The organism is Photobacterium sp. WH77, from assembly GCF_022014395.1.
Taxonomy (GTDB): domain Bacteria; phylum Pseudomonadota; class Gammaproteobacteria; order Enterobacterales; family Vibrionaceae; genus Photobacterium; species Photobacterium arenosum.
Map to the genome: position 1 here is coordinate 1 of NZ_JAKLTE010000007.1, position 57,671 is coordinate 57,671.

Genomic DNA, 57,671 nt, shown 5'->3' on the forward strand with positions numbered 1-57,671 from the left:
GTTGTCCAGCGCTTCAGCCAGCTCAACAATTTTCTCTTCCCACTGAGCTTCACCGTTCAGTGCACCCAGAGCAGAACCCATGATTACTGGGCAATCGTCGCCTGGGAAGTCGTACTCAGACAGAAGTTCACGCACTTCCATCTCAACCAGCTCCAGCAGCTCTTCGTCATCAACCATGTCGCACTTGTTCATGAACACGATGATGTAAGGGATACCAACCTGACGACCCAGCAGGATGTGCTCACGCGTCTGTGGCATTGGGCCATCAGTCGCAGCAACAACCAGAATACCACCGTCCATCTGAGCAGCACCGGTGATCATGTTTTTCACGTAGTCGGCGTGTCCTGGGCAGTCAACGTGCGCGTAGTGGCGAGAAGGAGTATCGTACTCTACGTGAGAAGTAGAGATAGTGATACCACGATCACGCTCTTCTGGCGCATTATCGATAGATGCGAAGTCACGTGCAGCACCACCGTATACTTTAGCCAAAGTAGTACAGATAGCAGCAGTCAGAGTGGTTTTACCGTGGTCAACGTGGCCGATAGTACCAACGTTAACGTGCGGTTTCGTACGTTCAAATTTTTCTTTAGACACGATCGTGTTCCTTCCTAGTTGTGATTCGCCCCACATATTGGTGGGACGCGTCAGAAGTTGTATTTTATGCGGCAACCGAAGCTGACGCAATATTTCTGCTAATGTTTAGCCGCGTTCAGCGATGATTCCATCGGCGATATTCTTCGGAACTTCAGCATATTCGCTGAACTCCATTGAATAGGAAGCACGGCCTTGGGTAGCAGAACGAAGATCCGTTGCGTAACCAAACATCTCAGAAAGCGGAACATGGGCACGGATAATCTTAAGCCCAGCAGGGCCTTCATCCATACCGCCAATGATGCCGCGACGACGGTTTAAATCGCCAACTACATCACCCATCCAGTCTTCCGGAGTGGTTACTTCAACTTTCATCATAGGTTCAAGAATAACTGGTTGCGCATCAAGTGCCCCCTTCCTGAACGCCATAGAACCGGCGATCTTAAACGCCATTTCGCTCGAGTCAACATCGTGGTATGAACCATCGAACAGCGTCGCTTTGACGTCCAGTACCGGATAACCGGCAAGCACACCATTTTTCATCTGCTCTTCGATACCTTTAGCAACTGCACCGATATATTCTCTCGGCACTGTGCCACCGACGACTTCATCTACAAAGACGAAACCTGCATTCGGCTCGGAAGGCTCAATCTTCAGCCAGACGTGACCGTACTGGCCGCGACCACCAGATTGACGTACGAACTTTCCTTCCACTTCCGTTTTACCACGGATAGTTTCACGGAAAGCAACCTGAGGCTTACCAACGTTACATTCAACGCTGAACTCACGCTTCATACGGTCAACGATGATATCCAGATGAAGCTCACCCATACCCGAAATCAGGGTTTGGCCAGATTCTTCATCGGTTTCTACCCGGAATGATGGATCTTCTGCAGCCAGTTTACCCAGTGCAATACCCATTTTTTCCTGGTCGGCTTTCGACCTTGGTTCAACAGCAATCTGAATCACTGGCTCTGGGAATTCCATCCGCTCCAGAATCACTTTGTGTTCTGGGTCGCACAGAGTATCACCGGTAGTAACGTTCTTCAGGCCAATTGCTGCCGCGATGTCGCCAGCTCGAACTTCTTTAATTTCTTCACGCTTATTGGAGTGCATCTGAACGATACGGCCAAAGCGCTCACGCTTATCTTTCACCGTGTTGTAGACGCTATCGCCTGAATTCACAACACCGGAATAAACACGCATAAATGTCAGAGTGCCTACGAACGGGTCGGTTGCGATCTTAAACGCCAGCGCAGCGAAAGGTTCTTCATCGCTTGAGTGGCGGATCACTTCATTGCCATCCATATCTTCACCACGGATTGCTTTTACTTCCGTTGGTGATGGCAAGAATTCCACAACCGCATCCAGTACAGCCTGAACACCTTTGTTCTTAAATGCAGAGCCGCAGGTTGCCAGTACGATTTCATTGTTCAGCGTACGTTGGCGCAGACCGGCTTTGATTTCATCTTCTGACAAGGTACCTTCTTCCAGGTACTTATCCATCAGCTCTTCTGATGCCTCAGCCGCTGACTCAACCAGATTCGTGTGCCATTCTTCGGCCAGCTCTTGCATGTCTGCCGGAATGTCTTCATAAGTGAAGCTCATGCCCTGATCGGCTTCATTCCAGTTGATCGCTTTCATTTTAATCAGGTCGATCACACCTTTGAATTCTTCTTCCGCACCAATATTCAGCTGAATAGGTACTGGATTTGCACCAAGACGAACTTTGATTTGCTCAACCACACGCAGGAAATCAGCACCTGCACGGTCCATCTTGTTGACGAAGACCATACGCGGTACTTCGTATTTGTCAGCCTGACGCCATACTGTCTCAGACTGAGGTTCAACACCGGATGAACCACAGAAAACAACCACTGCACCATCAAGTACGCGTAGGGAACGCTCTACTTCGATAGTGAAATCAACGTGTCCTGGGGTGTCGATAATATTGATGCGATGCTCAGGAAACTGAGCGTCCATACCACGCCAGAAGGTTGTAGTGGCAGCAGAGGTTATGGTAATCCCACGCTCCTGCTCCTGTTCCATCCAGTCCATGGTAGCTGCACCATCGTGTACTTCACCAATTTTATGGGAAAGACCTGTGTAAAACAGGATACGCTCGGTCGTGGTTGTTTTACCGGCGTCTACGTGAGCGCAAATACCGATGTTACGGTAACGCTCAATAGGAGTTTTGCGAGCCACGGTTGAATCCTCTTACTAAGGTTATCCTTAGAAAATGGTACGGGCGCAGCAGGCCAAGCCTGCTGCGCCCATTCGCTAATAATGAAATTACCAGCGGTAGTGTGCGAACGCTTTGTTCGCTTCTGCCATACGGTGAACGTCTTCACGTTTCTTAACAGCAGAACCTTTGTTGTCGGCAGCGTCCAGCATTTCAGCAGCCAGGCGAGCAGCCATAGATTTTTCACCACGCTTACGCGCAGCTTCAACCAACCAACGCATAGCCAGAGCATTACGACGCACAGGACGTACTTCTACTGGTACCTGGTAAGTTGAACCACCTACACGGCGAGATTTAACTTCTACCGCTGGGCGAACGTTATCAAGAGCTTTTTCAAAAATTGACAGGTGCTCTTCACCAGAGCGCTCAGCCATTGAATCCAGTGCAGTGTAAACAATTTTCTCTGCAGTAGATTTCTTACCGTCAACCATCAGGATGTTGACGAATTTTGCCAGCAATTCAGATTTGAACTTAGGATCTGGAAGGATCTTACGCTGACCAATTACGCGACGACGTGGCATGGAAATTCTCCGTTGTCTTCTTCAGGTTTTATCCAAAACTTTTCAGTTTTTTCAAAATTACAAATAATTTAGTGTTTGGCCTTACTTAACGGATTCCATTAAGACTTAGGACGCTTCACACCGTACTTAGAACGACCTTGTTTACGGTCGTTAACACCCGCACAGTCAAGTGCACCACGAACAGTGTGGTAACGAACACCTGGAAGGTCTTTAACACGACCACCACGGATAAGAACAACACTGTGCTCTTGCAGGTTGTGGCCTTCACCGCCGATGTATGACGTTACTTCAAAACCATTGGTCAGACGTACACGACATACTTTACGCAGTGCGGAGTTTGGTTTTTTTGGAGTAGTAGTGTATACACGAGTACATACACCACGTTTTTGTGGACACGCTTCTAGCGCAGGCACGTTGCTCTTAACAACTTGCTTTGCACGTGGTTTGCGTACCAGCTGGTTAATAGTTGCCATTAAATAGCTCCTGATTATTTACTTTCGTAAAGGTGAAAAATCTGCCTCCCAACAACAGGAGGACGCGAAATTTTAGGCGTCGGACTATAAGGTGTCAAGATATATACAGCGATCACATCTATGATCATTTCTTAACCACCCACTTTACGGCCGGTTGAATCCTTTTTAACCGCGTTTATTCAGGCCCATTTCATGCAGTTAGGATGACGTACCGTCAACTCCACCAACATGTTGTGATCAATCACATCCACATCCGCGGCAACCCGCCCTGCCAGGCCTCTCGCCAGTAAATCCGTCTCCAGTACGTACACGGCCGCCGCTTGTTTCAATGCAGATTCAAGCTGACCCGGTGAGGTGGCGGCGACAACGCCGTCTTGCAGCAACACAATTTCATCACCGGGTAAAAGTTGAGCAACGCACTGCTGTAAAGCCCGATTTTGAAAAGGAGAAGAAAAAATCATGTGTAACATAGAAAGTCCTGAAAACTGCACGCAGCATAAGTCGCAGAGAAACTAGTAACTGAGAATTTTCTGGCAACGGTGAAGTCTGGCGGTCAGATCCTGCGGAGAAAGCAGTTCCGCCTCGATCAGCAAATCATCCAGTGTGAGCCCGCGCTCCGCCATTGACTCGCGGCACACAAACACATCTTCAAGATCATACAGTGGCAGCATTTTAAAGGCGGCACTGTATTCACGCCCCAGCACCGCCGCACCCTGCTGGCCTTTAAGCAGTTGCCATACCCCATCGCCAATAAAGAACAATTGCAACTCTTCACTGTAAGCAGAAGTTGCCAGTACGGCATCTAACCCTTCACGGCCGCTGTTGAGACCCTGTGGTACGGTGGTGAAAACAAATCCGACAGACATAATACTTTCCGGGATAATTAAAACTGAATCACGCGATCAGCACTCAATAACACTTCGGCCAGCCCGCCCAGCCCGGCCTGTTCAAAGCCAGCGGCCAGATTATGACCAGGCAGCGCATGCTGGCTGGCTTCGAGTTCGCTGACCACCCCGCGGCGCAACGCTGCGGCCACACAGGTTTGCAACTCGACCTGATGCTCACGGCCCAGTAGCTGCCAGGCGGCCAGTAAGTCAAACTCATCCGACGCCGGTGCGGCCAGTGCAGAACCGTTGTGAACACCATCCTGATAGAAAAATACCCGTTGCAACCTGTGCCCATTGGCAATAACGGCCTGAGCAAACTGATAAGCACTGCGTGCATTCTGCGACCCGTAGGCCGGCCCATCGACCACCAGGGCAAACGTCAGGCTCATTTTTCGCCATCCTCCGTTTTGCGCTGGCGTATATATAAGTAGACAGTGTGTTTGGAGATATTCAGGCGGTCAGCAACCCGGTTGATGGCATCTTTAATATCGAAGATCCCTTTGTCGTATAGCTCCATCACTATCTGACGGTTTTTGGCATTATTCGAGACATTCTTGTCGGCATTGATTTCTTCGATCGTGCGCTCAACCGTCTGATCCACCAGCTCATCAACATCGCTGGCAAAATTTACGCTGGAAGCGGCCTGCTTGGCCTCATCGGTTGGCATGAAGGATTGCAGAATCTGGGAAAAAGGAGCATCCAGGTTAACGTTGATACACAGCAAACCTATGATATTGTCGTCGGCATTGCGAATCGCAATCGTGATGGACTTCATCAATGCGCCACCCTTGGCACGGGTGAAATAGGCCCGGGAGAAATTGCGCTCTGACCCTTCAATGTCACGCAGCATGCGCAAAGCCAGATCAGTAATAGGCGAACCCACTTTGCGGCCGGTATTTTCACCGTTGGCAATTTTGATCGCCGAGGTATTCAGATCGGCCAGTGAATGCAGCACTATTTCACAAAAAGGCCCAATCAGGGTAGCCAGTCCATCAACCACGGCTTCGTATGAGCGTAATATAACAAAGTCGTGCTCAGTAAAAGTACGGGTCTCTATTAAGTCACTTTCCACCATGACTTCAGTGCCAAAGTTATCGGTCGATACCACTTTCTGTCTTCCTTGCTTGTTCCCGATCCACTGTTGTTGAAGGCAAGCTTCGATTTAAACGAAACGGGGAAAAATTCAATTCTTGCTTGCAAGTTTATCAGAATATGAAAACAGGTCTTCAGAAAATGAAATCTGCAGCGCACAAAAATGATCCTAAATCAGCGCTATAAATGCAAAAAGCCCAGCATCAGCCGGGCTTGAATGTCTTATTAAACGCAATGCTTACTGCTCTGCAGTGGCTTCTGCGTTCTGATCCGCTTTGACGATATCCAGCAGCTCAACCTCAAACACCAGGGTAGAGTTTGCCGGAATACTTGGGTTGGCTTGCGAACCGTAAGCCAGCTCTGGCGGGATAACAAACTTGAACTTAGAACCGACCGGCATCAGCTGCACACCTTCAGTCCAGCCCGGAATCACCTGATTAAGCGGGAAAGTGGCCGGTTGATTACGCTTATATGAGCTGTCAAATTCCGTGCCGTCAATCAGTGTACCGCTATAGTGCACTTGCACTGTATCGGTTGCTTTTGGCATCTCGCCGTTACCTTCAGTCTCAACCTGATACAGCAGGCCAGATTCGGTTTTCTTCACGCCTTCTTGTTTTTCGAAATCAGCACGGAAGTCATCACCGGCTTTGGTGTTTTTTTCAGCTTCTTCTTTGGCTTTGCTTGCCATCATGTCAGAGACACGCTGATCCAGATCCTGCAGCGCCTGCTGCGTTTCTTCCTGGCTCATACGGCTGTTACCGGCAAAGACATCGCTCACCCCAGCCAGTACATCTTCTTTTTTCAGATCCAGACCCAGCTCTTTTTGCTGTTCCAGGTTAGCTGACAGATATTGCGCCAGTGAAGCCCCGATAGCATAAGCCGCTTTCTGATCATCAGACTCGAATGCCTTTGCATCTGTCGCAGCCTGCTGCTCAACTGCCACTGGTTCAGCCGTCTCTGCCGGTGCTGACGTTTTCTCATCCTGACAGCCTACCGCCAGCAGAATTGTTGCTGCCAACACAGACATTTTTAGAACTGGTTTCAGAACTGGTTTCATGTATCTCTCCATTTATTCAGAGTCTAAGCTCTTAATTTTACGCAAGGTTCTACACAGCTATGTTAAAACCATGCCATATCAATATACTAATACCAACTATTTTCTTACCGTCATTCACTGCGTCGGACACAAATGCGTCACAGTCGGGACGCAATAGTCTTAAAACGGAAAGTACGATCCATGCGCCAATCATTTTTAGCAGCAACTTTCATTCTGGCACTCTTTACGCTGGCCGGTTGTGATATTTCCGGCCCGGAACGCCAGCGCTGGGATCTGGCCGCTGACGGTGCCACCACATTCAGCCTGAGCCGGGATGGCCGCTTTGCGCTATTTTATTCCGTCCAACAAGGTATCGTGCTCTGGGATCTACAGCAAAACAAAAAGTTAGCTGATTTAGGTTCTCAAGATCCACATCACACAACAGTGACAAACAGCGAGATATCCGACAATCAGCGATTTGCCATTACAGTAACCGCACAAAACTTTGCGGTATGGGATCTGGCCTGGGGTCAGGCACAGGGATTATGGTCTGTCTCTGACGGCATCATACGTGATGCGGCGATCGCCAATGACGGCAAACAGGTACTGCTGGCACTGTCAAACGGCAAAGCGCTGTTCGTCGACTTGGGCAACGGAAGACGACTGGAGTTCCTTGCCCACAGAGAAAAAGTCAATGCCGTCGCCCTCTCCCCCAACGGCCGTTATGCCCTTTCCGGTGGGGATGACAATCTGGCCTACCTCTGGGATACGGACAGCGGCCAGATTCTTTACCGGTTTGAGCACCCGACGCGAGTCAACCAGGTCGCGCTGCAGCGAGACGGCAAGCTGGCTTTCACCGCAGACAACGGTAACCAGGCGTTTCTCTGGGATTTGTCCGACGGCCATAAACAGTCGGCACTGGCCATTCGCCTGAGGCAGCAGAACTTTTCCAGTTCACGTTTTTCTGATGACGGCAGCTTTCTGGCAACAGGTACCCCTTCCAAACGGGTAGAGCTGTGGAACACTTCAACCGGCGAAAGAGAAGCTTACTGGAAAGCCGCTACACAAGAAAACGAGCGTCCGGGGTCGGCGGTGGTGTATGATGTCACCATCACACCAGACGGTGACGTTCGCTCAGGCAGCTCAGCCGGCATCGCCCAGGACTGGTATATCACTGACTGAACACAGTAAACAGCAGCCGACATTGACAATGACAGATATCGAACAAAAGCTACAGACTCAGATTGATGAGCTGGAAATGAAGCAGGCTTTTCAGGAACAGACCATTGAAGAGCTAAATAGTGCATTGACCCAGCAGCAGTTTCTGCTCGACAAACTGCTGGTACAGGTACGCTATTTAGCAGGCAAAGTGCAAGGCTCTCAGGCGTCCAATATCGCCAGTGAAAGTGAAGAGACCCCGCCACCGCATTACTGATGCCGCGCAGAAGGCACTGATGCCGCGCAGAAGGCACTGATGCCGCGCAGAAGGCACTGATAAACTGATGATACAAAAACGGGAAGCCTGAGCTTCCCGTTTTTGTCGTCATGACAAGATGGCTTAGTGGTTGCAGCAACCGCCATCATGGTCGTGATCGTGGTCATGACCGCCTTCCTGATGGATATGGCCGTGAGCAACCTCATCTTCGGTCGCCGCACGAGTAGCAACGATTTCAACGTTGAACGTCAACGTCTGACCCGCCAGCATGTGGTTACCGTCAACCACCACTTCATCACCATCCACTTCGGTCACTTCAACAGGGATAGGACCCTGATCCGTATCCGCCAGGAAGCGCATTCCCACAGTAATTTCATCCACACCCTGGAAGACTTCAGCCGGTACTCGCTGAACCATTTCTTCATGGTGTTCGCCATACGCGTCTTCTGGCGCCACAGTCACTTCGAACTTATCGCCAACTTCACGACCTTCCAGTGCATTTTCCAGACCAACGATCAGGTTGTTATGGCCATGCAGGTAATCAAGCGGCGCCTCAGTGGTTGACTCGTCAACAACGACGCCCTCTTCAGTTTTCACTTGATAAGCCAGGCTTACTACTGTGTCTTTAGCGACTTTCATGTTTACTCCGAATTTGAGCAGGGATTTAATCCGCCATCATACCGGATCTGCCCGCTATGACGCCAATTTTGTTCGTGCCGGCGATTTTACTCCGGCTTGAAAATGCCGATCACCTGTTCTGATGTCGAGCCCGCAACATGTTTGCTGTCTTCAACCGATTTAGGCAGGCGCGTATCGGTATGATGGCAAGCCACACACTCGACTTTCTCTACTTCATTTTCCAGCCACCAGCGAAGGGTGTCTTGCTGCTGGCACGCCGGGCATACCGCCCCGGCGATAAAACGTTTCTTACTCATGGTTCCTTTCCTGCTACTGCCAGGTTCTGTTAATCCGAGGGCCGGTCAGTCCCAGCCATTGTGTCGCTCACGTTCGCCCCGCATTTCCCGATCGAAGATCTCTTCCAGCTCTTTACGGGCTTCTCTGGCCCGGGTGGCTAAGTGGACATCTTCCGAATGCTGGGGTAACAAGTCCCGCAAGGCGGTGGTATCTAATTTGCGAAAATGTGCTTCTGCCCGTTTGGCTTTGTAGGGGTGCATACCCAGTGCAACCAGAGCCTGGCGCCCCAGATCCAGCGCGCCGGCAAAGGTCTCACGAGAAAACCTGTCCACCCCGTGGCTGAGCAACTGATGCGCTTCCACCCGGCTGCGGGCGCGTGCCAGTATTTTCAGGCGCGGGAAATGTTGCTGACAAAGGACAACCACCTGCATCACCTCTTCCGGATTGTCGGTACAGATAATGATAGCTTCTGCTTTTTCTGCGCCGGCCGCACGCAGTAAATCGAGCTGGCTGGCATCGCCATAATACACCTTATAGCCAAACTTACGCAGGAACTGAATCTGACTTGGATCCCGTTCTAATATAGTGACCCGGATTTTATTGGCAAACAGCAGCCTGCCGACGACCTGACCAAAACGGCCAAACCCGGTAATGATCACCCTGGGTTCGCGATCGATCACATCGGATTCTGGTTCATCACTGGCTTCAGCCTTAAAAGTACGTATGAACCATTTATCCTGCAAACGTAAGATCAAAGGCGTGGTCATCATAGACAGACTCACCACCACCAGTAAGAAACTGCTCAAATCCGCCTCTAACAACCCTTCGCTGCGTGCAGCAGTAAAGAGTACAAAAGCAAATTCACCGCCCTGACTGAGAATGGCCGCCATCTGGCTGCGCGACTTGGCCTGAATACCGAACAAGCGAGCCAGCAGATACAGGATTAAACCCTTAACCGTCACCAAAGCCACCACAGCCGCGAGAATTTGTAACGGGTATTCCAGCAGCAGGCCGAGATTGACCGCCATACCAACTGAGATAAAGAACAACCCGAGCAGCAGTCCTTTAAACGGCTCGATGGCGATTTCAAGCTCATGGCGGTATTCGCTTTCCGCCAGCAGCACCCCGGCCAGAAAGGTGCCAAGAGCCATAGACAGGCCGAGGATTTCCATGCCCAGTGCAATACCTATCACCAGCAGCAAAGCCGTGACGGTAAAGAGCTCACGCACCCCGGACATCACGACCCAGCGAAACAACGGTCGCAGGAGAAAATGGCCGCCGACCAGCAACACGGCTATGCCTGCCACCATGGCGGCCAAATCCAGCCAGGTGCCGCCATCGCTGCCTGCCAGCAGAGGCAACACCGCCAGCATAGGGATCACGGCGATATCCTGAAACAACAGCACAGCAAAGCCGGATTGCCCGGTTTGCGAGCCGCCTATGCCCTGCTCTTCAATGATCCGCAGTGCTATCGCGGTGGAAGATAACGCCAGCCCCATACCTATAACCAGAGCTACCCGCCAATCCACCGCTCCGACGAATTGCCCGCACAAGAGCACCAGAGAGGCAATCACTAAACTGGTCAGTACCACCTGACTGCCGCCTAAGCCCAAAATGGGTTGTCGCATCTGCCAGAGTTTGCTGGGGTTCAGTTCCAGTCCAATCAGAAACAGCAGCAGAACGACCCCGAACTCGGAAAAATGCAGCACTTCCTCCACATCATTGATCAGCCCCAGCCCCCAGGGACCAATGCCGATCCCGGCCAGCAGATAGCCCAAAACCGACCCCAGCCCGAGGCGCTGGGCAACAGGCACAGCCACAACGGCCGCCGCCAGAAACACCACACCGGCACTCAATACATCAGACGCCATAACGCTTCTCCCTGTCGGCCCCTGTCTCAGCCAATGGTGAGAGCAGCCACTCCCGGTACAACTGCGCATGTTCGCGCCGTTCAGCATCCGGCACCCGTCGTGCCCAGTGCAGCACCAGCGGCGGTATCCAGTGCATCTGGCACAGCTCGGCAGTGAGTTCAAACGGTTTCAGGATGTCGCCCACACTGCTGCGGTTATAACCATCCGGCGTGTAGGCTTCGGCTGCCCCGCCCGTAGTGATCACTGAACGCCAGTATTTGCCCTTGGTGGCCTTGCCATCCCCGTGGGCGAACCCTTTGCTGAGCACCACATCAATCCATTCCTTGAGCAGCGAAGGGCATGAGTACATATAAAGAGGGTGCTGAAAAACCAAAACATCATGCTGAGCCAGCAAGGCACGTTCATAAGTGATATCGATGAAAAAATCCGGGTACTTGCCGTACAGATCGTGAAATGTCACATGAGACAGGTTAGCCACTGTCGATAGCATGGCTTTATTGGCAACAGACGCATCGGGGTCCGGATGCGCGTAAATCAGCAGAATGCGTGGTGGGGCGTGCTCCATAGGCCTGGTCCTCATTTCCCTGAGTAACATCATGAGCATTAACGGGATGTCCCGGCTCTTGAAACATCATACCGAATTCTGACGCCAAAAGATCGCTTAATTCCTGAGATTTCAACAGCAAAATAATGCGCTGCCCGTTCCCGGGTCTTCGGCCTTGTTCGCAGTTAACCGAGGTTTAGTATAGACTGCCGCACCAGAAACCTATTTGTTGTGGAGCGGCAACAGCCGGTAGTAACAGGCGATGATCACTTTTTCTGATATTCAATTACTCAGGGGCGGAAATGTCCTTTTAGATCAGGCAACTGCCACTATTCATCCTGGCGATAAAGTCGGGCTGGTGGGCAAGAATGGCTGTGGCAAATCCACCCTGTTTTCGCTGATCAAAAACGAGCTGACCGTCGATGCCGGACAACATTCTGTTCCATCGCACTGGGAACTGGCCTGGGTAGCACAGGAAACACCGGCTTTAGAACGCACCGCACTGGATTATGTGATTGACGGTGACCGGGAATACCGCCAGCTGGAGCAGGCACTGCAGGCGGCAGAACAGGCCGATGACGGCAACAAAGTAGCCCTGCTGCACGACAAGCTCGACGCCATTGGCGGTTACAGCATCAAAGCCCGGGCATCCGAGCTGCTCGATGGCCTGGGCTTTTCGCAAGCCCAGATGGAGTGGAACCTGACGCAGTTTTCCGGTGGCTGGCGGATGCGCCTTAATCTTGCCCAGGCTCTGCTGTGCCGTTCCGATTTACTGCTGCTTGATGAGCCGACTAACCACCTGGATCTGGATGCCGTGCTGTGGCTGGAAAAATGGCTGCAGAATTACCGGGGCACCCTGGTATTGATTTCGCACGACCGCGATTTTCTCGATCCTGTGGTCGGGCGCATTATTCATGTCGAAAACCAGCGTCTGAACGAATACACAGGCAACTACTCATCGTTTGAAAACCAGCGGGCGGAAAAACTGGTTCTGCAACAGTCGATGTATCAGAAGCAGCAAAAGCAAATGTCGCACATGCAGTCCTATATCGATCGCTTCCGCTATAAAGCCAGCAAGGCCCGGCAGGCACAAAGCCGGATCAAGGCGCTGGAGCGGCTGGAAAAAGTGCTGCCGGCCCAGTTCGACAACCCGTTCAACTTTGAATTCCGCGAGCCGGACTCGCTGCCTAACCCGATTATGATGATGGATCAGGTCGCGGCCGGTTATAGTGACACCCCCATTCTGGATAAGATCCGCCTTAATCTGGTACCGGGCAGCCGGATTGGTCTGCTGGGCCGTAACGGTGCCGGTAAATCCACCCTGATCAAATTACTCTCAGGTGAACTGGCGGTACAGGCCGGCGAGCTGACGTACTCGCAAGGGGTGAAAATTGGTTATTTTGCCCAGCACCAGCTGGAAACCCTGCGTCTGGATGAAACCCCGCTCCAGCACATGAACCGCCTGGCCCCTGAGGCAACAGAACAGCAACTGCGCGACTACCTCGGCAGTTTTGGCTTCAAAGGCGACAAGGCACTGGATCTGGTCGGCCCCTTTTCAGGGGGAGAAAAAGCCCGCCTGGTACTGGCACTGATCGTGTGGCAACGCCCGAACCTGCTGCTGCTTGATGAACCGACCAACCACCTGGATCTCGACATGCGCCAGGCGCTGACGCTGGCCCTGCAGTCCTTTGAAGGGGCGATGGTCATCGTCAGCCACGACCGCTATCTGCTGCGCGCGACCACAGACGATTTGTATCTGGTGCATGACAGAAAAGTCGAACCGTTCGACGGCGATCTCAATGATTACCACAAGTGGCTGGCAGAGCAGCAGCGCAGTGAGCGCCGCGAGCAGCAAGCCAGTAAGCCGGACACCGCCAGCAAAGACAACAGTGCCGCTTCACGCAAAGAGCTGAAACGCCTGGAAGCTGAGTTCCGCAAACAAACCGCACCACTGCGCAAGCAGGTTGACAAACTGGAAGCGAAGATGGAAAAGCTCAGCCAGTCACTGGCGACAGCGGAAGCCGCCTTGTCTGATGCCAGCATCTATGAAGCGGACAACAAAGCGCGACTGAACCAGACCTTGCTTGACCAGAGTCAGGCCAAAGCTGCACTGGAAGAGGTTGAGATGGAATGGATGGAACTGCATGAGCAGTTGGAAAGTATGGAACAGGAATTCAATGTCAAATTCTGAACACACCACACGTCAGCCTTTTCAGCCTGATCAGTTCTGGCGTTTCTGTCTGCAGCACTACAGCCTGGGCGGCGTCAGTCAGGCCTGCCTGCAACTTCAGGACGATTTCCGTGGCAACGTTAATCTGGCCCTGTTACTGCTCTGGCTCGACAGCCAGCAGTACTCATTGTCAGAGACAGAAATCCGCCAGCTGGATAAAGCACTGGCCGCGAGCGACAGCCAGCTCAAAGCCTACCGCCAGTTGCGCCGCGCGCTGAAACCTCAGCTGGATCAGCCTGGTTATCAGCAGATGCTGGACTTTGAGCTGCTGCTGGAACAAAGCCAGCAACAGGATCTGATTCGCTGTCTGAACCATCAGGCGCAGCAGGCCAGAGCCGCGTTGCCGCCGCCAGCCGACAACCTGGGCCAGTACTGCCAGCATCTGAATGCCGCCAGCCTGACAGCAGCGATTCGCGGCTGACCACCGTGGTGAAAGCAGTATGATCAAGGCAGCCCGGCTGCCTTACCATATCATCACCACACAACCTGCGGTCAGCGCTCCCATCACCAGATTGAATATCCGTCTGGCTTTCGGCTGGTTCAGCCAGCGGCCAATCATGGTGCCAAATCCGGCCCAGAGTGAGACGCAGGGAAAGCCCACCACAAAGAAAATCAGGGCGACCGCCGCCGCTGACAGCCAGTACCCATCCCCGTTCATGGTAAAGGTACTGATCGCGGTCACCGACATCATCCAGGCTTTAGGGTTAACATACTGGAACAGAGCCGCCGCGAGAAAAGGCATAGGTCTGGCGTCATTGCCTTCAGCCTGAACCCTGCCCCCGGAAGAGGCAATCTTCCAGGCCAGATACAGCAAATAGCCACTGCCCAGCCAGCGCAGGGCTTCATGCAGCACAGGGTATCGCACAAAAAGCACCCCCAGCCCAGCCGCTACCAGCAGAATCATACTCACCAGCCCCCCGCCAATGCCCAGCATGTGCGGCACAGTGCGCCAGTAACCAAAATTAGCCCCTGAGGCCGTCACCATCATATTGTTCGGCCCGGGTGTCCCGGTCATAGTGGCCGCAAATGCGGCCAGAGACATCAAAAATTGCCATTCCAGGTTCATCTGCCACTCCGTGATTCACGCCTTATTGTACCGATACAATTCCAACTTTCACTTGCTTTAACCACGCCAAAGCGGTCAAAATGCAGACTACCAAGGGTGTAATTTGCGATCAAAGGATTTATTGTCACCATGACAATCGAGATCATTCAGCAAGATTTCTTCGAAAGGTGTGACGATGGGCTGCCAAAATACCGTCGCCTGGCCGAAACCATGGCACATCTGATTGAATCCGGCCTGCTGACAGCTGGCAGCAAGCTGCCGACGCACAGAGCCATGGCCGATAAACTGCAGGTGACGGTCGGGACCATTACCCGCGCCTATGCCGAAGCCGAACGCCGGGGGCTGGTGGAAGCCAGGGTGGGAGCCGGCACTTATGTCTGCCAGAGTAACCGTCCGGGCTGGGTATTCAGTTACCCCTCTCAGGCACCCGATGAGTGCAATTTTGGCTATAACATCCCGCCTTATCTCGACAGATCAGCGCCGCTGGCACAGGCCATGCAGACACTCGCACAGCAAGCGGATCAGCTCAACCACCTGATGCTGTATCAGGATCCGCAAGGGTTGAGCGAACACAGAGACGTGATTTGCCACTGGCTCAACCGCCATGGCATTCTGCTCGACCCGGCGCGTATGCATTTCACCTCCGGCGCGCAGCATGCCATTCAGCTGGTGCTGTCTGTGTTCTGCCGCAGCGGCGATACTCTGCTGACCGAGCAAGTGGTCTATCCCGGCTTTCTCGGGCTGGCCCGTCAGATGCAGCTTAATGTCAAAGCGGTGGAAATGGATCAGCAAGGCCTGATACCCGAGAGTCTGGATACCGCCTGTCGCCTGTATCAGCCGCGGATGCTTTACTGCACGCCTACCCTGCAAAATCCGACAACGGCAGTCATGAGCCGGGAAAGGCGCGAAGCGATTCTGGCGGTGTGCCGCCGCCATCAAGTACTGGTGATTGAAGATGATGTCAATGGCCTGCTGCCTGTCGACGCCCCGCCGCCGATGGTCAACCTCGACAGTGAGCAGGTGATCCACTTCGGCAGCCTGTCTAAATGCCTCGCCCCTGGTTTACGACTGGGTTATATCCAGGTGCCGGGCAAACATCAGGACAGACTGAACACGGCGCTGCACCATCACTGCCTGATGATCAGCCCGCTGCTCAGTGCTCTGGCCTGCGAGCTGATCCACCGGGGCGATGCCGATCGGCTGCTGACCGCGATCCGGGAAGACATAGCCCAGCGAAAATTGTTGCTCGACCGCTATCTGCACTCTTATCACATTCAGCATCACGCGCAGAGCTTCCATGCCTGGCTCACCTTGCCGGATAACTGGCGGTTGAGTGATTTTGTCGCCGCAGCGCAAGCCAGAGAGGTGATAGTCAAATCGGCTGAGCTGTTTACGCCGCCGGGCAGCACCATACCCCAGGCTGTGCGTCTGGCCATCAGCGCGCCGCACAATCATGATAAACTGGAACAAGGTCTGGCAATCCTTGCTGAGCTGCTGGCTCAGGAGCCATACCCTGATTTTCCGCTGTGAGAGAGAAACTGATGCATCATTTTGAGCCCGCCGCTGGCCTGCGTAACGCCCATATACAAACCATTCTGCCGCGGATTATCCGTCGTCAGGCCCGGTTCGAGCCGCTGACAGAGCGGATTCAGACCCCGGATGATGATTTTCTCGATCTGGTCTGGACCGGCACACCGTCTCACCATCCGGCGCACAAGCCTGTCATGATCCTCTTTCACGGCCTGGAAGGCAGTTTTCGCAGCCCTTACGCCCACAGCCTGCTGTTTGCCGCCAAACAGCAGGGATGGCTGGGGGTGATGATGCATTTTCGCGGCTGCAGCGGCGAAATTAACCGTCAGGCGAGAAGCTATCATTCGGGGGAAACCTCAGACGCCACCTTTTTTATCCGCCTCCTGCGTGAGCGCTTTCCCCACAATCCCCTGCTGGCAGTCGGTGTCTCGCTGGGCGGGAACATGCTGGTCAATTATCTTGCCGAAACCGGCGCCGCGTCGGAACTCACTGCCGCTCAGGTCATCTCACCGCCCTTGGATCTGGCGGCCTGCTCTGACCGGATACAGCAAGGGTTTTCGCGTGTCTATCAGCGCTACCTGCTGGGCTCTATGAAAAAAAATGTGCTGAAAAAAATGGCGTCATTACCGGATACTCTGCCATTTCAGGCCGATCAGATTACATCGCTACGCTCGCTGCGCCAGTTTGACGATGCCGTCACCGCACCTTTGCATGGTTTCAGCAATGCCGAGGATTACTACCTGCGCTGCAGCGGACTGGGCAAACTGGCCCTGGTCACGACGCCGTTGCGGGTGATTCATGCCGCCGACGATCCCTTTATGACCAAGGCCGTGATACCCAGACAACCGCTGCCGCCGCACATTGACTATCACCTGACCCGGCATGGCGGCCACGTAGGATTTATCAGCGGCAGTTGGCGGGCGCCGAGCTTCTGGCTGGATCACACAGTGCCGGCCTGGTTCAGGGACAAACTGGGGGCATAACAAAACAACGCCTGCAAGCAGGCGTTGTTTTGTCAGTATTAACCTATCTTACCTGTGTCAATTAACTGCTGGATGAGTGGCCGCATGATCAGCTCCATCGCAAAGCTCATTTTACCGCCCGGCACCACCAGGGTATTGTGGCGCGACATAAACGATCCCTGAATCATCGCCAGCAGATACGGAAAATCCACGTTTTTGATGCCGCGAAAACGGATCACCACAAAACTCTCGTCCAGACTGGGGATCGCTTTGGCACTGACAGGGTTCGAAGTATCCACCGTCGGCACACGCTGAAAGTTGATATGGGTACGGGAGAACTGTGGCGTGATGTAATTCAGGTAATCATCCATCGAGCGAACAATGGACTCCATCACCGCCTCGCGGGAATGGCCGCGATCCCGGGTATCACGGACGATTTTCTGAATCCACTCCAGGTTAACAATAGGCACCATGCCAATCAGCAGATCCACATGCTGTGCCACGTTGACATCACCGTCCACCACACCGCCATGAAGCCCTTCATAAAACAGCAGGTCGGTATTTTCCGGCAAATCCTGCCAGGGGGTGAATGTGCCCGGCATCTGGTTATACGGCACGGCCTCGTCAAAGGTGTGCAGGTAACGGCGAAACTTGCCGCTGCCGTCTTCGCCATACTGGCGGAAAAAGTTGCCCAACTGAGCAAAGTCGTTGGCCTGCGGGCCAAAATAACTGATATGACGGCCTTGCTCTTTGGCTTTACGGATCTCCACATCCATTTCAGGACGGGTGAACCGGTGGAAACTGTCCCCTTCCAGCCAGGCCGCATGAATGTTCAACATGTTAAACATTTTACGGAAGGCTTCTGAGGTGGTGGACGTTCCTGCTCCGGAGGAACCTGTTACTGCAATGATCGGGTGTTTTGCAGACATGACATACCTTGTCGTTAATCCTAACGGAATCAGTTAGTAACAGGGCCAGAGAAAGCAGTCAAGTTTCACGGGCCCGTTCATCGGCGTCAGCTTCCGTTTTCTGCTGCCGCTTTTCATTATGGCAGCTTTATTCTGCGCTCAGTGAACGGCGCAGTTTAATATCAACCGTCTCATGGAGTTCAGAGAACATAATCACGGCCTCGCCGCTGTCCAGTTGCTGTCTGACTCTGGCGACTTTCTGCTCCAGACTCAGCTCGCGTTCGCCATAGTCCGTGCCTTCGCGCAGAACAAAGTGTTCTATCAAATTATCGAGTGTCTCGGGATCCAATTCTTGCCAGGGGATGATCATACTACTCACCGAAAAATAAGGGGGAAAACCGGCACGGCTTTCCCGAAACACCATTAAGCGGCGACGATTTCATAAGAATGTGTCAGCGTGACACCTTTGCCCAGCATCAGGCACACAGAGCAATATTTTTCCAGCGAATCACCGACCGCTTTGGCCACCAGCGCTTCATCAAGATCATGGCCTGTCACCACGAAATGCAGATTGACCGAGGTAAAATAACGCGGTGCCTGCTCGCGGCGCTCTGAGGTCATGTTTGCTTCGCAGGCCGTGATGGCCTGGCCGGCACTTTTCAGGCCGTCGACCACATCGACGGAGCTGCAACCGCCCGCTGCCATCAGCACCAGTTCCATCGGACTCGGTGCCGTATTGCCGCCGTTGCCGTCCATGACCACACTGTGGCCCGAGTTTGACTGGCCGACAAAAGTCAAACCTTCTACCCATTTAACACGTGATTGCATGCGATGCTCCTTACTACTCAAACCCGCATTTAAAAACTAAGTCACAACTGTGTGATCATGTGCACAGTAAAGCGTCCAAAATGTGCATTTATCGTCACCCAATATCAAGCAATGCGTGTCGAAAAAAGTTAAACTCTTGGACTGAATGTTCACATGCGCTTGCAGCCCAGCCGTTGACTGAATATCCTAGTTGGCAAACAATGATATTGTTATACCCAACCCCAATTCAAGGAATGACGTTGTTGGGCAACACACTGCAGAGGAAGTTAGTAATATGGTTCCAGGTAAACCGCAAACAGATCCAACCTTGGAGTGGTTCCTTTCTCATTGCCACATTCATAAGTACCCTTCAAAGAGTACACTGATCCATGCTGGCGAGAAAGCAGAGACCCTCTACTACATCGTTAAAGGCTCCGTTGCCGTTCTTATCAAGGACGAAGAAGGCAAAGAGATGATTCTGTCCTACCTCAACCAGGGCGACTTCATCGGTGAGCTTGGCCTGTTTGAAGAAGGCCAGGAGCGTACTGCCTGGGTTCGTGCAAAAACACCATGTGAAGTGGCAGAGATTTCCTTTAAGAAATTCCGTCAGCTGATCCAGGTCAACCCGGATATTCTGATGCGACTGTCTGCTCAGATGGCTCGCCGTCTGCAAGTCACCAGCCAGAAAGTTGGCGACCTGGCGTTCCTGGATGTTACCGGTCGTATTGCCCAGACACTGCTGAATCTGGCCAAACAACCTGATGCCATGACCCACCCGGACGGCATGCAGATCAAAATCACCCGTCAGGAAATCGGCCAGATCGTAGGCTGTTCCCGTGAAACCGTTGGCCGCATCCTCAAGATGCTGGAAGAGCAGAACCTGATTTCTGCCCACGGCAAAACCATAGTGGTTTACGGCACTCGCTGATCACTCAGCTGTGATGCAGCCAATGTGAGTATAAGAAAAGCCGCCAGTGCGGCTTTTCTTGCATTTGCACACCCTCCCCCGGCTTTGCATCGTGTTCCTCTAGTCACCTCACAGTTTTTCAGTTGCCTTCCTCATTCCTATTGCTACATTTGGCATATCAGTTTTATGTGGATGCAGCGATATGGATATCGAACGTTTTGCCCCGAATGCGCAGCACAGCCAGGTGCCAACCCGCCCTGTGGTCACTATGGGCCGCTTCCTCACAGCATCAGTGGAAATGACAGGGTTTCAGTCACCCCGTCAGTTACTGGAACAGGAAGCCGGTCTGCACGCCGGGATCCTGAGTCGTGACAACGATGCCTGGGTGCTGCCTTTGGATCAGCAGCACTGACACCAACAGCCTGACCTAAAAAAACAGCGACCAAAGGCCGCTGTTTAAGGTGTTTTTCAGTCAGGCTGAATCACATATTGGTACTTTCGAAGATTTTGTCGGCTGACGCTTCGACAAAGCCCGGATAGAGTTCCCCGTCTGCCTGATGGTAGCGCTTGGCGAACTCATAAAAACCACCGGGAATTGTGCGAACACCGTCGGTGAAGGACACATCAACACGGTCAGCCATAGTGGATGACTGCTCCAGCATCACTGCCGGATTGCCTTTCACTTCGCCGCCGGCTTCATTAATGCTGAACCCGTTGTGGCGCAGCAAGCTGTTAACCGCCGCCACTTCCGTGAACTGCTCCAGCTGATTGACGCTTACCGTAAAGTGATTGGCGCCGTAACCGTGAGCGGCCACCCAGCCGGCATACTCGCTTTCCGCGGCCAGCATTTCATAGGTCGCAAAATCCAGCTCCCACAAACGGCCGTTATAGAGGAAAGACGCATCATCCATTGCACCGTCAGGGATCTGCTTTACCAGCGCACGCACCGTGTTCTGCAGTTGTGCAGAGCACTGACCAACCAGCAGTTCACTGATAAACACTTTCGGGGCAGCCGGATTCGGGTGCTCGAAGTGCTCCGCGTACAGTTTCTTCTGCTCGAAATGGTAGGTGCCGCACGGCTTGTAGCCAATGGCGATAAAAGGTGCAGCCAGAACATCCAGACTGACACCAGGCAGATTAAAGGTACGCAACGCAATATGATCATTCTGCAGAGGCTCTTCCTCTGTCAGCAGATCGTGTACCTGCGCCGCCGACGGACAAAGACGGGTAGTAAAGTCCTGCCACAGGGCATCAAACAATTTTTCCACTCTTTCCATGATGCGGTTCCCCTTCGAAAATACGGGTTAAGTATGAATTACAGTTGGATCCCTGGAGACAGCTGTGCCGGCAATTCGGTTGCCTCACCTTCCATAGATGCCATTGGGTATGCACAGTAATCCGCAGCGTAGTAAGCACTCGGACGCAAATTACCCGAGGCACCCGGACCACCGAACGGCGCATCGCCGCTGGCACCGGTCAACTGGCGGTTACGGTTGACGACGCCCGCACGGATATGATCGATAAAGTATTCCCACTCACTGTCGTCAGTAGAAACCAGACCGGCTGACAAGCCGTAACGGGTATTGTTCGCCATCTCGACCGCCTGAGGCAGTTCCTGATAACGCGCCACCTGCAGCAGCGGCCCGAAGTATTCTTCATCCGGCAGTTCGGCTATCTTGCTGACTTCAATGATGCCCGGAGTCACTATGGCGCCCTGGCCGCGATCGGCTTTCAGCAGCGGCTCGCCGCCCATAGCAATCAGACGCTCCTGGGCTGCCACGATATTATCGGCAGCCAGAGTCGAAATTTGCGGGCCCATGAAAGGTTGCGGCTCGGCAAACGGACCGTCCACCTTAATGGCTTTGGCCGCTTCGACCAGCGCCGTAACCAGTGCATCACCTTCTGCCCCTTCAGGGACATAGAGGCGACGGGCACAGGTACAACGCTGTCCGGCACTGATGAAAGCCGACTGGATAATGGTGTACACAGTAGACTTCAGATCACCGTACGCCTTGGAGATAACCATAGGGTTGTTGCCGCCCATCTCCAGCGCCAGCATTTTACCCGGCTGGCCGGCAAACTGACGGTGCAGGATATGACCTGTATTGGCGCTGCCGGTAAACAGCAGACCGTCAATACCGGCAGACTGTGCCAGGGCTTCACCGGTTGCACGTGCACCCTGAACCAGATTAAGCACACCGGCTGGCAGACCCGCCTGCTCCCATAATCTGATGGTTTCTTCCGCCACTTTTGGCGTCAGATCAGAAGGCTTAAACACCACGGTGTTCCCCGCCAGCAGCGCAGGTACAATATGTCCATTTGGCAGGTGGCCGGGGAAATTATACGGACCGAATACCGCCATCACGCCCAGCGGACGGTGACGCAGTACGGCTTTGGTGCCAGCCACGTCTTTTTCACGCTCACCGGTACGCTCATTGTAAGCACGCAGAGAAATCGCAATCTTACCCACCATGGCACCGGCTTCAGTGCGCGTTTCCCACAGCGGTTTGCCGGTTTCTTCGGCGATAGTGCGGGCAATGTGCTCGCTGTTGTCTTTGACCAGGGCAGCGAAGCACTCAACGATAGCCTGACGCTCTTCCAGGCGGGTATGACGCCAGGTAACCAGTGCCTGACGTGCGCTGGCCACAGCCTGCTCAACCTGCTCGGTTGTGGCACTCTTACCTTCCCAGATCACTTCACCGCTGAATGGGTTCAGCGACTGCATCGCTTCGCCCTGACCGGCTTGCCAGTTGCCTGCAATCCATTGTGTCATTTTGTATTCCACCCTAGTTATTGAGCAATCAGGCGAACCTGATCCCCGTTTTTCACTTCTAACACCTTGGCCATTTCCGGAGAAATGATGGCCAGATTACGTTCACCATCCAGTGCCGCTTTACCTACCGTTGCACGGAAACCGGCAAAACGGGTATTACTGATGATGTAATTATGCGAGCTGTGATGTTCGCCGATCTCAACCGTACAGCGCTGAGATGCACGGACCGACTCAATATGGCGAAGATCGCACTCCACCGTGGGGCCGGCATCAAAAATATCGACATAGCCACGGTTGACGAAACCTTCCGCTTCCAGCAATTTTAGCGCCGGGCGCGTATTGTCGTGCACCTGTCCAATCACGGCCTGGGCCTCTTTGCTCAGCAGGTTGACGTAAATGGGCAATTTCGGCATCAGATCGGCAATAAATTCTTTCTTGCCGATACCTGTCAGGTAATCGGCTTCGACGAAATCAATCGAGAAAAAGTGCTCTTTCAGCCATTCCCAGAACGGGGAATTTCCCTGCTCATCTGATACACCGCGCATTTCGGCAATCACAGTGTCAGAAAAACGGTGGCTGTGCTCGGCCAGCATAAGGAAACGGCACTTGGACAGCAGCTTTCCGTTCAGTCCCTGACGCCACTGAGGGCGCAGGAATAAGGTGCACAGTTCACTCACACCCGTGTAGTCATTACCGAACGTCAGTACCTTCAGCACTTTGTGCACATCCAGATGATGTGAATTATGGACCAGGGTGCTGAGGTGATAAGTATAGAATGGGTTATCCAGTCCGACTGCCGCTTCCAGGGCGGTCGTACCAGCAATTTCGCCTGTCTCAGTGTCTTCCGCCACCATGAGGTAGCCTTCCGGACCCGGTGCAGTGACGTCTTTATTAAAGCTTTCCACTGAATGCGCGATCCGATTGCTGAGGATCTCCTCATTAACCGGCAATGATGTGAAGCCGTGACCTGATTCGTCGGCGCACATCATCAGTGCAGGTAAATCAGCTTTTGTAATTGGACGTATAACCAGCATCGAACTCCCTCCTGATGCAGGTAGCAACACAGGTTGCTAACTCTGAATATCTGTAATTTCTTTCTCTTCTAAAAACTACCCCGGGCGACACCCGGGGCAGCAAGCAGGGCAAGCTATTGTGCCTGCCCTTGTCTTATTATTGGTTGTAAAGCTTGGCGATGGCACGTTCCAGACGGGCCAGACCTTCTTCGACATCCGATTTTTCAATCACCAGAGAAGGCGTGAAACGCACGACATTGGTACCGGCTACCAGCACCATCAGACCTTCTTCACCAGCAGCCAGTAGCACATCACGTGCACGGCCCTGCCACTCAGCATTCAGTGCAGCGCCCAGCAACAGGCCTTTACCGCGTACTTCAGCGAAGATAGGGTACTGAGCATTGATTTTCTCAATCCCGTCGCGGAACCATTGCTCACGCTCTTTAACACCGGCCAGTACTTCCGGCTTGCTGACTTCGTCAACCACAGCTTCTGCCACGGCACAGGCCAGCGGGTTACCGCCGTAAGTCGAACCGTGAGTACCGATTTTCAGGTGCTGTGCCAGCTCAGTGGTGGTCAGCATGGCACCAATCGGGAAGCCGCCACCCAGCGATTTCGCTGTGCTCAGGATGTCAGGCGTCACGCCCAGACCCTGATACGCATAGAATTCACCGGTACGGCCGTTACCTGTTTGTACTTCATCGAAAACCAGCAGCGCGTTGTGCTTGTCACACAACTCACGCACACCCTGGATAAATTCCTGAGTCGGAGAGACGATACCGCCTTCGCCTTGCAGCGGCTCCATCATGACAGCACAGGTGCGGTCAGAGATGTGTGCTGCCAGCGCGTCCAGATCGTTGTAAGGCAGGTGTGTGACCGCCTGAGGCTTAGGACCGAAACCGTCAGAGTATGCCGCCTGGCCACCTACGGTCACAGTGAAAAAAGTACGGCCGTGGAAACCTTGTTTAAAGGCGATGATTTCATCTTTTTCCGGACCGAATTTGTCGGCGGCATAACGGCGCGCCAGTTTCAGTGCAGCTTCGTTCGCTTCAGCACCAGAGTTGGCAAAGAAGACTTTCTCGGCAAAGCTGACTTCCGTCAGTTTTTTCGCCAGGCGCAGTGCCGGCTCATTGGTCATGACGTTGCTCAGGTGCCAAATTTTCTCACCCTGCTCTTTCAGTGCTGACACCATAGCCGGGTGGCAATGGCCCAAGCAGCTCACCGCGATACCACCGGCGAAATCGATGTACTCACGATCATCCTGGTCCCACACACGGGCACCTTTACCTTTCACCGGGATGATTTGCATTGGGGCATAACAAGGTACCATGACCTCATCAAAGGTTTGACGTCCTACTTTTTGATCCGTCGCCATTATACTTTCCTTCTGTGTATATCGCTTTGCGCATAGTATTTACATAATTTTAACCGATTCCAATAGCAGAAAATGTTTTTCCTTTGCGGAAAGTGCGTCATATAACTGCGATGGATACATATTTATGCGCGAGTAAGGAAAACTTATTAAGACGATTTTAAGGAAAGGTGTTTTTCCCTGTAGGAATCAATGCCCCTGTTCATGATTTGGCCAAATGCATAAGCTTGCGACAAAGGCCGGATGAATATTTTTCAGTCAATGTTAAGAAAAGTGATGCAGATCGCGCTTGTGAGACAGCCAAAATCGCTAAAAACACCCATTAGAAAGACTAATGGCTCATTAGCCAAGCCACATTTGACAAGGCCTGGCAGCGAAAAAAGAGAAAGAAAGGGGCAGATAACAAGAGAGGTAAAAGCCGGTTTCAGCGACGCAGAAAATTAGCCAGCAGCTGATGACCCTGCTCAGTAAGAATACTTTCCGGGTGGAACTGAACACCTTCCAGCGGCAAAGTGCGATGGCTGATGCCCATAATCTCATCCGGCTTGCCGTCTTTTTCTGTCCATGCCGTGACTTCGAAACAGTCAGGTAAGCTATCGGCCTGCACCACCAGCGAGTGATAACGGGTCACCGTCAGGGGATTATTCAGACCGCAAAACACACTGTGGTTATTGTGTCGCACCGGGGAGGTTTTGCCGTGCATAACCTGCCGGGCGCGCACGACTTTGGCGCCAAAGACCTGCGCCATCGACTGATGTCCCAGGCAGACTCCCAGGATCGGCAGTTTGCCAGCAAAATGAGCAATCGCCGCCAGGGAAATACCGGCATCATCCGGGGTACACGGGCCAGGGGAGATCACCAGATGGGACGGCGCCAGCGCAGCAATCCCCGCCAGATCTATCTCATCATTACGGACCACCTTCACCTCAGCACCCAGCTCACAGAAATACTGGTACAGGTTGTAGGTAAAAGAGTCGTAATTATCAATGATCAACAGCATAAGTCTCCCTGCCCTGGCAAAATCGGCGCCCTATTTTGCAACAGGGAGGGAGAAAGGCAAGCAGGATTGCCTCCTGCCGGCCTTTTTAGCGCCAAAAGCGCAGGATCAGTGCTTCATCTGACAGCTGTCACCGTTATACACAGCTTTCAGGCGGCCGGTTAAGCGCAGCGGCGCGTAGCTGCAAGGCACTTCGAACACCCCGTAAGCCAGCAGGCTCAGGCTCACCTGATCGCCGGCAGCAATGCCGACATGGTTTAAGAACACATTGTCCTCCCGGTAGCGACGCTGCTTGCCCGGCATCAGCCATGTTTGTGTACTGTCCCAGTACCAGCGATTGAATACCGGATAAACGGGATGGGCACTCTTGTTTTTGAACGTCAGCTGAAACCGGCGCGGATCAGGCTGTGCATAGCGCAGGCTGACCACCACAGGATCATGGTCTGAGGCAGAAAAGGGCCCGGCCGATTTCACCAGATCCCCTGTGTGCTTATCTGAGTACTCAAACAAACTACTTTCGACCGAATTGATGTGCCACTCTTCAATACCCGCCACTTTCCCGGCCAGCGACAGGTTAGCCAGTGCGTGATCCAAACTGCCCAGCTCTCCCTCATAGCTGTAGGAATAAGCCGGCACGTCGTGGCCTTTGTCGGCCAGATTCACCAGGCCCAGCCCTTTGCCTGCTTCCACACCGTGCTCATGCAGCACTTTACCGGCTACCGAAGTGCCGGAAGCCGACAGTATCTTGCGCTCTGCACTGGCCGGATCATAGTCAGTCAGAATGCGGATAGGATCTTCCTTGGCGTACGCATTCATATCACCCAGCACCAGCAGATCACCCTCGATATTTTTCAGTGTCTCAGCCAGTACCATAGCGGCAGAGACCCGGAACGCATTACAGTGGCCCTGTAAATCAGCCGGATCGCTGTCAAATTCACCCCTGACCCAATCTTCGTAGCAACCTGAGCCTTTGGATTTCAGGTGATTCACCACCACGGTCAATGGCTGCGCGTCCGCCGCGCCTTGCACCGCGAAAGTCTGCATCAGGCTGTCACGCTGGTACTTATCCAGCTGTTTCGTCTCGCCCTGAGGACTCTCACCGGACAAGTGCTGCTCCGGCATCCGAATGACCTGCGCCGCTGACGCCGGCTGTACTTTGCCCGGACGGTAAATCAGCGCCACTGTGATGGCATCCGAGCCCAGAAACCGGCCCTGGTGCATGTCAGCCTGCTCAATAGTGATGAAGCTGTAGTGATCCGCCGGATCACTGAACTGCTGGTTCAGCGTGGTGACCAGATTGGCCAGCGCACTGTCATCACCAAAACCGTTATTTTCCACTTCCATGATACCGACGATATCGGCATTCATGGCAGTCAGCGCATTGACTATCTTGCTGCGCTGCAGCTGGAAATCACTCAGGGTGTTGGCACCACGGTTGCAGCCATTGGCCGCATCGGCATCGGCCTGATCTTTACACATCGCATTCAGCGCGCCGCCTATGTCACTGTCGCTGGTAAAGAAATTAAGCACATTGAAACTGGCGGCTTTCAGCTGCGTATCCGGCACCGCCTGCGGGGCCGGGGTACGATCGTCATGGTGGATAAAATCCGCTGCCGACAGGGTGTTAGTGGGCAGCAGACGGTACTCGCCGTAGCTGTAGCCAATCACCCCTTCAAGATTCACGACTGTGTCGCCCACCCGAATATAGCCCTGCTCGGCATCCAGTGCCGGAAAATAAGGCATCACGCCATCCGGCGCCTTGGCATCAGTATCAATGTAGAGCTGATTGCGGTCATTCGCCGCCGCCAGTGCTTTGGCTTGCTCGCTGCCGGCCACATAGAGCTGAGTGGGTTTCATTAGCGGCGCAGCGTGTGACAGCACCATATTGTTACGGTACGAGGAGTAATCGAAACCAAAATTGCGGGTCACTTTCAGCTGACTGTCTGTTACCAGCCGGACACGCATGCCTTCATAGCGCTCCATGGCATCAGCCAGCTGCTCACCGTCTCTGACGCTAATGGCAACAGGTGCCGGTACAACGCCCGGCGCTTCGATCACCAGCTTGTCCTGCTCGGCCAGCAACTGCGTCAGGTCGTAGTGTTCTTTAACCCTGGCTTTGAGACACACCGTCATTCCCGGCTGCACATCCGCCGCCACCTTAGTGCCGGTGTAGACAAAGATACCGTCAGAAGTGTCAGGGTTGTCATCACCCTGCGGATCCTGCATGAAGAAGCCTTTATAGAGGCTGTCCGTTTTGGCCGTCACCACCCCGCGCACGTAATAGGCCTCTGAGCTGGTGTACTGGCCGTCAGGGATCACTGGGCTCTTGAGGCCGTCTCCCTGAAGCTGATAAATCGGGGTCAGGGTTTGCGTGTCACAGCTAAAGGTGTCGGCCATTGCCTGCACAGGCAATAAGCCCACGGCAGCCGCCAATGGCAAAAGTGTGGTTCGTAGCATGTCTGCAATCCTTTACATTTATTGAGAGCTATATCTAAAAAGGAATGCATTATTTAACACTTATACATCTCATAAATGTGACAGCATTAACAAACACTACACATATGCACCATGTGACGCCATTTTAGTGATCTTACTCTAAAAAACAGCAGAGGTAATTGGCGGTAAACGGACACAAAAAAAGCAGAAGGTGCTGCCTTCTGCTTACATTTGTACGCTTAATGAGATTTATGATTAAGGGCGGGCAACAAAACCCACGGCCTGGTAAACCTTCTTCAGCACCTCGGCGGCACGTGCAGAGGCTTTCTCAGCACCGGTTTTCATCACCTGATCCAGGAAAGCGCGATCTTCACGGTATGCGTGATAGCGCGCCTGAAGCGGCTCCAGCATCGCCACCACCGCTTCGGCGGTATCTTTCTTCAGATGGCCGTACATTTTATCGCTGTACTCGGCTTCAATGTCGGCCAGGCTCTTGCCTGTCACACCCGACATGATACCCATCAGGTTCGACACCCCAGGTTTATTTTCGATATCAAACACCACACGTGGCGGCTCTTCAGAATCGGTTACCGCACGCTTGATCTTCTTGGTGATCACTTTCGGGTCTTCCAGCAGACCAATCACATTGTTGCGGTTGTCGTCTGACTTGGACATCTTCTTCAGCGGATCCTGCAGGCTCATTACACGCGCGCCAACTGGCGGAATGTAAGGCTCAGGCACCACAAAAGTATCGCCATACAGATTGTTGAAGCGAATCGCGATGTCACGAGCCAGCTCCAGGTGCTGCTTCTGATCATTGCCCACAGGCACCTGATGCGCGCCGTACAGCAGGATATCTGCCGCCATCAGCACAGGATAAGAGAACAGGCCGGCATTGATGTTTTCCGAATGGCGCTGTGATTTGTCTTTAAACTGCGTCATACGGTTCAGCTCACCCATCTGGGTGTAGCAGTTCAGCACCCAGGCCAGCTGAGCATGCTCACGGGCATGCGACTGAACGAACAAGGTGCTCTTTTCCGGGCTGACGCCCACCGCCAGACACAACGCCAGCGCATCCAGCGTGGCTTCACGCAGCGCTGCCGGGTCCTGGCGGACTGTGATGGCATGCAGGTCCACCACACAGTAGTGGCAGTTGTACTCATCCTGCATTTGTTCCCACTGACGCAGCGCACCCATGTAGTTACCAATACTTAACTCACCGGAAGGCTGTACGCCACTAAATACAATGGGTTTACTCATGATGGGATATTCCTGTTTGTCCTAAACATATCCGGCGGCACCTATGCCGCCTGAAAACAATAAGTGACCGGCTAAACCTGACGCCGATCGAGTCAACGCTGCAATTAGGCGATAGCCACTACATCCAGCAACTGGCTGAACTGATCCAGCACCCGATCCGGGTGACTGTCACTGATCGGCAGGCCATAGTTGTAGCCATAAGTCAGGCCGACAACATAGCATGAGGCCGCCTGAGCCGCCAGAACATCATTACGGGAGTCGCCGACCATCAACATCTCGCTGCAACTCAGGCAATGTTTTTCCATCAGCCAGTGCAGCGCGTAAGGGTCCGGCTTTTTCTTCGGGAAGGTATCGCCGCCGATCACATCGGTAAAATACTGGCTGATCCCGTACTCTTCAAGAATATGCGGCACAAACTGTGAGGGTTTGTTGGTGACAATCGCCATAGGGATCCCTGCCTGATGCAGGGTTTCCAGCGTTTCTGTCACCCCCGGGTAGAGCACTGTCTTCTTGTGACCGCCTTCGCGATAAAAACGGTTAAACATCACCAGTGCTCTTTGATGCAGCTCGGGATCCAGCGCCGGGTCCAGTTCAATGCTCTGACTCAGGGCGCGGCCAATCAGAGTCTCAGCACCATTGCCTATCCAGGTCTGGGTCTGCGCTTCGGTCACGCCGGGTAAGCCCAGCGCTTGCATGGTTTTATCAGCAGCGTCGGCAAGGTCCGGCACACTGTCGAGCAAGGTGCCGTCCAGATCAAACGCGATAAAGGTAATGCCTTCAATTTTCATTAACGCTTCACCTTGGCCAGTTCTGCCCGCATCTCGTCAATCACGGTTTTGTAATCCGGCTGACCAAAAATCGCCGACCCGGCCACAAACATGTCAGCACCAGCCTGAGCGATTTCGCGGATATTCTCCACTTTCACCCCACCGTCAATTTCAAGCCGGATTTCACGGCCAGAGGCCTCAATCTGCTCGCGCACCATACGCAGCTTTTCCAGGGTATGCGGAATGAAAGACTGCCCGCCAAAACCCGGATTGACCGACATCAGCAAAATCATGTCCAGCTTGTCCATCACGTGGTCGAGATAATGCAGCGGCGTGCCCGGATTGAATACCACACCGGCCTGACAGCCGTGGTCTTTGATCAGTTGCAGGCTTCTGTCCAGGTGCTCGGTCGCCTCGGCATGAATGGTGATCATGGTCGCGCCGGCCTTGGCAAAATCCGGAATAATGCGATCCACCGGCTTGACCATCAAATGCACATCAATCGGCGCAGTAATGCCATAATCACGCAGCGCTTTACAGATGGGGGCACCAAAGGTGAGGTTAGGGACGTAGTGGTTATCCATAACATCAAAGTGGATAACATCGGCACCGGCGGCCAGCACTTTTTCAACGTCTTCACCCAAACGGGCAAAATCGGCAGACAAAATGGAGGGAGCGATCAGAAAATCCGTCATGTTCAGCCTCTGTACTTGAGTGGGTTCCCGCGCCGTATAGCTATACGGGGCAGGAAATGGGCAAAATTCTACCCGATATCCACCCCGATGTCTTACCGATTTGTTCCGCAGCCCTCTCTGTGTTTACAGGCTAAGCTAAAGCGTAAGGAAGCGCAGACGACAGGAGTTACTCATGAAGCACAAACTCGCATCAAAGAAAAACAACCTGTGGCGCAGCGTGGGCGCTGCTCTGCTGGGGGTTCAGTCCGATCACAGCCGGCAACAGGATTTCAGCCAGCCCAGTGCCCTGCCCTTCATTCTGGCAGGACTGGTCGCTATCTTTCTGTTTGTGGGAATGCTGGTGATCATCAGTCGTTTTGTGGCGGGCTGAACAGCGCCAGCAGCTCGTCCACTTTATTGCGGCCACCGCCGTTTCGGCTGATCGTGCGTTTTACCCGCACCACTGACAACGCCGCGCCGTGATACAGGCGGCGGGTCAGCGTAGTGTCGTGATTGGAAATCAGTACCGGAATATCACGCTCTGTGGCGGCTTTTTCTGCCACATCGGCCAGTGCCGCCTGATCGTCCAGACTGAAACCATTACCGGCATAAGAGGTAAAATTGGCCGTTGTTGACAGCGGCGCATAAGGCGGATCGCAATAAATCACACTGCCTTTGCGGGCGCGGGAAAAGGTCTGGTGGTAGCCTTCACAGATAAAGGTCGCTTTTTTGGCCTTTTCCGCAAAGTGGTACATTTCTGCTTCCGGGAAGTAAGGCTTTTTATACGAACCAAACGGTACATTAAAGCCGCCTTTCTTGTTGTAACGGCACAAGCCATTAAAGCCATGGCGGTTCATATAGAGAAAATACAGGGAACGCAGGTAGGTATCCTGAGTCTGGTTAAACGCTTCGCGGATAGCCAGATAGGCACCTTTCTGGTTGTATTCCGGGGTGAAATACTGCCGAGCGTCTTCGATATAACGCTCGGGTTCATGCTTAATCACATTGTACAGATTGATTAAATCCGGATTGATATCAGCCAGCAGATAGTCGTCGTAGTCCGTGTTAAGAAACACAGAGCCCGCACCGACAAAAGGTTCAACCAGTTTTCGTGCAGGTGGCAGATGTCGTCTGATGTCCTCGACCAGAGAAAACTTGCCTCCGGCCCATTTCAGAAAGGCACGCTGCTTTTTCATTTGGTTAACCTACCACCCATAACGACTGTCTTTTCAAAGGTGGCGGATTGTAACCTATTTCTCACCTGACCCATACTGCTTGGGGACAATTATCCCCCTAACAACTGAATTACTGCCGACCGGGCGCCATGCGGTTACTGAACCCGGTCGATTTCACGGTGAATCTGCGTATAAGATTTCACCCAAGGCTGCACCGATTGCACTTTCGCCGGTAACTGCGCCTGTGCCCGGCGGGCGGCAGCTACGCTGCTGTAATCACCGGTGACCACAATATACCAGCGCACACCCTGCCGCTGGGTCTGATACACCTGGGCGGTATCTTCAATCCCGTATTCATTGAGGAAACTGCGGGTGGCGTCCAGCGAATGCATAGCGGCCAGCTGCAGCGCATAATGACGGCTATTGACCGACTTGAGGGTATCTTTATCTTCTGCCATTGCTGCCTGCAGGCCGGTCAGCTGCGGTGCTGTTGGAGCCGCGTCTGCCGTTGGCTCTGGCGTCGAAGCGGCGGCGGGAATGCCGGTTTCTCCCCCCTCAGCCGCGGGAGTATTAGCCGCCTGATTGAGAGCGCCCTGGGCTGCCACTGCCAGCTCGCCTGAGCCACCGGTTTCCTGCTCGGTGAGCATGGCATCCACCACATCCGATGGCACCACCACGCGCTGGCCTGCGGTATTGCTGCGGCCAACGGTCAATCCTTCAATCTTGACCGGCTCAGGTAAGATCTCCGCATTTGCCTCAGCAGGTGCGGACGACCCCGCTTCTGCTATCTGGCTATCGCTACTGTCTGTGAGGCCAGCGGCTCCGCTGCCCGTTGCAAGTGGCAGCTCATCATGCTCATCCGGCAACACAGCCAGGCCATCAGCCGATTGCGCCAGCACTTCATCTGCTGCCGTCATATCCGGGCTGAGTGATTCCGTATCGGATTGAGATGATGCCGTCTGATCGGGGAAGTACCAGAACACCAGGCCGGCCGCCGCAATAACCAGCAACAACAGCAAGAGTGCGGCCGGGGAAAAAGCTCTGGAGCTTGTATTGGCCATATTCACCACCTCCGTGTGATTGAGTGCCGACAACGCGCCGGGTGTCGGCGCCACATCCTCCGCCTGCGCTTTGAGGGCCCGACGTTGGTTGGCATCGAGTGAATGGGTGGCCAGAACCAATTCCAGAAACGCCTGTACTTCCTGTTCAGACAGTAAGGGAATTTCCAGCTCCAGTGGCGTCTGTCCCTGACCATGAGAGACCTGATGCAAGGCTTTGGTTAACCGACCAGTCTGACTAAAGAGTAGTACATTCACCTGCCAGTCTGCTGAATCTTGTGCTTTCACCACCAGAGCCCACAGCTCGCCAATCAGTGCCGGACTGAGCATATGGGCATCATCGATCACAAGCAGCAGCTCGACCGGTTTTCCAGCCAGCAGACGCTCAACACTCTGGTGCAGGGGATCACTCTCGTTAAACACTGCGCCCGGGATCAGTTGGTTAAGCAATATGGTTCTGTGCTGGTTGTCATTCTGTGCCGGGTGACACATCAGCAAGGCCTGTCGGGTATTGTTAATACCGTCTGAGTCGGCCCATTGCTCAAGATACCGCTGCGCCAGCCAGGATTTACCGGCCCCGGGTTCGCCGCTGATTTGGATCAAATGGGAGCTGAATCGGGTCAGAAACTGTACCCGGGAAAGCAGTTGGATCTGGCTGTCCAGATCCAGAGACGTCAGAGAAGCGGCTATCGTCATGTATTATTACAACATCAGGGTTCTATCACCTGACGCAGGATATCATTCGGTACATCAGAAACGACCTCAGCACGACCAATTCCAGTCGGTAATACCAGCCTGAGCTTACCTGACAACACTTTCTTATCCCGCATCATGTGCTTGATATAATGGTCAAAGTTCATAGTTTCCGGTGCAACGACCGGCAGGTCAGCTTGCACCAGCAATGAACGGATTTTTTCCGCTTCTGCTGATGTCATCAAACCTAACAGACAAGCCGTTTGTGCTGCTTGTACCGTACCGGCAGCAACAGCTTCACCGTGAAGCCAATTACCATACCCCATCTCAGCTTCAATCGCATGACCAAAAGTGTGACCTAGATTCAGCAGCGCGCGCACACCTGACTCTTTCTCGTCAGCAGCAACCACATCCGCTTTGATCTGGCAGCATCGGGCAATCGCCTGACTCAATGCTTTGGCATCCAGCGCACGCAATTGATCCAGATGTTGTTCCAGCCATTGGAAGAAATCCTGATCAACGATAATGCCGTATTTGATCACTTCCGCCATACCGGCAGCAAACTCGCGGGCAGGCAGGCTTTTCAGACAGTCAGTGTCAATGATCACCGCCTGAGGCTGATAAAATGCCCCGACCATGTTTTTACCCAAAGGGTGATTGACGGCCGTTTTACCGCCGACCGATGAGTCCACCTGCGCCAGCAGGGTGGTCGGAACCTGAATAAAATCCACCCCACGCTGGAAACAGGCAGCGGCAAAGCCCACGACATCGCCAATCACGCCACCGCCCAGTGCTACCAGCACCACGTCGCGGCCGTAACTGCCTTCCAGCAGAAATGTCATGATTTGATTAAAAGTATCGAGGGTTTTGTACTGCTCGCCGTCAGGGAGGTTGAGCAGGGCCACGTCCTTTGCCAGTGGACTGAGCGTGGCCTGCAGTGTGTCGGCATAAAGAGGGGCGACAGTGTCATTACTGACGATAACAACCCGTCGACCAGTCACAGAGGTGAAATAGTCCGGATCAGACAGTAATCCGGTGCCAATTGAAATATCGTAACTTCTCTCACCCAGACTGACTGTAATCCGCTCCATGACTCGTTGTTTCTCCGTCGTTAACGCTCTTCCAGCATTTTGATAATTTGATTAGCAACGACCTTAGCACTCTGGTCGTCGGTACGTACTGTGTAATCCGCTACTTCTTCATACAATGGATTACGCTCTTCTGCAAGCGCTTCAAGCACTTCACGAGGTTTGTCGGTTTGCAGCAGAGGGCGCTTCTTGTCACGCTGAGTACGTGCCAGCTGTTTCTCAATGGTGGTTTCCAGATACACCACGATACCACGAGCTGACAGACGGTTTCGGCTCTCTTTGCTTTTCACCGAGCCTCCCCCGGTCGCCAGGACTATGCCTTGCTCCTGGGTAAGATCGTCGATGACCGCTTCTTCACGGGCACGGAAGCCTTCCTCGCCTTCTACGTCGAAGACCCAGCTGATGTCGGCGCCGGTACGCTCTTCGATCACAGTATCTGAGTCAAGAAACTCCATATGTAACTGCTGTGCAAGGTGTCTGCCAATGGTGCTCTTACCGGCCCCCATTGGTCCTACCAAGAAAATATTTCGTTTTTCAGCCATGTTTAGCAAATATACGCGCGATTAAAAAATAGACAAAACCGCCCACAGGCTATTGATTTACAAGCCTGAGGCGCCAACTTCCTCACATTTCATTCGTGATAAGACCGAAAATTATCTCAGGACTCACTGCTGTTTGGCAATAGCCAGTCTCAGTCAAGCGTCTAATCTCAGCAAAATAAACACCCCCTGCGCCTGCGCCTGGCCTCACTATCGGAGGATTTTCGGGGTCACGAAAATTAATAATTCACGTCTGGTATCACGTTCAAGCTCTTGCCTGAACAGACTGCCCACTAAGGGGATGTCCCCCAGCAAGGGAACTTTACGCACGGCCTGACTGAACTGGTGCTGGAAAATGCCGCCCAGGACTATGGTCTCGCCATTGTCCACCAGCACCTGGGTGCCAATCCGCTGGGTATCAATCGCCACCGCTTCTCCTGTGCCTGTCATCACCGTCTCGCCGGGCTTATTCTGTGTGACTTCAAGATCCAGCACCAGCTTGTCATCCGGGGTGATCTGCGGCGTCACCATCAGGCTCAGCACCGCTTTCTTGAAGGAAACAGACACCGCGCCACTTGACGAGGCTTCGAGATAGGGAATCTCTGTCCCCTGCTCAATATAGGCCATTTTTTTGTTCGTTGTGACCAGTCGGGGGCTGGAAATGATTTCTGCTTTCTCCTCAGCCTGCAGGGCCGACAATTCCAGATCCAGCAGTTGATCCCCCCACCTGGCCACCTGAAAGGCCATTCTGGCAGCGCCAGCCTGAGCGCCAAGGTTCACATTGAGATAATCACTGACATCCGGTTTAAGGTTATCAGCCCCCAGCGCCGCCAGGTTTCCTTCAATGGAACCCCCGAGCGTCACGCTGCCACTGGTATCTAACATCCCCCAACGTACGCCAAGATCCGTGATATCCTTCTCATTCATACTGACAATGCGCGCTTCTATCTGCACCTGCTTGACCGGTTTATCCAAGGCGTCAATGATAGCAAGCAGGGTCTCTATGCTGTCAGCCACTTCCTTGACAACCAGAGCGTTCGTTCTGTCATCCACATGCAAAGCACCATACTCGGTCAGCAACCCCGATTGGCCGGGTTTACCTGCCAGCATGTCCGCTAAATCCGTGGCTTTAGCGTAACGGATAAGAACCACTTCGGTTTTAAGTTCCCCGCCCTGCAAGGGTTGACGGATAGCCTGCGGCTCCTGAGCAGCCATTGCCGCTCTTGGCGCCACCACCATGATATTGCCGTGCCGCTGATAGGCCAGTCCTTTCATCTGCAACACAATATCCAGCGCCTGAGACCAGAGCACATCTTTGAGATTCAGGGTAATATTGCCCTGCACTTCATCGGAAACCACCAAGTTATGCTGCTGGTGTTCAGCCATCACCTGTAATAACTGGCGTACTGGGACATCCTGAAAATTAAGCGACAATCGCTTCCCATTCGCAGAAGATAGTCCCTCAGACCCTGCCATTGCCGAGGCAGTGCCAAGCACAGAGATCATGCAGTATGTCAGCATGAACAGTGCACAAAAAGTATGCATGTTTTTCTTTCCTGAATAATTCTGCTCAGACTGGAGTCAGGAGGGGTTTTCTGGCGCAATCAACCGCCCACCCCGCCGAGACAGATGAAGAATGTGATGAGTCACAACAGGGCAACCGGGCACACCGCGGGTCTGTAAAATTAATCCGGTTTGCCCGGCATCCACGCTGAGTACTCTGACTCTGGGCCCGATAACCTGATCTGGCCTGGCTTTGAACAGCCGCCCGTCCTCAGCACTCAGCAGCGCCGCCCATCCGTACTCATCCTTGACGCTGCCCTTCATCATCAGCCCCTTAACCAGCATGTCGCTTGCCGATGCTTGGCACGCTACAGGTTCGGCCTCAGTCGCCTCAAAGCGCTGAAACGGAGAACCAAGCGGACTGACGTTATATTCAGGCGCCTCTGCCAGACTGAACCCTGTGACGGGCACAGCCACTAACAGCAAAGCAAAGCTGCCCATGCGATAAAGAAAGAAACGGTAAAAAAAGGGGCGGAGGAATAAATGGCGGAGGAAAAAAGTGATCATTGGTGCATCTCCAGTCTCTGCTCATCAGTCAGAATCGTGTCTCCGGACGGCTCAGGTATCTGGTACAGGTGCGCACTTCCAGTGACCCGCAGCTCAGTTGATTGCCCGTCGACAGACTGCATTGTCAGCTCATTGACCACCAGCAGCCAGCGCATGGATGCCAGCCCGGCTAACAATGTCCCTGACGAGTCATAGTCGCCCCGCCATTCAAAGTGCAAAGGCTGCACACTGTACCACTGGTGATTTTCGCTTTTCCCCCAGCGGAGATGCTGCAAGGCTACGTCGGCATCCACACTGAGTATTTCAATTTCCGCCAGTACTTGCGGCCAGGCTGATTTATCTGGCAGCCGGGCAGATTGCTGCCGGTACAGGGCCATCATCTTATCTGTCCGCGCCGACCACTCAGGCAATAACTCCGCCTGTGTGCGTTGCCAGGCAAGCTGCGTCCTCAGTGACCGGGCTTGCTCTTGCAGCTCATACTCTTGCTGGATCACCGCTTTAATACTCCAATGCCAAAACACCAGACTTAGCATCCCCAGCCCCCCCAGACAGGCAACCAACTGATAACGCAGTGGCCAGCCGGGTATCGACTCCAGTGTCAGATCCCGCCAGTCAGTCATGAACATCCCCCAATAGCGGCGACATTAGAGTCATAGTGACGGAAAATCGCTGAAAGGCTCCGTCGCCGGCTGTGAGCGGCTCACCAGATCCCGCCGAGTTATCGCGTTGCACAGAATGCAGCTGGCTGCGACTCACCCATTCCTGGCGCTCGATCCGGGCCAGAAAGTCCGGCAACGCCGCCAGTTGCCGGGTCTGACCGGCCAGCACTATGGCATTACCTTTCAGTGTCAGCCTCTCCAGCCCGGCGGACAGCGGCAGGAGATCAGGCAAATGATTAAGCAGGTGAATCAAGGGAAAACGCGCATGATGCCAGCGACTAACCGCCGCCAAGCGAGACTGGTACATCTGATGCTGACGCTGATAATCAGCCAGTTTGGCAAGATCGGGCGCCAGCGCGAGTATTTGCTGCTGAATGCGATCGTTACTGCTTGTCTGGCGCGCCGTCCGTTCCCCGTAATAAAATCGCAAGCTCCCCATGCTCAATACCGCCAGCACCACTGTCGCCGCCAGGCAGTACCAAAACCGGCGGGCATGCGCGATACGCTGCGCTTCACGCCAGGGCAAGAGATTGACCGGGATCAACATGTCAGCGCCCCTCTGACCGCCAAAGCCGCCGCTCTGGCCCAGACGGTATCCAGCGGCACAGCCACCGCCGTCGAGTTGTGTCGTAAAGGAAACACCTGCCCGGGGGTCAAAAAAGCAACTGGCAATCCGCACGCTTGCTGCCACATTGCCAGTTCCTTGTCAGACAAAGATCGGCCCGTCAGCCACAGCCCGGTTAACGGCGACAGGGAATGATAATGTTGCAGTTGCCGGATCAGTTCCGGTGAGGGCGCATTACCAGACCGGCTCAGCAAAAAGGTACGATGCAGCGGCAGGTTGTGCGAGAAACCAGCGGCCAGATCCGCTTCCTCAGCTCCCAAACAAACCAGCGCAGGATTCGCTCCCATAGCCGTGATTGCCTGCCGATGACAATATTCCAGCAGCCACAAGAGTGTACGTGCCTGCAATTCCATGATCTCAGGTTCAAAACCCGCCTCACGCACACTCTGGGTTCTTGCTTCTACTAGGTGAGTTTTGGCCGCAAAGACCTGAAAGCGCAATCCGCTGTCCGCCGCCTCCTGCCCGGGAGTCGGGGATGGATAATAGTCCAGGCTCAGTGCCTCCGGCTCCATCGACAAGGTATCCGCCAGTATCTTTGCCAGTTCGCTTCCGATATCCTGTCCCCAGCGTTGTTCGAGCGTAAGTTCCCGCTGCACCACCTCACTGTCCGGCAGTGACAGCACAGTGCGAACAGAACGCTTTGGAAGCAGAGTCCGTATTTTACGCAAGGCTGACAACAAGATAGGTCCGGAAAGGCTATTGTGATGGAACCCGCCACCGGGGGACGTCCCGGCAAGTTCTGCAGGAGACAAAACGACTTCAGCGTAATGCAATAACGCAAGCCGCCCTTTATTTTGCTTAAGCACGACCGCCTTTACACTATGGTGGCCGATATCTATCCCGGTCCAGACTGGCTTGTGCAACATGGCGTGGTATGCTCCCCTGGTAAAGACAAGGCAAAATTATTCGAATAAACACCTCTGACGGCGTTAAATTTATTTGAGTTATCTTTATACTACTGACTGAAATAGCGCGGATGGCCTAACGAAGGTGTAACGGGAATTCTCAAGTGAAGTTCATAAAGCGATTATTTATTTTTGCAATCATTTGCATCATTCTTGGAGTCAGCACGATTTTTGGTTTCTACCTTTATCTGAAACCGAATCTCCCTGATGTCGCAACGCTTAAAAACGTTGAGTTACAAACACCTATGCAGGTCTACAGTGCTGACGGCGAACTGATTTCCCAGTTTGGTGAAAAACGCCGCATCCCGCTGACTCTGGATCAAATACCTCAGCAGATGATCAACGCGGTGATCGCAACCGAAGACAGCCGCTATTATGACCACCCCGGCATTGACCCTATCGGCATCGCCCGTGCGGCCTTTGTGGTGGCGACCTCAGGATCGGCCAAGCAAGGCGCCAGTACCATTACCCAGCAGCTTGCGCGTAACTTTTTCCTCAGCAATGAGAAAAAAATCATGCGTAAAATCAAAGAGATCTTCATCGCCGTTCACATTGAACAGCTGCTGAGCAAAGATGAAATCCTGGAACTGTACCTGAACAAAATTTACCTGGGTTACCGGGCGTACGGTGTTGGTGCAGCGGCACAGGTCTATTTTGGTAAAGATGTCAGCCAGCTGACGCTGAGCGAAATCGCCATCATTGGCGGCCTGCCGAAAGCGCCTTCCACCATGAACCCTATCTACTCGCTGGATCGGGCAACCACACGCCGCAATGTGGTATTGAGCCGTATGCTGGATGAAGGCTACATCACCCGGACCGAATTCGAACAGGCCAAAGCAGAGCCAATCGTAGCCCGGTATCACGGTGCGGAAATTGCGCTGAATGCCCCTTACTTTGCCGAGCGCGCCAGAGCCTGGATGCTGGATCGTTACGGCGAAGATGCCTATACCTCCGGTATGAAAGTCTTCACCACTGTCAACCCCAAACTGCAGCGGGCGGCGCAACATGCCGCCATACAAAACCTGATGGATTATGACCAGCGCCATGGCTTCCGTGGTGCGGTAGCCACCCTGTGGATGCCGGAACAGGCGGTGTGGGATGAGCAGATGGTTCTGGATCATCTGGCCAAACAGCCAAGCTACGGTGAACTGGAACCTGCTGTGGTAGTTAAGGTCGGCCAGAAAAACGCGGAGGTCATCCTGCGTAGCGGCCAGCATCAGAATCTGGATTGGGACGGCATGAAATGGGCGCGTCGCTTCATTACCGACTCCAGCCAGGGCCCGGCACCGAAAACAGCCACTGAGATCCTGGCACCCGGCCAGCAAATCTGGGTGCAGCACAAAGGCGAGAGCTGGGTGCTGAGCCAAGTGCCCGATGCCAACACTGCCTTTGTCGCCATTTCGCCATACAATGGTGCCGTACAGGCTATGGTGGGCGGGTTTAACTTCGTACACAGCAAATTTAACCGCGCCACCCAGTCTATCCGCCAGGTAGGTTCGAGCATCAAGCCGTTCATCTATTCAGCTGGCCTCAACTCTGGCATGACACTGGCGACCCTGATCAACGATGCACCGGTGAACAGCTGGGATAAAAGCATGGGCACCGCCTGGCGTCCGAAAAATTCACCGCCGACATACAATGGCCCTACCCGCCTGCGTATCGGTCTGGCGCAGTCGAAAAACGTCATGGCGGTCCGCGTCCTGCAGGATGTCGGGCTGGATGACACCATAAGCTACCTGACCCGCTTTGGTTTCAAGCGTAAAGATATCCCCCGGGCAGAAGCCATTGCTCTGGGTGCAGGCAGCCTGACTCCGCTGGAAATGGTGCAGGGTTTCTCTGTGTTTGCCAATGGCGGCTATTTTGTTGAGCCTTATTTCATCGAACGGGTAGAAGATGCCTACGGCAACCTGGTGTATCAGGCCCATCCGAATGTTGTCTGTAATGATGATTGCCAGCGAAAAGAACAGCTGGCCGGTAACCATGTGGTGGCCAGCCGCGCTGTGATGCATGACATCGCCATCAGTGAAGAAGAACTGGGCCCGACGGGCAGTGCCACTGAAGCCGACCAGCAACCGATTCGTATCGCGCCACAAGTTGTCACCGAGCAGAACGCTTTTCTGGTCCGTGAAATGCTGGAAAGCAATATCTGGGGTGGCGGTGACTGGCGCCACGGCAGCGGCTGGAACGGCACAGGCTGGCGGGGTCAGGTACTGAAACGCCGTGATATCGGGGGGAAAACCGGCACCACCAACGATTCCAAAGATGCTTGGTATACAGGGTTCGGGCCGGGTATCGTTGCCACCGCCTGGGTCGGCTTTGATAATCACAGCCGCGAGCTGGGCCGCACCAGCACTAACCCTAACATTACTGATGATCAAACGGCCGGTGCAGAAGCCGGCGCCAAAACGGCGCAACCCGCCTGGATTGGCTTCATGGAGCAGGCGCTGCAGGATGTGCCGGAACAACGCAAGCAGTTACCGCCCAACATTGTTCAGGTGCGTATCGACCGTGACACGGGCAAGCTGACCAAGAAAAATGACTTTACCTCTATGTTCGAGTACTTCATTCAGGGAAGTGAACCGAAAGATTATGTCGGTGAAGGGGGCAGCGACGGCGGCCTTTTTGAATCCGACAGCTCGGACGAACTGTTCTGACCCACTGTGCTGAACACGGATTCTGAATAAGGAAAAACAAGCGCGCCCCTGGGCGCGCTTGTTTTATCTCAGCTGTCCAGGTGCAGACTGATACTGCGCCTGATCTGCTCTGCCAGCTGCTCATAGCGCCCTTTAAGCGGCGAGCCGGGACGGTAGGCCAGTGTAATCAAACGGCTCGGTTCAGGATCGCAGGCTTTCAGATAGCACACGCCATCCCGCTTGGCCGTGTGAGGCGTTGCCAGCTTAGGCAGCAAGGTAATACCACTGCCGGCCGCCACCATATTGCGCAGGGTTTCCAGGCTGGTCGCCTTGAAACTGCCGTCTTCCTTCGCACCGGCAGCAAAGCAAAACCCCATCGCCTGATCGCGCAGGCAGTGCCCATCCCCCAGCATCAGCAGAGTATGGCCATTCAGCTCCTGCATTGGCAGCTCACTTTTATCGGCCCAGGGATGCCCCTCTGGCACCGCCAACACCATAGGTTCATGGTAAAGAGACAGCTCTTTGAAATGCTCACTTTCTTTTACAGCAGCCAGAATGATGCAGTCCAGTTTGCCTTCTTCTAGTTGCTGCACCAGCACCTGAGTCTGCGCTTCATGCAGATACAGCTCTAACTGGGGAAAAGCCGCTTTAAGTGCTGGAATAATCAGGGGTAATAAATAAGGGCCGACCGTGGGAATAAAGCCGACATGCAGCGGGCCGGCCATACTTTCCCCCTGCTGACTGGCCATCTCTGCCAGTACCTTGACCTCGTGCAGCACCTTTCTCGCCTGAGTCACCAGACTGAGCCCGACATCCGTAAACAGCACCTTGCGGCTGGTCCGCTCCAGCAAAGACACCCCTAACTCGGTTTCCAGCTTACGGATCTGGCCGCTCAGGGTCGGTTGACTGACAAAGCACGCCTCTGCCGCTTTACGAAAATGACGGTGCTCAGACAGAGCCACCAGATATTCGAGGTCTCGGATATTCATCAATCGGTTCCCATTTCATTTAATAGAAATTAACGATTAATAAGATAACAGCAAACGATTAGAGCTATCAATCCAAATTTCGCATACTAGCTCCATCAACAGGAACAAGACAAAAACGTTCCACAAAATATTGAAATTAAAACATCTATCAGGAGAACAACATGTTTACATCAAAAGAAGGTCACGCAATTCCACAGGTTACTTTCCGTACCCGCCAGGGCGATCAGTGGGTTGACGTCACAACCGATGAGCTGTTCAGCAACAAAACCGTTGTCGTGTTCAGCCTGCCGGGAGCGTTCACGCCGACCTGTTCGTCAAGCCACCTGCCGCGTTACAACGAGCTGGCTTCCGTCTTTGCTGCACACGGCGTGGATGACATCCTGTGTGTCTCAGTCAACGATACCTTTGTGATGAATGCCTGGAAAACCGATCAGGATGCAGACAACATTACTTTCATCCCGGACGGCAACGGAGAATTCACGCAAGGCATGGGGATGCTGGTGAAGAAAAACGATCTGGGCTTCGGTGACCGTTCATGGCGCTACAGCATGCTGGTGAAAAACGGCGTTGTCACAAAAATGTTTATCGAGAACGACGAGCCGGGCGACCCGTTCAATGTTTCTGACGCTGATACTATGCTGAACTACATCGCCCCTGATCATAAACTGCAGGAGTCGGTCACCGTTTTCACTAAACCTGGCTGTCCTTTCTGTGCCAAGGCGAAACAAAACCTGATCGACAAGGGTCTTCAGTTTGAAGAGGTGATTCTGGGTAAAGATGCCACCACGGTAAGCCTGCGCGCTGTCTCTGGTCGTAGCACTGTGCCTCAGGTCTTTATTGGTGGCAAGCACATCGGTGGCAGCGAAGAGCTGGAAGCCTACCTGGGCTAATCCATGCCCCAAGGCAGGGCTAAGCGCCCTGCCGGTATTGCACACCCTTGAACTGAATGTCGTTGGAGAGAAAAGATGAAAACCTTAACCGTGGATGTGGCCATCATTGGTGGTGGAACGGCTGGTCTGGGCGCTTACCGCGCAGCCAAAGCGCACACAGACAGCGTGGTCATGATAGAAGGTGGCCCATACGGCACCACTTGTGCCCGTGTGGGTTGCATGCCCTCAAAGTTGCTGATTGCGGCGGCCGAAAGCGTCCACAACATTGAAAAAGCCCCCGCCTTTGGTGTTCATCCACAAGGCGAGATTCAGATCAACGGCAGCGAAGTCATGGACCGTGTCAAACGTGAGCGTGACCGCTTCGTCGGCTTCGTGCTGGAGAGCGTCGATGAGATTGCTGCAGAAGACAAAATCAGCGGCTACGCCCGATTTATCGATGACACAACGCTTGAGGTCGACGGCCACACCCGCATTGAAGCCCAGCGGATTGTGATTGCCACCGGCTCCCGACCTGCCTATCCGGGCGCATGGCATGAGCTGGGTGATCGCCTGGTGATTAACGATGATGTCTTTAACTGGGACGATTTGCCGGCTTCGGTTGCCGTGTTCGGTCCGGGTGTGATCGGACTGGAGCTGGGTCAGGCGCTGCATCGCCTCGGGGTTGAGGTCAAGATCTTCGGTCTCGGCGGCCAGGTTGGCCCGCTGACAGACGATGAGGTCATGTCATATGCCAATACCGCCTTCAATGACGAGCTGTACCTGGATGCCGATGTCAAAGTCGAAAGCATGAAACGTGTTGGCGACAGGGTTGAGATTCAATTCCTCAGCAAATCGGGCGAGCTGGAAACTCAGATGTTTGACTATGTGCTGGCCGCAACTGGCCGTCGCCCGAACACCGACAAACTGGCGCTTGACAACACCAGTGTGGAACTGGATGAGCGCGGCGTACCGATCGCCGATCATTTCACCCTGCAAACCTCAGTGGCGTCGATTTTCATTGCCGGTGATGCCAGCAACCAGCTGCCTCTGCTGCACGAAGCAGCCGATCAGGGTCGGATCGCCGGTGACAACGCCGGCCGCTTCCCGGATATTCGCGCCGGACTGCGTCGCTCGAAAATTTCCGTGGTGTTCACCGAGCCGCAAATTGCCATGGTGGGGGAAAGTCGCCGCGAGATTACCGAGCGGCTCGGTAACTGTGGCTGCTTTGAGGTAGGTACTGTCTCGTTCGAGAATCAAGGCCGTTCGCGGGTGATGCTGCGTAACAAAGGCATACTGAACCTTTACGGCGAACATGGCACAGGCCGTTTTCTGGGGGCAGAGATGATAGGGCCAAATGCTGAGCATTTGGCGCACTTACTGGCCTGGGCACACCAGAGCAAAATGACAGTGGCACAAATGCTGGATATGCCCTTCTACCATCCGGTGATCGAGGAAGGTGTCCGTACCGCACTGCGTGATCTCAACGCCAAACTGCATCTGGGACCTGAAATGATCAAACACTGCATGGACTGCGGCCCCGGCTGTTAATGCAACCCCAATAACATTGACGGGAAACAATCACCACCGCCATAGTCGGTAGTTTAGGGGTGACAAAAAAGCGCCGGATAACCGGCGCTTTGTTATTCACTCACAGTTGCAGTGTGCTTATCAGGCGACGTTGACGCTCGGAATCACATGCTGCTGATCCAATCTGACTTCCAGTGCCACCTCGTCACAGGCATGCTGACGCGGACACATATCGCAGTCTTTCATGACTTTCTCTGGCAGCAGCGATTTTGAGGTCGGAATAAACTCCTGCTTCATGAAAAATTCAGGCACACGCGTCAGCACAAACACCCGCTTGATGGCCATCTGGCTGGCTTTTTCCAGCAAATGCTGTATCAGTGCCTTGCCCTGCCCCTGATGCTGCCAACCGGCCTCAATACCCAGCGAGCGGATTTCCGCCAGACCTGAGTCATAGACATAAAGCGATGCACAGCCTGTGACCACGCCCTGAGTTTCTGCCACCGCAAAGGAGCCGATATCACGTACCAGTTCGTTCCGCGGACGAGGCAGGTTCTCACCCAGTCCGGCCCAGTACGCCACCATACCTTCAATGGCGTCCAGATCGGTAAGGCGTGCACCACGCACTTTCACACCCGGTGCATGGCGTTTCGACAGCCGTTTTTCCGTCTGCGAAATGGCGTGATCGACCTGATTGGGCGCCACGCCGCCCAGGGCACAGCGTTTCTCCAGACAGGATTCAATCGTCAGGATCGGATACACATCCTCGGCAATCACAGGCGAGAAGGCTTGCATCTCCTCCAGCGACAATTCTTCCAGTGCACAGCCTTTCTCGATAGCCGCCACCACAGCCACGCCAACGATATGGTGTGCTTCGCGGAACGGAATGCCTTTGGCCACCAGGTAATCGGCCAGTTCAGTAGCATTCGAATAGCCCTGCATTGCCGCTTCTAAGGTGCGGTCTTTGTTGACCTTGATACCGTCAAAACACAACGCAGCCATTTCCATGCATTCGTGCCAGGTGTCGAGTGCGTCGAACAAGCCTTCTTTGTCTTCCTGCATGTCTTTGTTGTACGCCAGCGGCAGCGCTTTGACCGTCATCATCATGCCCGCCAGTGAACCGTAGACCCGGCCGCACTTGCCGCGGATCAGCTCCAGCGCATCCGGATTCTTTTTCTGCGGCATCAGCGATGAGCCTGAGGTCACCGTATCGGCCAGCTCAATAAAGTTGGACTCGCCCGAGTTATAGAAAATCATGTCTTCCGCCAAACGGGACAAATGCAGCATAGAAATCGACGCCGTCGACAGCAGCTCCATCACATGATCACGGTCAGACACAGAATCCAGGCTGTTGCGGGTGGCGCGGTGGAAACCCAGACTGTGAGCCAGGGCTTCCCGGTCAATCGGGTAAGCCGTACCGGCCAGTGCACCGGATCCTAACGGACAGGTATCTAACCGGTGCAGCGCATCACTCAGACGTGAATGGTCACGCTCGAACATTTCCACATAAGCCAGACACCAGTGGGCAAACGTTACCGGCTGGGCACGCTGCAAATGGGTGTATCCCGGCAGCACAGTAGCCTGATGCTCACGGGCCACCGTAGTCAGCTGGCTTTGCAGGTGATCCAGCATCATAAGTAACTGGTGTCCCTGCTGACGACACCACAGCTTGAGATCGGTCGCCACCTGATCGTTACGTGAACGGCCGGTGTGCAGCTTTTTGCCCAAATCCCCCACTCGGTGGATAAGCTGCTGCTCAACCCAGCTGTGGATGTCTTCGGCGTCAGACTGGAGGATCTGTTGCGGATCCTCCATCACAGCCAGCTTAAGCTCATTGAGTGCCAGCTCCAGCTTCTGCTGCTCCTCTTCGGTCAGTACCCCGACCTGACGCAGTGCTTTTGACCAGGCCACCGAGCCAACGATGTCTTGCTCCGCCAGGCGGTAATCAAAACGCAGGGAATCGTTGAACTGCTTGAACCGAGTATCTGCTGCCTGACTAAAACGTCCGCCCCATAGTGCCATGGTACTTCTCCTTTGCTGTACGACCGACTTGCTCACATGTCTTATTAGTAATGCGCTTTACGCTAGTTAGATTATTTTTTCTGTTCGTTCAGGGCACGGATACGGCTTGCCAGCGAGTACAGGCGGATAAAACCACCCGCATGGCTGTGGTCGTACACTTCGTCTTCTCCGAAGGTAGCGAACTCTTCCGAGTACAGGCTGTTCGGCGAACGTTTCTGAACAGCAGTCACCTGACCTTTGTACAGTTTCAGCACCACTTCGCCATTGACGTCCTGCGCCAGCTCATCCGCGGCAGCCAGCAGCGAACGGCACAGAGGCGTGAACCAACGGCCATCGTAAATCAGGTGCGAGGCTTTCAGGCCGATGCTTTCACGAAATTCAAACGATTCTTTGTCCAGTACCAGTTGTTCGACGGCACGCAGGGCTTCCATCATGATGGTGCCTCCCGGCGTCTCATAACAGCCACGGGACTTGATACCGACCAGACGGTTCTCGACGATATCGATACGGCCGACACCGTGCTCGGCACCTTTTTTGTTCAGATACACCAGAGCTTCATACGGCGACATGGCTTTGCCGTCTACCGCCACAATTTCGCCTTTTTCGATCAGTACAGACACTTCTTCCGGGGTATTCGGCGCATCTTCCGGATCTTTGGTCCATACCCAGCACAGCTCATTAGACTGGTTCCAGGTGTTTTCCAGTACGCCGCCTTCGGTTGAAATGTGCCAGGCATTCGCATCACGGGAATAGATTTTTTCCAGCGTTGCCGTGGTTGGAATCTTACGCTCGGCCAGATAATCCAGCAGGGCTTCACGGCTGCGCAGATCCCATTCACGCCACGGGGCAATCACTGTCAGTTGTGGTGCCAGGGCCGCGTAGGCACTTTCAAAACGCACCTGATCGTTGCCTTTACCGGTACAACCGTGGCACAGGGCATCGGCGCCCACTTCCAGCGCACATTCCACCTGGGCTTTGGCGATAATCGGACGGGCCATTGAGGTACCCAGCAGGTATTTCCCTTCATAGACAGCACCGGTTTTCAGGCTTGGATAGATATAGTCTTTGACCATCTCTTCTTTCAGATCGGCGATATAACAAGCCGATGCACCTGACGCCAGGGCTTTCTCTTCAATGCCGACCAGTTCCTCTTCTCCCTGGCCCACATCGGCCACGAAGGCGATCACTTCACAGTCATAGTTCTCTTTCAGCCATGGAATGATGGCCGAAGTGTCCAGACCGCCGGAATATGCCAATACAACTTTACTCACCTTGCTCATTGTTACTCTCCTTTGTTGCCTGCTCGACGGTCTACCCGTTCAGGCGATATCAATCTTTACTGTTTGAAACATCAAACAAAATAAGGGTAATTTTTATATCCAAACGCCGGGTTACCGCCAGCGTTTGTACTCAATTCTGCTGGTTCAGAGCACAAATCGGGTGCCGATTTGCTCACCGTCAAACAGATTCACCAATTGTTCCGGGTAGCGCCAGCCGGCAATTTCGACTGCACGTCCCAGCCCTTTGGCTGCCTCAAATGCCGCTTTGACTTTGACAATCATGCCGTCGGTAATCACGGCCTGCTGGATCAGCGCATCTGCCTGAGGCTCGCTCAACGAGGCAATCAGATGCCCTTTGCCATCCAGCACGCCACTGACATCCGACAGCAGCACCAGCTCGGCATCCAGCGCCGCGGCTACCGCCACCGCCGCCTGATCGGCATTGACATTCATCAGCTCACCGTCAGCCGTCAGGCCAATCGAGCTGACAATCGGCAGATAGCCTGCTGCTATGATGCCGGACACTAAGTGGCTGTTTCCTGGTGCGGCTTTGCCGACTGCACCCAGCTCAGGATCTAATTCAGTGACCTGACAAAGGCCACCGTCCGCCAGGCTTAACCCCACCGCTTTCACGCCGGACTTAATGGCCTGCCCCTGCAGCATTTTATTGGCCGTGCCCGCCAATGCGCCGGCAATCACGCCAATTTGGTCAGCAGGAGTTACACGTAGCCCCTGCTTTTTAACCGTCGGAAGATTCAGTTTTTTCATCAGGTCATCGACCAGATAGCCGCCGCCATGGACCAGCACCAAAGGCCGGTTGGCCTTGGCCTGATAGGCATTGATGGCACCAAATACTTTTTCCAGCGTGTCGGTGCACGACAGCACTGCTCCACCCAGTTTGATTACTAACGGCGACTGTTCCATCCCGGTTCTCCTCTAACAGCCAGACTTAACCAGCCAGCGCAGTCAATGTCGCAAAACCATTACGAATATTTATGCATTGCATCGCCTGAGACGATGCGCCTTTTAATAAGTTGTCGATAGCCGACGTGAGAATCACATGCTGCCCCTGCACTTTCCAGCCAATATCACAAAAGCAAGTATTAACGACATCCTGCAAACGTGCTGCGTTATTGCCCAGCAAACGCACCGCCTGATTACCCGGCTGGTTATAGGCCGCTTCCATCGCTTCGGTCACCGCTTCCGGGGTCACCCCTGGTGCCAGTTTGGCAGTAATAGTGGCCAGAATGCCCCGTTTGAAATTGCCCAGATGTGGGGTAAAGATGACATCAGTGTCCAGGTGCGCGGCAATTTCCGGCTGATGACGGTGAGTAAAGACACCGTATGCCATCAGGCTGACTTCGCAAAAACTGTTGGTCATGCTGGCTTTACGGCCAGCACCTGACACACCGCTGACCGCATTGATCACAGGCCATTGCTGGGTATCGAGCAGTCCCGCTGCCAGCAGCGGTTTCAGGGCCAGTTGCGACGCGGTCGGATAACAGCCGGGCACGGCCACCAGCTGGGCTGTGGCTATCGATTCAGCATTCCACTCCGCCAGACCGTACACAGCCGCATCCAGCCAGTTCGCGTGCTGATGCGCAAAGCCGTAATACTGAGTATAAAATTCATCGCCCTTCACCCGAAAAGCACCGGACAGGTCAAATACCTGACAACCCGCCGCCAGGAAAACAGGGGCCAGGTCATGGCTGACTTCATGCGCCGTTGCCAACAGCACAATATCGGAAGCCTGTGCCACCGCGGCCACATCCGTCAAAGGTTGCAGTGGCAGGTCAATCTGCCCGCGCAACTGGCCATGCAGTTCACTGATCGCCTTATTAGCGTCCAGACTGTTTTCAGACACATAAAGTCCGGCCAATTGCAGATGGGGGTGTTTATGGACCATAGCGGCCAGCTCTGCGCCGGTATAACCGCTGGCACCGATGATAGATGTGTTCAACATATTGGATCCCGTTGTCATCGTTGTGAAATTCACTATCAAGAAAATATGATTACTGTGATTAGCGTGTGGCGCCGGCAGGCGCAATAGAAAGGTGCCAGAGGCACCAGGCGATAGAGACTTAGCGTCGTCGGAAGGAATACTGCTTGTAATTCATCGCCTGGTTCATACTACTACTGATGGCCTCTGGTCATTCGGATAAAAGGGTTGTGAAACCTGATTCTCTGGCGAGAAAGGTTCGAGCGAACCCCACAGCAGCAGAGAATATTTTTATTCACTTATAATGAATTTTTATATTTACCTTTTCCTGCCTTTTGTGTCAAGTGAAGCAGAAGAAAAAATGCCTTTGCTGGCGCAACACCAGTGTTAAAGCGCACGCTAGAGCTGTAAAGATAAAGAAAGTAAATTACAGGAATGAGACACGTAACGCCCTTATGCAGGATAAACTGGTGGGATTTTGGTCTAAAAAGGGTGCACTTATTGACCTTTCGCCCCAATGAAGGCTAGATTGTTGGCTACGCCTTGGCGATTGGATGTAACAAAATTACGATATGGATGCGATATGAACGAAAAGTACAGTGCGTTAAAAAGCAATGTCAGTATGCTTGGTCACTTGCTGGGTAATACAATCAAGGACGCCCATGGCAGCGAACTGCTGGAGAAAGTAGAAACCATTCGGAAACTGTCTAAGTCGGCCTGCGCCGGCAACAGCGATGACCGGGAAAAACTGATCACAGAGTTGCAGAACCTGCCGGACGATCAGTTGCTGCCTGTGACTCACGCGTTCAGTCAGTTCCTCAACCTGACCAACATCGCCGAGCAGTATCATACGATTTCTCGCCATTGCGAGGAGCTGGTGTGTAATCCGGATGAAATGGACTCGCTGTTCGCCAAGCTTAAAGATGAAAAGATCGGCGAGCTCGACTCCTTGCAAGCGGTCCGCGATTTGAATATCGAACTGGTGCTGACAGCCCACCCGACCGAAATTGCGCGTCGCACCATGATTCACAAGCTGGTGCAAATCAACAAATGCCTGTCCAAACTCGAGCTGAGCGAACTGTCCCACAGTGAGCGCCAGAAAGCCGAGCGCCGCCTGGAGCAACTGATCGCTCAGGCCTGGCATTCCGATGTGATCCGTAAACAACGCCCCAGCCCGCTTGACGAAGCCAAGTGGGGATTTGCCGTGGTTGAAAATTCACTGTGGCAGGCAGTACCGGAGTTTCTGCGTCAGTTTGATGAGAAACTGCACCAGCACCTTGGCGAAAGCCTGCCGCTGGACGCGGCACCGGTCAAGTTCTCGTCCTGGATGGGCGGCGACCGTGACGGTAACCCGTTTGTGACGGCCGAAATTACCCGCGAAGTCTTACTGCTGTCGCGCTGGAAAGCCGCCGACCTGTATCTCAATGATGTCCAGGAGCTGGTCAGCGAGCTCTCTATGGTCGAGTGCAACAGCGAAGTGCGCGAACTGGCCAATGGTGCCCACGAACCTTATCGTGAGATCATCAAAGGCCTGCGGACTTTACTGACCCAGACCCGCGATGTGCTGGATGCTCAGATCAAAGGCAGCGACAGCGTGCCGAAAGTGGCCATCCTGGAAGACATAGATCAGCTGTGGCAACCGCTGCACGCCTGTTACCGCTCACTGCATGAGTGTGGCATGTCTATCATTGCCGATGGGTTACTGCTTGATACCCTGCGCCGTATTCAATGCTTCGGCGTCCACCTGGTGCGCCTGGATATCCGTCAGGAAAGCACACGCCATTCGAATGTCATTTCTGAACTGACCCGCTATCTGGGGCTGGGCGACTACGATCAGTGGAGCGAGCAGGACAAAGTGGCCTTCCTGGTTCGTGAGCTGGCGTCAAATCGTCCCCTGCTGCCACGTAACTGGCAGCCATCGGAAGCGGTACAGGAAGTGCTGGATACCTGCCGTGTCGTAGCTGAACAGCCGCGCCAGGCACTGGGGGCCTATGTAATTTCCATGGCCCGTACCGCCTCGGATGTACTGGCGGTCCATTTGCTGCTGAAAGAATCCGGCTGCACCTTCCGTCTGGATGTCTGCCCGCTGTTTGAAACTCTGGATGACCTCAATAATGCGGAGTCTGTGATTACCCAGCTGATGAGCATCGACTGGTATCGAGGTTTCATCCAGAATCATCAAATGGTGATGATCGGCTATTCCGACTCAGCTAAAGATGCCGGTGTCACCGCGGCAGGCTGGGCGCAATACCGCGCGATGGAAGCCCTGGTCAATGTGTGTGATAACGCAGGTGTTGAACTGACCCTGTTCCACGGTCGTGGCGGCAGTATTGGTCGTGGCGGCGCACCCGCGCACGCGGCCCTGCTGTCTCAGCCTCCGCGCAGCCTCAAAGGTGGTCTGCGGGTGACCGAGCAAGGCGAGATGATCCGCTTTAAACTGGGTCTGCCTGATGTGGCCGTCAACAGCCTGAACCTGTACGCCAGTGCCATTCTGGAAGCCAACCTGCTGCCGCCGCCGGCGCCTAAACAGCAGTGGCGTGATGTGATGGACGTGCTGTCAGATGTCTCCTGCGAAGCCTATCGCTCGGTGGTCCGCGGCCATGATTCCTTCGTGCCTTATTTCCGCGCCGCCACACCTGAAATGGAGCTGGGTAAACTGCCACTGGGTTCTCGCCCGTCCAAGCGGAATCCTCAGGGCGGCGTAGAAAGCTTACGCGCCATCCCGTGGATTTTCGCCTGGAGTCAGAACCGTCTGCTGCTGCCAGCCTGGCTGGGTGCCGGTAAAGCAATTCAGCATGTCATCGATCAGGGCCATTCTGAGCTGCTGGAAGAAATGTGCCGTGAATGGCCATTCTTCTCAACGCGACTAGGTATGCTGGAAATGGTATACAGCAAAACCAATATCCAGATTGCCGAATACTATGATCAGCGGCTGACCGATAAGAGTTTATGGCCGCTGGGACAGGAACTTCGCAATCAACTGCAACAGGATATCAAGGTGGTTCTCAACGTGGAGAACAGCGATCACCTGATGGAGCAGGATCCCTGGGGGGCAGAATCTATCCGGCTGCGCAATGTGTATGTTGAGCCACTCAACATGCTGCAGGCGGAGTTACTGCACCGTACCCGCCAGCTGGAGAGCGAATCGCCGATTCTGGAAGAAGCCCTGATGGTCACCATTGCCGGCATTTCCGCCGGTATGCGTAATACGGGTTAATACTTCACCTCTTCGCAACATCAAACAGGCCGCCGGCAGGTGGCCTGTTTTTTTTGTCCATAATTTAGACAGCATAACTTTCTTCCTTTCAACTAAGGTCTATATGAGTGCTGTGAATCAATTTGATTGAAACTTTGTGCACTGCGCGCAGTCTACATAATTGGACGAGCGTCACAAGATAAGTAATTGCTCACTGTTCATCATGGAATATTTATGCTTCCAGTGGTTGCAGAGAATAAATTGATGATATCCTATGTGATCTCGACCGGGCACTGCAACAAGACGATTATAAAAACGCCTGAGAGCGGAAGGGTAACGTTATGCCTGGTCGGTTTATTTTTTTGTAGTATTTTAACGGATAGAAGAGATGTCACTACCACACGTCATATTGACCGTGCTGAGTTCGCGCGACGCGACCGGCTACGACATAACTAAAGAGTTTTCTCACAGTATCGGCTATTTCTGGAAAGCCAGTCACCAGCAGGTTTACCGTGAGCTAAACAAAATGGCCACCAACAATCAGGTTACCTGCAAACTGGAACCTCAGGAAGGCAAGCCGGATCGCAAGGTCTACTCTATCACTGATCTGGGCCGTCAGGCGCTGTTTGAGTGGTTCCAGGAGCCTGCCCGCAATCCGACCATTCGTGATGAATTCTCTGCCAAACTCCTGGTTTGCGGTGTACACAACTCACTGCCTATGCAGCGCCAGTTGGAAGCACTGATCGAGGAATCACACACCCTGATGAACCATTACCACGAGCTGGAAAAAGTCCATTTCGCCAATTACAAAGAAATGGATCGTCAGTCGCGCCTCGATCGCCTGACACTGCGTCGCGGTATCCATAACCGACAGGCTTGGATCGACTGGGCGGAAGAAGTCCTGGTAGAACTGCAAGATATCGACAGCGCCGACAGCAATGTCGCCATGGCCGCTGAGTAACCCTGCAGACCCTGATACACTGGCATCAGTGACCTATCGGCTCCTCAGCTACTCATCAGGGCCGATTCGTCATCTGCCAGCCAGATACAAAAAAAGCCGCAATGCGGCTTTTTCTTTTCCTGCCCGCTACTGTCATCAGGCAATGACGTCAGCTTCGGCACGCACACCTAAGGTATGGCAAATCGCATAAGTCAGCTCAGCACGGTTAAGGGTGTAGAAATGGAAATCTTTAACCCCTTCACGGCTCAGTACCCGCACCATATCAATCGCGTTACTGGCCCCGACCATCTGACGGCTCAGTAAATCGTCATCCAGCCCCTGATATTGTTTCTCTAACCAGTTAGGGATTTTCACATTGTTGGCCTGCGCGAAGCGCTTGGCCTGCTTCATGTTCACCACAGGCAAGATGCCCGGGACGATTTCGACATCAATACCGGCGGCAACACAGCGATCACGAAAGCGCAGGTAGCTTTCAACATCAAAAAAGAACTGAGTGATTGCACGGCTGGCACCGGCATCGACTTTACGCTTGAGGTTAATCAGGTCGGCCTGGGCACTTTTCGCTTCCGGGTGCACTTCAGGGTAAGCCGCCACAGAAATATCAAAATCCGCTTCTTCACGCAGCAGCTCGACTAAATCGACCGCATACATATCCGGCTTACCGCCCTGTGGCGGCAAATCGCCCCGCAGCGCCACGATATTGCGTATCCCGCTTTTCCAGTAGTCACGGGCGATGGCACGCAGTTCATCACGCGTGGCATCGATACAGGTCAGGTGAGGCGCGGCCAGCAGGCCGGTCTGATCTTTGATGTCTTTGATGATCGAGTGGGTACGGTCACGCTCGCCTGAGTTGGCACCGTAAGTCACAGACACAAATTTCGGCTTGAGCGTTTTCAGACGATGGATTGATGACCAGAGGGTTTCTTCCATCGCAGGCGAACTTGGCGGAAAGAATTCAAATGATACATTGATTGCGCCGTTCAAATCGGCGATGTTTTGATTTAACGCATCCAAGTGACTGGCGTAAGAATAACCCATAATTGAAACCTTCCTGCTGCTGGCCTGCGGCCTTCCCTCTGAACTCTGACGCCAAACAACCATTTAGACGTCTATATGTCCACAGAATGTCTTGTAACCAAATTAATGTCAACCGCGTGAACATGAATTTTTCTCAACATCAAAACCCAGTTTATTCAAGTCCAGAGTTTTACTATGCCGATTGCCCGCCAGGCAGCACCAATGCTGGGAAAAAACAGCAACAAGAAACAAAAAGGGCAGCGCAAGGCTACCCTTTGGATCTATCTCATAACGGGAAAATCTTACAAAAGCCGGGCCAGTCGGTTCAAATCCGACAATAACGCCCCTGCCGTCACATCCCTGCCCGCACCAGGACCGCGGATAACAAGCGGATTGTCCCGGTACCAGCGGCTTTCAATCGCAAAGATGTTGTCGCACGGCAGTAGGTTCGCCAGCGCATGCTCAGGCTCCAGCGCTTCCAGGCCCACCACGGCGTGACCATTTTTGTCCAGCCGCGCGATATAGCGCAGGACTTTTCCCTCACGCTGCGCTTTGCTCAGGCGCGCCTGCAAGCGCTCATCAAGCACATCACTTTGCTCAAAAAAGGCGTCCAGACTCAGGGCTTCCAGCTCCTCTGGCACCAATGACTCAACTTTGACCTGTTCAGGCTCCAGTGCCAGTCCGGATTCACGCGCTAAAATCACCAGCTTTCGCATCACGTCGCTGCCGTCCAGATCGTGGCGGGGATCCGGCTCCGTCAGCCCCTGCTGCCAGGCCTGTTCAAGCAACTGACTGAAAGGCAGGCTGCCGTCGAACTGCTGGAACAGCCAGGACAGAGTGCCCGAGAAAATGCCGGATACGGCAATAATCGTATCCCCGCTGTCGCGCAAATCTTTGACCGTATGATTGACCGGCAATCCGGCCCCCACAGTGGCGTTATACAGCCAGTGGCGGCTGCTTTTCTCGAACGCATCCACCACAGCGCGGTAGACTTTGCCTTTTGCAGAACCGGCGACTTTGTTGGCAGAAATCAGATGCAGGCCGTGGCTGGCAAATTCCGGGTAACGCTCAGACAGTGCTTTGCTGGCGGTGACATCCAGTACCACCAGCTCATCATAGT

The 57,671-nt window shown here is 53.7% G+C and carries 56 protein-coding genes (1 of these 56 running past the window's edge); 14 read left to right on the top strand and 42 right to left on the bottom strand.

From position 1 onward, the window contains the following. From L6J37_RS09280 to fkpA, 9 genes are all read right to left on the bottom strand, one after another. Positions 1-594: GTP-binding protein (locus tag L6J37_RS09280; RefSeq protein ID WP_237794861.1), on the bottom strand; the 594-nt coding region annotated here is incomplete at its 3' end. A gap of 105 nt (positions 595-699) precedes the next feature. Then, the gene (fusA, locus tag L6J37_RS09285; RefSeq protein WP_192015910.1) at positions 700-2,796 is read right to left on the bottom strand and encodes an elongation factor G; all 2,097 of its coding nucleotides are present in this window, start codon (positions 2,794-2,796) and stop codon (positions 700-702) included. An 87-nt stretch (positions 2,797-2,883) separates the two neighbouring features. After that, positions 2,884-3,354 carry a 30S ribosomal protein S7 gene (gene rpsG / locus L6J37_RS09290; RefSeq protein WP_027250668.1) on the bottom strand — a complete coding sequence of 157 codons (471 nt, stop codon included), beginning with the start codon at positions 3,352-3,354 and terminating at the stop codon, positions 2,884-2,886. Positions 3,355-3,452: 98 nt separating this feature from the next. Beyond that, positions 3,453-3,827: a 30S ribosomal protein S12 gene (gene rpsL / locus L6J37_RS09295; protein ID WP_004399892.1), complete on the bottom strand. Its 375-nt coding sequence runs from the start codon at positions 3,825-3,827 to the stop codon at positions 3,453-3,455. Positions 3,828-4,006: 179 nt separating this feature from the next. Further along, on the bottom strand, positions 4,007-4,297 hold the full coding sequence (tusB, locus tag L6J37_RS09300) for a sulfurtransferase complex subunit TusB (RefSeq protein WP_192015911.1): 291 nt from the start codon (positions 4,295-4,297) through the stop codon (positions 4,007-4,009). Positions 4,298-4,339: 42 nt separating this feature from the next. After that, on the bottom strand, positions 4,340-4,696 hold the full coding sequence (tusC, locus tag L6J37_RS09305) for a sulfurtransferase complex subunit TusC (protein WP_192016095.1): 357 nt from the start codon (positions 4,694-4,696) through the stop codon (positions 4,340-4,342). A gap of 14 nt (positions 4,697-4,710) precedes the next feature. Beyond that, positions 4,711-5,103, bottom strand: coding sequence for a sulfurtransferase complex subunit TusD (tusD, locus tag L6J37_RS09310; RefSeq protein ID WP_192015912.1), 393 nt, complete (start codon positions 5,101-5,103; stop codon positions 4,711-4,713). Next, positions 5,100-5,789, bottom strand: a complete 690-nt coding sequence (locus L6J37_RS09315; RefSeq protein WP_202602059.1) for a helix-turn-helix transcriptional regulator — start codon at positions 5,787-5,789, stop codon at positions 5,100-5,102. Before L6J37_RS09315 ends, tusD begins: the two co-directional genes overlap by 4 nt. 255 nt (positions 5,790-6,044) lie before the next feature. Beyond that, positions 6,045-6,851, bottom strand: coding sequence for an FKBP-type peptidyl-prolyl cis-trans isomerase (gene fkpA / locus L6J37_RS09320; RefSeq protein ID WP_237794968.1), 807 nt, complete (start codon positions 6,849-6,851; stop codon positions 6,045-6,047). 192 nt (positions 6,852-7,043) lie between these two features. On the opposite strand from fkpA, the gene L6J37_RS09325 reads away from it, so the two are divergent. Both L6J37_RS09325 and L6J37_RS09330 read left to right on the top strand, forming a co-directional pair. Beyond that, entirely contained in the window at positions 7,044-8,024 is a 981-nt protein-coding gene (locus L6J37_RS09325) for a WD40 repeat domain-containing protein (protein WP_237794863.1), read from the top strand. Positions 8,025-8,052: 28 nt separating this feature from the next. Beyond that, on the top strand, positions 8,053-8,277 hold the full coding sequence (locus L6J37_RS09330; RefSeq protein WP_192015914.1) for a SlyX family protein: 225 nt from the start codon (positions 8,053-8,055) through the stop codon (positions 8,275-8,277). Positions 8,278-8,400: 123 nt separating this feature from the next. Here the strand turns inward: L6J37_RS09330 and slyD are convergent, their stop codons facing one another. The 4 genes from slyD to kefG all read right to left on the bottom strand — a co-directional run bounded on the left by slyD (position 8,401) and on the right by kefG (position 11,628). After that, positions 8,401-8,916 (bottom strand): peptidylprolyl isomerase, encoded by a 516-nt coding sequence (slyD, locus tag L6J37_RS09335; RefSeq protein WP_192015915.1) that lies wholly within the window; start codon positions 8,914-8,916, stop codon positions 8,401-8,403. 86 nt (positions 8,917-9,002) lie between these two features. Continuing rightward, positions 9,003-9,212, bottom strand: a complete 210-nt coding sequence (locus L6J37_RS09340) for a YheV family putative zinc ribbon protein (RefSeq protein ID WP_027250660.1) — start codon at positions 9,210-9,212, stop codon at positions 9,003-9,005. A gap of 45 nt (positions 9,213-9,257) precedes the next feature. Then, positions 9,258-11,063, bottom strand: a complete 1,806-nt coding sequence (gene kefB / locus L6J37_RS09345) for a glutathione-regulated potassium-efflux system protein KefB (RefSeq protein WP_237794864.1) — start codon at positions 11,061-11,063, stop codon at positions 9,258-9,260. Continuing rightward, the gene (gene kefG, locus L6J37_RS09350) at positions 11,053-11,628 is read right to left on the bottom strand and encodes a glutathione-regulated potassium-efflux system ancillary protein KefG (protein WP_192015917.1); all 576 of its coding nucleotides are present in this window, start codon (positions 11,626-11,628) and stop codon (positions 11,053-11,055) included. Before kefG ends, kefB begins: the two co-directional genes overlap by 11 nt. 241 nt (positions 11,629-11,869) lie before the next feature. Between kefG and L6J37_RS09355 the strand changes: the two genes are divergently transcribed. Together L6J37_RS09355 and L6J37_RS09360 are read left to right on the top strand one after the other, a co-directional pair. After that, positions 11,870-13,798, top strand: a complete 1,929-nt coding sequence (locus L6J37_RS09355) for an ABC transporter ATP-binding protein (protein ID WP_192015918.1) — start codon at positions 11,870-11,872, stop codon at positions 13,796-13,798. Next, entirely contained in the window at positions 13,785-14,258 is a 474-nt protein-coding gene (locus tag L6J37_RS09360; protein WP_192015919.1) for a TIGR02444 family protein, read from the top strand. Before L6J37_RS09355 ends, L6J37_RS09360 begins: the two co-directional genes overlap by 14 nt. Positions 14,259-14,300: 42 nt before the next feature. On the opposite strand, the gene L6J37_RS09365 is transcribed toward L6J37_RS09360, so the two are convergent. Then, positions 14,301-14,903 carry a LysE family translocator gene (locus L6J37_RS09365; protein ID WP_192015920.1) on the bottom strand — a complete coding sequence of 201 codons (603 nt, stop codon included), beginning with the start codon at positions 14,901-14,903 and terminating at the stop codon, positions 14,301-14,303. A 129-nt stretch (positions 14,904-15,032) separates the two neighbouring features. Here L6J37_RS09365 and L6J37_RS09370 point away from each other — a divergent pair, with 129 nt between their 5' ends. Then, positions 15,033-16,433: an aminotransferase-like domain-containing protein gene (locus L6J37_RS09370; protein WP_237794865.1), complete on the top strand. Its 1,401-nt coding sequence runs from the start codon at positions 15,033-15,035 to the stop codon at positions 16,431-16,433. 11 nt (positions 16,434-16,444) lie between these two features. Then, the gene (locus L6J37_RS09375) at positions 16,445-17,416 is read left to right on the top strand and encodes a hydrolase (RefSeq protein ID WP_192015922.1); all 972 of its coding nucleotides are present in this window, start codon (positions 16,445-16,447) and stop codon (positions 17,414-17,416) included. A 38-nt stretch (positions 17,417-17,454) separates the two neighbouring features. Here the strand turns inward: L6J37_RS09375 and L6J37_RS09380 are convergent, their stop codons facing one another. The 3 genes from L6J37_RS09380 to L6J37_RS09390 form a co-directional block, all read right to left on the bottom strand. After that, complete coding sequence (locus L6J37_RS09380; protein WP_027250653.1) at positions 17,455-18,324, bottom strand: phosphoribulokinase; 870 nt, start codon at positions 18,322-18,324, stop codon at positions 17,455-17,457. A gap of 127 nt (positions 18,325-18,451) precedes the next feature. Further along, a complete protein-coding gene (locus L6J37_RS09385; RefSeq protein ID WP_192015923.1) occupies positions 18,452-18,673 on the bottom strand; it encodes a YheU family protein in 222 nt (73 codons plus the stop codon). A gap of 53 nt (positions 18,674-18,726) precedes the next feature. Beyond that, a complete protein-coding gene (locus L6J37_RS09390) occupies positions 18,727-19,131 on the bottom strand; it encodes an OsmC family protein (RefSeq protein WP_027250651.1) in 405 nt (134 codons plus the stop codon). Between the two features lie 274 nt (positions 19,132-19,405). Here L6J37_RS09390 and crp point away from each other — a divergent pair, with 274 nt between their 5' ends. Further along, complete coding sequence (gene crp / locus L6J37_RS09395; protein ID WP_027250650.1) at positions 19,406-20,038, top strand: cAMP-activated global transcriptional regulator CRP; 633 nt, start codon at positions 19,406-19,408, stop codon at positions 20,036-20,038. Between the two features lie 181 nt (positions 20,039-20,219). Continuing rightward, positions 20,220-20,429 (top strand): hypothetical protein, encoded by a 210-nt coding sequence (locus L6J37_RS09400; RefSeq protein ID WP_237794866.1) that lies wholly within the window; start codon positions 20,220-20,222, stop codon positions 20,427-20,429. Between the two features lie 70 nt (positions 20,430-20,499). Here L6J37_RS09400 and L6J37_RS09405 read toward each other — a convergent pair whose 3' ends face one another. The 9 genes from L6J37_RS09405 to rpe all read right to left on the bottom strand — a co-directional run bounded on the left by L6J37_RS09405 (position 20,500) and on the right by rpe (position 31,330). Then, positions 20,500-21,294 (bottom strand): DUF1338 domain-containing protein, encoded by a 795-nt coding sequence (locus tag L6J37_RS09405; protein ID WP_237794867.1) that lies wholly within the window; start codon positions 21,292-21,294, stop codon positions 20,500-20,502. A gap of 38 nt (positions 21,295-21,332) precedes the next feature. Beyond that, positions 21,333-22,790: a succinylglutamate-semialdehyde dehydrogenase gene (astD, locus tag L6J37_RS09410; RefSeq protein ID WP_237794868.1), complete on the bottom strand. Its 1,458-nt coding sequence runs from the start codon at positions 22,788-22,790 to the stop codon at positions 21,333-21,335. A 17-nt stretch (positions 22,791-22,807) separates the two neighbouring features. Then, positions 22,808-23,824: an arginine N-succinyltransferase gene (gene astA / locus L6J37_RS09415; protein WP_027250646.1), complete on the bottom strand. Its 1,017-nt coding sequence runs from the start codon at positions 23,822-23,824 to the stop codon at positions 22,808-22,810. Between the two features lie 136 nt (positions 23,825-23,960). After that, the gene (locus tag L6J37_RS09420) at positions 23,961-25,178 is read right to left on the bottom strand and encodes an aspartate aminotransferase family protein (RefSeq protein ID WP_192015928.1); all 1,218 of its coding nucleotides are present in this window, start codon (positions 25,176-25,178) and stop codon (positions 23,961-23,963) included. Positions 25,179-25,599: 421 nt separating this feature from the next. Next, positions 25,600-26,175, bottom strand: coding sequence for an aminodeoxychorismate/anthranilate synthase component II (locus tag L6J37_RS09425; RefSeq protein WP_192015929.1), 576 nt, complete (start codon positions 26,173-26,175; stop codon positions 25,600-25,602). Between the two features lie 105 nt (positions 26,176-26,280). Next, positions 26,281-28,629 carry an ExeM/NucH family extracellular endonuclease gene (locus L6J37_RS09430; protein WP_237794869.1) on the bottom strand — a complete coding sequence of 783 codons (2,349 nt, stop codon included), beginning with the start codon at positions 28,627-28,629 and terminating at the stop codon, positions 26,281-26,283. A gap of 234 nt (positions 28,630-28,863) precedes the next feature. Then, positions 28,864-29,868 (bottom strand): tryptophan--tRNA ligase, encoded by a 1,005-nt coding sequence (gene trpS, locus L6J37_RS09435; RefSeq protein WP_237794871.1) that lies wholly within the window; start codon positions 29,866-29,868, stop codon positions 28,864-28,866. 104 nt (positions 29,869-29,972) lie between these two features. After that, a complete protein-coding gene (locus L6J37_RS09440) occupies positions 29,973-30,656 on the bottom strand; it encodes a phosphoglycolate phosphatase (RefSeq protein WP_192015932.1) in 684 nt (227 codons plus the stop codon). Further along, positions 30,656-31,330 carry a ribulose-phosphate 3-epimerase gene (gene rpe / locus L6J37_RS09445; protein WP_237794872.1) on the bottom strand — a complete coding sequence of 225 codons (675 nt, stop codon included), beginning with the start codon at positions 31,328-31,330 and terminating at the stop codon, positions 30,656-30,658. Before rpe ends, L6J37_RS09440 begins: the two co-directional genes overlap by 1 nt. A gap of 172 nt (positions 31,331-31,502) precedes the next feature. Between rpe and L6J37_RS09450 the strand changes: the two genes are divergently transcribed. Next, a complete protein-coding gene (locus tag L6J37_RS09450) occupies positions 31,503-31,700 on the top strand; it encodes a DUF2970 domain-containing protein (protein ID WP_237794874.1) in 198 nt (65 codons plus the stop codon). On the opposite strand, the gene dam is transcribed toward L6J37_RS09450, so the two are convergent. The 9 genes from dam to pilM form a co-directional block, all read right to left on the bottom strand. Continuing rightward, positions 31,678-32,505 (bottom strand): adenine-specific DNA-methyltransferase, encoded by an 828-nt coding sequence (dam, locus tag L6J37_RS09455; RefSeq protein ID WP_192015935.1) that lies wholly within the window; start codon positions 32,503-32,505, stop codon positions 31,678-31,680. The genes L6J37_RS09450 and dam overlap by 23 nt on opposite strands. A gap of 134 nt (positions 32,506-32,639) precedes the next feature. Beyond that, positions 32,640-34,238: an AAA family ATPase gene (locus tag L6J37_RS09460; RefSeq protein ID WP_237794876.1), complete on the bottom strand. Its 1,599-nt coding sequence runs from the start codon at positions 34,236-34,238 to the stop codon at positions 32,640-32,642. A 14-nt stretch (positions 34,239-34,252) separates the two neighbouring features. Continuing rightward, positions 34,253-35,326, bottom strand: coding sequence for a 3-dehydroquinate synthase (gene aroB / locus L6J37_RS09465; protein WP_218384420.1), 1,074 nt, complete (start codon positions 35,324-35,326; stop codon positions 34,253-34,255). Between the two features lie 20 nt (positions 35,327-35,346). Beyond that, complete coding sequence (gene aroK, locus L6J37_RS09470) at positions 35,347-35,865, bottom strand: shikimate kinase AroK (RefSeq protein ID WP_027250635.1); 519 nt, start codon at positions 35,863-35,865, stop codon at positions 35,347-35,349. A 207-nt stretch (positions 35,866-36,072) separates the two neighbouring features. After that, complete coding sequence (locus L6J37_RS09475) at positions 36,073-37,407, bottom strand: type IV pilus secretin PilQ (RefSeq protein ID WP_237794877.1); 1,335 nt, start codon at positions 37,405-37,407, stop codon at positions 36,073-36,075. Positions 37,408-37,443: 36 nt separating this feature from the next. Beyond that, positions 37,444-37,932 carry a hypothetical protein gene (locus L6J37_RS09480; RefSeq protein WP_218384424.1) on the bottom strand — a complete coding sequence of 163 codons (489 nt, stop codon included), beginning with the start codon at positions 37,930-37,932 and terminating at the stop codon, positions 37,444-37,446. After that, a complete protein-coding gene (locus L6J37_RS09485) occupies positions 37,929-38,552 on the bottom strand; it encodes a type 4a pilus biogenesis protein PilO (protein WP_237794878.1) in 624 nt (207 codons plus the stop codon). The genes L6J37_RS09480 and L6J37_RS09485 overlap by 4 nt, the downstream gene beginning before the upstream one ends. Further along, entirely contained in the window at positions 38,545-39,138 is a 594-nt protein-coding gene (locus L6J37_RS09490) for a PilN domain-containing protein (RefSeq protein WP_218384429.1), read from the bottom strand. Before L6J37_RS09490 ends, L6J37_RS09485 begins: the two co-directional genes overlap by 8 nt. Beyond that, a complete protein-coding gene (gene pilM / locus L6J37_RS09495) occupies positions 39,132-40,082 on the bottom strand; it encodes a type IV pilus biogenesis protein PilM (protein WP_237794879.1) in 951 nt (316 codons plus the stop codon). The genes L6J37_RS09490 and pilM overlap by 7 nt, the downstream gene beginning before the upstream one ends. Positions 40,083-40,225: 143 nt before the next feature. On the opposite strand from pilM, the gene L6J37_RS09500 reads away from it, so the two are divergent. After that, positions 40,226-42,775 carry a penicillin-binding protein 1A gene (locus L6J37_RS09500; RefSeq protein WP_192015943.1) on the top strand — a complete coding sequence of 850 codons (2,550 nt, stop codon included), beginning with the start codon at positions 40,226-40,228 and terminating at the stop codon, positions 42,773-42,775. Between the two features lie 68 nt (positions 42,776-42,843). Here the strand turns inward: L6J37_RS09500 and oxyR are convergent, their stop codons facing one another. Then, positions 42,844-43,743 (bottom strand): DNA-binding transcriptional regulator OxyR, encoded by a 900-nt coding sequence (oxyR, locus tag L6J37_RS09505; RefSeq protein WP_027250629.1) that lies wholly within the window; start codon positions 43,741-43,743, stop codon positions 42,844-42,846. Between the two features lie 161 nt (positions 43,744-43,904). On the opposite strand from oxyR, the gene L6J37_RS09510 reads away from it, so the two are divergent. Together L6J37_RS09510 and L6J37_RS09515 are read left to right on the top strand one after the other, a co-directional pair. Continuing rightward, complete coding sequence (locus L6J37_RS09510; RefSeq protein ID WP_192015944.1) at positions 43,905-44,633, top strand: glutathione peroxidase; 729 nt, start codon at positions 43,905-43,907, stop codon at positions 44,631-44,633. Positions 44,634-44,708: 75 nt separating this feature from the next. Beyond that, complete coding sequence (locus L6J37_RS09515; protein ID WP_218384436.1) at positions 44,709-46,160, top strand: dihydrolipoyl dehydrogenase; 1,452 nt, start codon at positions 44,709-44,711, stop codon at positions 46,158-46,160. A gap of 120 nt (positions 46,161-46,280) precedes the next feature. Here L6J37_RS09515 and argH read toward each other — a convergent pair whose 3' ends face one another. The 4 genes from argH to argC all read right to left on the bottom strand — a co-directional run bounded on the left by argH (position 46,281) and on the right by argC (position 51,401). After that, positions 46,281-48,158, bottom strand: coding sequence for an argininosuccinate lyase (gene argH / locus L6J37_RS09520; RefSeq protein ID WP_218384438.1), 1,878 nt, complete (start codon positions 48,156-48,158; stop codon positions 46,281-46,283). A 71-nt stretch (positions 48,159-48,229) separates the two neighbouring features. Further along, positions 48,230-49,438 carry an argininosuccinate synthase gene (locus L6J37_RS09525; RefSeq protein ID WP_237794880.1) on the bottom strand — a complete coding sequence of 403 codons (1,209 nt, stop codon included), beginning with the start codon at positions 49,436-49,438 and terminating at the stop codon, positions 48,230-48,232. A 144-nt stretch (positions 49,439-49,582) separates the two neighbouring features. Beyond that, complete coding sequence (gene argB / locus L6J37_RS09530; RefSeq protein ID WP_046220340.1) at positions 49,583-50,362, bottom strand: acetylglutamate kinase; 780 nt, start codon at positions 50,360-50,362, stop codon at positions 49,583-49,585. Positions 50,363-50,387: 25 nt separating this feature from the next. Next, positions 50,388-51,401 (bottom strand): N-acetyl-gamma-glutamyl-phosphate reductase, encoded by a 1,014-nt coding sequence (argC, locus tag L6J37_RS09535; protein WP_237794881.1) that lies wholly within the window; start codon positions 51,399-51,401, stop codon positions 50,388-50,390. Positions 51,402-51,960: 559 nt separating this feature from the next. Here argC and ppc point away from each other — a divergent pair. Further along, positions 51,961-54,594: a phosphoenolpyruvate carboxylase gene (gene ppc, locus L6J37_RS09540; RefSeq protein WP_237794883.1), complete on the top strand. Its 2,634-nt coding sequence runs from the start codon at positions 51,961-51,963 to the stop codon at positions 54,592-54,594. Between the two features lie 367 nt (positions 54,595-54,961). Then, positions 54,962-55,534 carry a PadR family transcriptional regulator gene (locus L6J37_RS09545; protein WP_120513767.1) on the top strand — a complete coding sequence of 191 codons (573 nt, stop codon included), beginning with the start codon at positions 54,962-54,964 and terminating at the stop codon, positions 55,532-55,534. 135 nt (positions 55,535-55,669) lie between these two features. Here the strand turns inward: L6J37_RS09545 and metF are convergent, their stop codons facing one another. Together metF and L6J37_RS09555 are read right to left on the bottom strand one after the other, a co-directional pair. Next, positions 55,670-56,572 carry a methylenetetrahydrofolate reductase gene (gene metF, locus L6J37_RS09550; protein ID WP_192015950.1) on the bottom strand — a complete coding sequence of 301 codons (903 nt, stop codon included), beginning with the start codon at positions 56,570-56,572 and terminating at the stop codon, positions 55,670-55,672. Between the two features lie 281 nt (positions 56,573-56,853). Further along, positions 56,854-57,671 carry the 3' end of a bifunctional aspartate kinase/homoserine dehydrogenase II gene (locus L6J37_RS09555; RefSeq protein ID WP_237794885.1) on the bottom strand. It continues 1,588 nt past the right edge of the window, so 818 of the gene's 2,406 nt are visible here — the last part of the coding sequence; its start codon lies beyond the right edge, outside the window — the gene reads right to left on this strand; the stop codon is at positions 56,854-56,856.

Coding starts and splice junctions, on each gene's coding strand:
- L6J37_RS09440 (WP_192015932.1), bottom strand. CDS start 30,656: ATGAAAATTGAAGGCATTACCTTTATCGCGTTTGATCTGGACGGCACC.
- trpS (WP_237794871.1), bottom strand. CDS start 29,868: ATGAGTAAACCCATTGTATTTAGTGGCGTACAGCCTTCCGGTGAGTTA.
- oxyR (WP_027250629.1), bottom strand. CDS start 43,743: ATGAATATCCGAGACCTCGAATATCTGGTGGCTCTGTCTGAGCACCGT.
- L6J37_RS09425 (WP_192015929.1), bottom strand. CDS start 26,175: ATGCTGTTGATCATTGATAATTACGACTCTTTTACCTACAACCTGTAC.
- crp (WP_027250650.1), top strand. CDS start 19,406: ATGGTTCCAGGTAAACCGCAAACAGATCCAACCTTGGAGTGGTTCCTT.
- pilM (WP_237794879.1), bottom strand. CDS start 40,082: ATGTTGCACAAGCCAGTCTGGACCGGGATAGATATCGGCCACCATAGT.
- L6J37_RS09400 (WP_237794866.1), top strand. CDS start 20,220: ATGGATATCGAACGTTTTGCCCCGAATGCGCAGCACAGCCAGGTGCCA.
- slyD (WP_192015915.1), bottom strand. CDS start 8,916: ATGAAAGTCGCTAAAGACACAGTAGTAAGCCTGGCTTATCAAGTGAAA.
- L6J37_RS09355 (WP_192015918.1), top strand. CDS start 11,870: ATGATCACTTTTTCTGATATTCAATTACTCAGGGGCGGAAATGTCCTT.
- L6J37_RS09545 (WP_120513767.1), top strand. CDS start 54,962: ATGTCACTACCACACGTCATATTGACCGTGCTGAGTTCGCGCGACGCG.
- L6J37_RS09490 (WP_218384429.1), bottom strand. CDS start 39,138: ATGTTGATCCCGGTCAATCTCTTGCCCTGGCGTGAAGCGCAGCGTATC.
- rpsL (WP_004399892.1), bottom strand. CDS start 3,827: ATGGCAACTATTAACCAGCTGGTACGCAAACCACGTGCAAAGCAAGTT.
- L6J37_RS09365 (WP_192015920.1), bottom strand. CDS start 14,903: ATGAACCTGGAATGGCAATTTTTGATGTCTCTGGCCGCATTTGCGGCC.
- L6J37_RS09515 (WP_218384436.1), top strand. CDS start 44,709: ATGAAAACCTTAACCGTGGATGTGGCCATCATTGGTGGTGGAACGGCT.
- argB (WP_046220340.1), bottom strand. CDS start 50,362: ATGGAACAGTCGCCGTTAGTAATCAAACTGGGTGGAGCAGTGCTGTCG.
- L6J37_RS09375 (WP_192015922.1), top strand. CDS start 16,445: ATGCATCATTTTGAGCCCGCCGCTGGCCTGCGTAACGCCCATATACAA.
- tusD (WP_192015912.1), bottom strand. CDS start 5,103: ATGAGCCTGACGTTTGCCCTGGTGGTCGATGGGCCGGCCTACGGGTCG.
- L6J37_RS09315 (WP_202602059.1), bottom strand. CDS start 5,789: ATGGTGGAAAGTGACTTAATAGAGACCCGTACTTTTACTGAGCACGAC.
- L6J37_RS09340 (WP_027250660.1), bottom strand. CDS start 9,212: ATGAGTAAGAAACGTTTTATCGCCGGGGCGGTATGCCCGGCGTGCCAG.
- tusB (WP_192015911.1), bottom strand. CDS start 4,297: ATGTTACACATGATTTTTTCTTCTCCTTTTCAAAATCGGGCTTTACAG.
- L6J37_RS09510 (WP_192015944.1), top strand. CDS start 43,905: ATGTTTACATCAAAAGAAGGTCACGCAATTCCACAGGTTACTTTCCGT.
- L6J37_RS09325 (WP_237794863.1), top strand. CDS start 7,044: ATGCGCCAATCATTTTTAGCAGCAACTTTCATTCTGGCACTCTTTACG.
- rpsG (WP_027250668.1), bottom strand. CDS start 3,354: ATGCCACGTCGTCGCGTAATTGGTCAGCGTAAGATCCTTCCAGATCCT.
- L6J37_RS09420 (WP_192015928.1), bottom strand. CDS start 25,178: ATGGCGACGGATCAAAAAGTAGGACGTCAAACCTTTGATGAGGTCATG.
- astD (WP_237794868.1), bottom strand. CDS start 22,790: ATGACACAATGGATTGCAGGCAACTGGCAAGCCGGTCAGGGCGAAGCG.
- L6J37_RS09460 (WP_237794876.1), bottom strand. CDS start 34,238: ATGACGATAGCCGCTTCTCTGACGTCTCTGGATCTGGACAGCCAGATC.
- L6J37_RS09405 (WP_237794867.1), bottom strand. CDS start 21,294: ATGGAAAGAGTGGAAAAATTGTTTGATGCCCTGTGGCAGGACTTTACT.
- kefG (WP_192015917.1), bottom strand. CDS start 11,628: ATGGAGCACGCCCCACCACGCATTCTGCTGATTTACGCGCATCCGGAC.
- L6J37_RS09475 (WP_237794877.1), bottom strand. CDS start 37,407: ATGCATACTTTTTGTGCACTGTTCATGCTGACATACTGCATGATCTCT.
- kefB (WP_237794864.1), bottom strand. CDS start 11,063: ATGGCGTCTGATGTATTGAGTGCCGGTGTGGTGTTTCTGGCGGCGGCC.
- aroK (WP_027250635.1), bottom strand. CDS start 35,865: ATGGCTGAAAAACGAAATATTTTCTTGGTAGGACCAATGGGGGCCGGT.
- astA (WP_027250646.1), bottom strand. CDS start 23,824: ATGCTGGTTATACGTCCAATTACAAAAGCTGATTTACCTGCACTGATG.
- L6J37_RS09380 (WP_027250653.1), bottom strand. CDS start 18,324: ATGTCTGCAAAACACCCGATCATTGCAGTAACAGGTTCCTCCGGAGCA.
- L6J37_RS09370 (WP_237794865.1), top strand. CDS start 15,033: ATGACAATCGAGATCATTCAGCAAGATTTCTTCGAAAGGTGTGACGAT.
- rpe (WP_237794872.1), bottom strand. CDS start 31,330: ATGACGGATTTTCTGATCGCTCCCTCCATTTTGTCTGCCGATTTTGCC.
- L6J37_RS09480 (WP_218384424.1), bottom strand. CDS start 37,932: ATGATCACTTTTTTCCTCCGCCATTTATTCCTCCGCCCCTTTTTTTAC.
- L6J37_RS09390 (WP_027250651.1), bottom strand. CDS start 19,131: ATGCAATCACGTGTTAAATGGGTAGAAGGTTTGACTTTTGTCGGCCAG.
- L6J37_RS09360 (WP_192015919.1), top strand. CDS start 13,785: ATGTCAAATTCTGAACACACCACACGTCAGCCTTTTCAGCCTGATCAG.
- aroB (WP_218384420.1), bottom strand. CDS start 35,326: ATGGAGCGGATTACAGTCAGTCTGGGTGAGAGAAGTTACGATATTTCA.
- L6J37_RS09485 (WP_237794878.1), bottom strand. CDS start 38,552: ATGACTGACTGGCGGGATCTGACACTGGAGTCGATACCCGGCTGGCCA.
- argH (WP_218384438.1), bottom strand. CDS start 48,158: ATGGCACTATGGGGCGGACGTTTTAGTCAGGCAGCAGATACTCGGTTC.
- L6J37_RS09430 (WP_237794869.1), bottom strand. CDS start 28,629: ATGCTACGAACCACACTTTTGCCATTGGCGGCTGCCGTGGGCTTATTG.
- L6J37_RS09330 (WP_192015914.1), top strand. CDS start 8,053: ATGACAGATATCGAACAAAAGCTACAGACTCAGATTGATGAGCTGGAA.
- ppc (WP_237794883.1), top strand. CDS start 51,961: ATGAACGAAAAGTACAGTGCGTTAAAAAGCAATGTCAGTATGCTTGGT.
- dam (WP_192015935.1), bottom strand. CDS start 32,505: ATGAAAAAGCAGCGTGCCTTTCTGAAATGGGCCGGAGGCAAGTTTTCT.
- argC (WP_237794881.1), bottom strand. CDS start 51,401: ATGTTGAACACATCTATCATCGGTGCCAGCGGTTATACCGGCGCAGAG.
- L6J37_RS09450 (WP_237794874.1), top strand. CDS start 31,503: ATGAAGCACAAACTCGCATCAAAGAAAAACAACCTGTGGCGCAGCGTG.
- L6J37_RS09525 (WP_237794880.1), bottom strand. CDS start 49,438: ATGAGCAAGGTGAGTAAAGTTGTATTGGCATATTCCGGCGGTCTGGAC.
- metF (WP_192015950.1), bottom strand. CDS start 56,572: ATGGGTTATTCTTACGCCAGTCACTTGGATGCGTTAAATCAAAACATC.
- L6J37_RS09385 (WP_192015923.1), bottom strand. CDS start 18,673: ATGATCATCCCCTGGCAAGAATTGGATCCCGAGACACTCGATAATTTG.